Annotated in this window: 58 protein-coding genes, 1 tRNA gene and 2 pseudogenes (2 of these 61 running past the window's edge); 41 read left to right on the top strand and 20 right to left on the bottom strand. The window is 61.5% G+C overall.

Features of this window, described 5'->3' with window-relative positions; genetic code table 11:
- The 4 genes from MHI61_RS14375 to exoR all read left to right on the top strand — a co-directional run.
- A protein-coding gene (locus MHI61_RS14375) for a valine--tRNA ligase (RefSeq protein ID WP_239792491.1) crosses the window boundary here: on the top strand, nt 1-1,511 show its 3' portion. It extends 1,333 nt beyond the left edge of the window; 1,511 of the gene's 2,844 nt are visible here — the last part of the coding sequence; its start codon lies off the left edge, out of view; its stop codon occupies nt 1,509-1,511.
- A 401-nt stretch (nt 1,512-1,912) separates the two neighbouring features.
- On the top strand, nt 1,913-3,178 hold the full coding sequence (locus MHI61_RS14370; protein WP_239792490.1) for an OmpP1/FadL family transporter: 1,266 nt from the start codon (nt 1,913-1,915) through the stop codon (nt 3,176-3,178).
- 238 nt (nt 3,179-3,416) lie between these two features.
- On the top strand, nt 3,417-3,881 hold the full coding sequence (locus MHI61_RS14365; RefSeq protein ID WP_239792489.1) for a hypothetical protein: 465 nt from the start codon (nt 3,417-3,419) through the stop codon (nt 3,879-3,881).
- 19 nt (nt 3,882-3,900) lie between these two features.
- Nucleotides 3,901-4,695, top strand: a complete 795-nt coding sequence (gene exoR / locus MHI61_RS14360; protein ID WP_239792488.1) for an exopolysaccharide production regulator ExoR — start codon at nt 3,901-3,903, stop codon at nt 4,693-4,695.
- A gap of 61 nt (nt 4,696-4,756) precedes the next feature.
- On the opposite strand, the gene xth is transcribed toward exoR, so the two are convergent.
- Together xth and erpA are read right to left on the bottom strand one after the other, a co-directional pair.
- Entirely contained in the window at nt 4,757-5,548 is a 792-nt protein-coding gene (gene xth, locus MHI61_RS14355) for an exodeoxyribonuclease III (protein WP_239792487.1), read from the bottom strand.
- 125 nt (nt 5,549-5,673) lie between these two features.
- The gene (gene erpA / locus MHI61_RS14350; protein WP_064683502.1) at nt 5,674-6,006 is read right to left on the bottom strand and encodes an iron-sulfur cluster insertion protein ErpA; all 333 of its coding nucleotides are present in this window, start codon (nt 6,004-6,006) and stop codon (nt 5,674-5,676) included.
- 220 nt (nt 6,007-6,226) lie between these two features.
- Here erpA and MHI61_RS14345 point away from each other — a divergent pair, with 220 nt between their 5' ends.
- The 13 genes from MHI61_RS14345 to MHI61_RS14285 all read left to right on the top strand — a co-directional run bounded on the left by MHI61_RS14345 (nt 6,227) and on the right by MHI61_RS14285 (nt 21,652).
- The gene (locus MHI61_RS14345) at nt 6,227-7,444 is read left to right on the top strand and encodes a deoxyguanosinetriphosphate triphosphohydrolase (RefSeq protein ID WP_239792486.1); all 1,218 of its coding nucleotides are present in this window, start codon (nt 6,227-6,229) and stop codon (nt 7,442-7,444) included.
- 63 nt (nt 7,445-7,507) lie between these two features.
- Nucleotides 7,508-9,265: an arginine--tRNA ligase gene (gene argS / locus MHI61_RS14340; RefSeq protein WP_239792485.1), complete on the top strand. Its 1,758-nt coding sequence runs from the start codon at nt 7,508-7,510 to the stop codon at nt 9,263-9,265.
- Between the two features lie 61 nt (nt 9,266-9,326).
- On the top strand, nt 9,327-12,557 hold the full coding sequence (locus MHI61_RS14335) for an SPOR domain-containing protein (RefSeq protein ID WP_239792484.1): 3,231 nt from the start codon (nt 9,327-9,329) through the stop codon (nt 12,555-12,557).
- Nucleotides 12,558-12,667: 110 nt separating this feature from the next.
- Entirely contained in the window at nt 12,668-13,681 is a 1,014-nt protein-coding gene (gene nagZ / locus MHI61_RS14330; protein WP_239792483.1) for a beta-N-acetylhexosaminidase, read from the top strand.
- A gap of 18 nt (nt 13,682-13,699) precedes the next feature.
- Nucleotides 13,700-14,557: a ScpA family protein gene (locus MHI61_RS14325; RefSeq protein WP_239792482.1), complete on the top strand. Its 858-nt coding sequence runs from the start codon at nt 13,700-13,702 to the stop codon at nt 14,555-14,557.
- Nucleotides 14,554-15,258 carry an SMC-Scp complex subunit ScpB gene (gene scpB, locus MHI61_RS14320; RefSeq protein ID WP_239792481.1) on the top strand — a complete coding sequence of 235 codons (705 nt, stop codon included), beginning with the start codon at nt 14,554-14,556 and terminating at the stop codon, nt 15,256-15,258. Before MHI61_RS14325 ends, scpB begins: the two co-directional genes overlap by 4 nt.
- 182 nt (nt 15,259-15,440) lie before the next feature.
- Nucleotides 15,441-15,632 (top strand): twin-arginine translocase TatA/TatE family subunit, encoded by a 192-nt coding sequence (locus tag MHI61_RS14315; protein WP_009990121.1) that lies wholly within the window; start codon nt 15,441-15,443, stop codon nt 15,630-15,632.
- A 51-nt stretch (nt 15,633-15,683) separates the two neighbouring features.
- Complete coding sequence (tatB, locus tag MHI61_RS14310; protein ID WP_239792480.1) at nt 15,684-16,289, top strand: Sec-independent protein translocase protein TatB; 606 nt, start codon at nt 15,684-15,686, stop codon at nt 16,287-16,289.
- A complete protein-coding gene (gene tatC, locus MHI61_RS14305; RefSeq protein ID WP_038688492.1) occupies nt 16,286-17,113 on the top strand; it encodes a twin-arginine translocase subunit TatC in 828 nt (275 codons plus the stop codon). Before tatB ends, tatC begins: the two co-directional genes overlap by 4 nt.
- Before the next feature lie 98 nt (nt 17,114-17,211).
- Nucleotides 17,212-18,495, top strand: coding sequence for a serine--tRNA ligase (serS, locus tag MHI61_RS14300; RefSeq protein ID WP_239792479.1), 1,284 nt, complete (start codon nt 17,212-17,214; stop codon nt 18,493-18,495).
- Between the two features lie 4 nt (nt 18,496-18,499).
- Nucleotides 18,500-19,273, top strand: coding sequence for a 5'/3'-nucleotidase SurE (gene surE / locus MHI61_RS14295; RefSeq protein WP_017964058.1), 774 nt, complete (start codon nt 18,500-18,502; stop codon nt 19,271-19,273).
- Complete coding sequence (locus MHI61_RS14290; protein WP_239792478.1) at nt 19,270-19,923, top strand: protein-L-isoaspartate(D-aspartate) O-methyltransferase; 654 nt, start codon at nt 19,270-19,272, stop codon at nt 19,921-19,923. The genes surE and MHI61_RS14290 overlap by 4 nt, the downstream gene beginning before the upstream one ends.
- 139 nt (nt 19,924-20,062) lie before the next feature.
- Nucleotides 20,063-21,652: a peptidoglycan DD-metalloendopeptidase family protein gene (locus MHI61_RS14285; protein WP_239792477.1), complete on the top strand. Its 1,590-nt coding sequence runs from the start codon at nt 20,063-20,065 to the stop codon at nt 21,650-21,652.
- Between the two features lie 53 nt (nt 21,653-21,705).
- Here MHI61_RS14285 and MHI61_RS14280 read toward each other — a convergent pair whose 3' ends face one another.
- Entirely contained in the window at nt 21,706-22,584 is an 879-nt protein-coding gene (locus MHI61_RS14280) for an ATP-binding protein (protein ID WP_239792476.1), read from the bottom strand.
- Between the two features lie 202 nt (nt 22,585-22,786).
- On the opposite strand from MHI61_RS14280, the gene yajC reads away from it, so the two are divergent.
- From yajC to MHI61_RS14255, 5 genes are all read left to right on the top strand, one after another.
- Complete coding sequence (gene yajC / locus MHI61_RS14275) at nt 22,787-23,134, top strand: preprotein translocase subunit YajC (RefSeq protein WP_004678848.1); 348 nt, start codon at nt 22,787-22,789, stop codon at nt 23,132-23,134.
- Between the two features lie 44 nt (nt 23,135-23,178).
- Nucleotides 23,179-25,719: a protein translocase subunit SecDF gene (gene secDF, locus MHI61_RS14270; protein ID WP_239792475.1), complete on the top strand. Its 2,541-nt coding sequence runs from the start codon at nt 23,179-23,181 to the stop codon at nt 25,717-25,719.
- A 4-nt stretch (nt 25,720-25,723) separates the two neighbouring features.
- Nucleotides 25,724-26,110 (top strand): Mth938-like domain-containing protein, encoded by a 387-nt coding sequence (locus MHI61_RS14265; protein WP_097579095.1) that lies wholly within the window; start codon nt 25,724-25,726, stop codon nt 26,108-26,110.
- Between the two features lie 2 nt (nt 26,111-26,112).
- On the top strand, nt 26,113-26,970 hold the full coding sequence (locus MHI61_RS14260; protein WP_239792474.1) for a phytoene/squalene synthase family protein: 858 nt from the start codon (nt 26,113-26,115) through the stop codon (nt 26,968-26,970).
- 71 nt (nt 26,971-27,041) lie between these two features.
- A complete protein-coding gene (locus MHI61_RS14255) occupies nt 27,042-27,509 on the top strand; it encodes a hypothetical protein (protein ID WP_239792473.1) in 468 nt (155 codons plus the stop codon).
- 9 nt (nt 27,510-27,518) lie between these two features.
- Here the strand turns inward: MHI61_RS14255 and trmFO are convergent, their stop codons facing one another.
- The 3 genes from trmFO to MHI61_RS14240 form a co-directional block, all read right to left on the bottom strand.
- Complete coding sequence (gene trmFO, locus MHI61_RS14250) at nt 27,519-28,949, bottom strand: methylenetetrahydrofolate--tRNA-(uracil(54)-C(5))-methyltransferase (FADH(2)-oxidizing) TrmFO (RefSeq protein WP_239792472.1); 1,431 nt, start codon at nt 28,947-28,949, stop codon at nt 27,519-27,521.
- Between the two features lie 100 nt (nt 28,950-29,049).
- Nucleotides 29,050-29,193: a DUF1127 domain-containing protein gene (locus MHI61_RS14245; protein WP_010030024.1), complete on the bottom strand. Its 144-nt coding sequence runs from the start codon at nt 29,191-29,193 to the stop codon at nt 29,050-29,052.
- 299 nt (nt 29,194-29,492) lie between these two features.
- A complete protein-coding gene (locus MHI61_RS14240) occupies nt 29,493-29,639 on the bottom strand; it encodes a DUF1127 domain-containing protein (RefSeq protein ID WP_004678838.1) in 147 nt (48 codons plus the stop codon).
- Between the two features lie 901 nt (nt 29,640-30,540).
- On the opposite strand from MHI61_RS14240, the gene MHI61_RS14235 reads away from it, so the two are divergent.
- From MHI61_RS14235 to MHI61_RS14215, 5 genes are all read left to right on the top strand, one after another.
- Nucleotides 30,541-31,635, top strand: a complete 1,095-nt coding sequence (locus MHI61_RS14235) for a DUF2157 domain-containing protein (protein WP_239792471.1) — start codon at nt 30,541-30,543, stop codon at nt 31,633-31,635.
- Nucleotides 31,632-32,222, top strand: a complete 591-nt coding sequence (locus MHI61_RS14230; RefSeq protein WP_239792470.1) for a GDYXXLXY domain-containing protein — start codon at nt 31,632-31,634, stop codon at nt 32,220-32,222. Before MHI61_RS14235 ends, MHI61_RS14230 begins: the two co-directional genes overlap by 4 nt.
- 153 nt (nt 32,223-32,375) lie before the next feature.
- Nucleotides 32,376-32,459 (top strand) — tRNA-Leu (locus MHI61_RS14225).
- 203 nt (nt 32,460-32,662) lie between these two features.
- Nucleotides 32,663-34,147, top strand: a complete 1,485-nt coding sequence (gene tig, locus MHI61_RS14220) for a trigger factor (RefSeq protein WP_239792469.1) — start codon at nt 32,663-32,665, stop codon at nt 34,145-34,147.
- A gap of 152 nt (nt 34,148-34,299) precedes the next feature.
- Nucleotides 34,300-34,722 carry a nuclear transport factor 2 family protein gene (locus MHI61_RS14215; RefSeq protein WP_239792468.1) on the top strand — a complete coding sequence of 141 codons (423 nt, stop codon included), beginning with the start codon at nt 34,300-34,302 and terminating at the stop codon, nt 34,720-34,722.
- Between the two features lie 80 nt (nt 34,723-34,802).
- On the opposite strand, the gene MHI61_RS14210 is transcribed toward MHI61_RS14215, so the two are convergent.
- From MHI61_RS14210 to map, 7 genes and pseudogenes are all read right to left on the bottom strand, one after another.
- Complete coding sequence (locus tag MHI61_RS14210) at nt 34,803-36,572, bottom strand: radical SAM protein (RefSeq protein ID WP_239792467.1); 1,770 nt, start codon at nt 36,570-36,572, stop codon at nt 34,803-34,805.
- A 161-nt stretch (nt 36,573-36,733) separates the two neighbouring features.
- Entirely contained in the window at nt 36,734-37,537 is an 804-nt protein-coding gene (locus MHI61_RS14205; RefSeq protein ID WP_239792466.1) for an endonuclease/exonuclease/phosphatase family protein, read from the bottom strand.
- A 55-nt stretch (nt 37,538-37,592) separates the two neighbouring features.
- Complete coding sequence (gene sthA / locus MHI61_RS14200; protein WP_239792465.1) at nt 37,593-38,999, bottom strand: Si-specific NAD(P)(+) transhydrogenase; 1,407 nt, start codon at nt 38,997-38,999, stop codon at nt 37,593-37,595.
- A 77-nt stretch (nt 39,000-39,076) separates the two neighbouring features.
- Nucleotides 39,077-39,250: pseudogene (locus MHI61_RS14195) on the bottom strand (JAB domain-containing protein); the annotation flags it as partial.
- Nucleotides 39,240-40,427 (bottom strand): alpha-hydroxy acid oxidase, encoded by a 1,188-nt coding sequence (locus MHI61_RS14190; protein ID WP_239792464.1) that lies wholly within the window; start codon nt 40,425-40,427, stop codon nt 39,240-39,242. The pseudogene MHI61_RS14195 and the gene MHI61_RS14190, both read right to left, overlap by 11 nt.
- A 105-nt stretch (nt 40,428-40,532) precedes the next feature.
- Nucleotides 40,533-41,357, bottom strand: coding sequence for a DNA repair protein RadC (gene radC, locus MHI61_RS14185; RefSeq protein ID WP_239792463.1), 825 nt, complete (start codon nt 41,355-41,357; stop codon nt 40,533-40,535).
- 7 nt (nt 41,358-41,364) lie between these two features.
- Nucleotides 41,365-42,201, bottom strand: coding sequence for a type I methionyl aminopeptidase (map, locus tag MHI61_RS14180; RefSeq protein ID WP_004673840.1), 837 nt, complete (start codon nt 42,199-42,201; stop codon nt 41,365-41,367).
- Between the two features lie 236 nt (nt 42,202-42,437).
- Between map and MHI61_RS14175 the strand changes: the two genes are divergently transcribed.
- From MHI61_RS14175 to MHI61_RS14165, 3 genes are all read left to right on the top strand, one after another.
- Nucleotides 42,438-43,097: a TetR/AcrR family transcriptional regulator gene (locus MHI61_RS14175; RefSeq protein WP_239792462.1), complete on the top strand. Its 660-nt coding sequence runs from the start codon at nt 42,438-42,440 to the stop codon at nt 43,095-43,097.
- A 129-nt stretch (nt 43,098-43,226) separates the two neighbouring features.
- Nucleotides 43,227-43,400, top strand: a complete 174-nt coding sequence (locus MHI61_RS14170; protein ID WP_239792461.1) for a hypothetical protein — start codon at nt 43,227-43,229, stop codon at nt 43,398-43,400.
- Nucleotides 43,397-43,729: a DUF6105 family protein gene (locus MHI61_RS14165; protein ID WP_097579111.1), complete on the top strand. Its 333-nt coding sequence runs from the start codon at nt 43,397-43,399 to the stop codon at nt 43,727-43,729. The genes MHI61_RS14170 and MHI61_RS14165 overlap by 4 nt, the downstream gene beginning before the upstream one ends.
- Here the strand turns inward: MHI61_RS14165 and ruvX are convergent.
- A pseudogene (gene ruvX / locus MHI61_RS14160) lies at nt 43,666-44,159 on the bottom strand (Holliday junction resolvase RuvX). The gene MHI61_RS14165 and the pseudogene ruvX overlap by 64 nt on opposite strands.
- Before the next feature lie 112 nt (nt 44,160-44,271).
- Here ruvX and MHI61_RS14155 point away from each other — a divergent pair.
- The 5 genes from MHI61_RS14155 to MHI61_RS14135 all read left to right on the top strand — a co-directional run bounded on the left by MHI61_RS14155 (nt 44,272) and on the right by MHI61_RS14135 (nt 47,661).
- The gene (locus MHI61_RS14155) at nt 44,272-44,976 is read left to right on the top strand and encodes a metal-dependent hydrolase (RefSeq protein WP_097665489.1); all 705 of its coding nucleotides are present in this window, start codon (nt 44,272-44,274) and stop codon (nt 44,974-44,976) included.
- 69 nt (nt 44,977-45,045) lie between these two features.
- On the top strand, nt 45,046-45,333 hold the full coding sequence (gene gatC / locus MHI61_RS14150; RefSeq protein ID WP_049734290.1) for an Asp-tRNA(Asn)/Glu-tRNA(Gln) amidotransferase subunit GatC: 288 nt from the start codon (nt 45,046-45,048) through the stop codon (nt 45,331-45,333).
- Nucleotides 45,334-45,391: 58 nt separating this feature from the next.
- Nucleotides 45,392-46,873, top strand: coding sequence for an Asp-tRNA(Asn)/Glu-tRNA(Gln) amidotransferase subunit GatA (gene gatA / locus MHI61_RS14145; protein ID WP_239792460.1), 1,482 nt, complete (start codon nt 45,392-45,394; stop codon nt 46,871-46,873).
- A 20-nt stretch (nt 46,874-46,893) separates the two neighbouring features.
- Nucleotides 46,894-47,364 (top strand): GNAT family N-acetyltransferase, encoded by a 471-nt coding sequence (locus MHI61_RS14140; protein WP_239792840.1) that lies wholly within the window; start codon nt 46,894-46,896, stop codon nt 47,362-47,364.
- A 21-nt stretch (nt 47,365-47,385) separates the two neighbouring features.
- Complete coding sequence (locus tag MHI61_RS14135; RefSeq protein ID WP_239792459.1) at nt 47,386-47,661, top strand: hypothetical protein; 276 nt, start codon at nt 47,386-47,388, stop codon at nt 47,659-47,661.
- 51 nt (nt 47,662-47,712) lie between these two features.
- Here MHI61_RS14135 and MHI61_RS14130 read toward each other — a convergent pair whose 3' ends face one another.
- Nucleotides 47,713-47,970 carry a YjhX family toxin gene (locus tag MHI61_RS14130; RefSeq protein ID WP_239792458.1) on the bottom strand — a complete coding sequence of 86 codons (258 nt, stop codon included), beginning with the start codon at nt 47,968-47,970 and terminating at the stop codon, nt 47,713-47,715.
- Nucleotides 47,971-48,280: 310 nt separating this feature from the next.
- Here MHI61_RS14130 and MHI61_RS14125 point away from each other — a divergent pair, with 310 nt between their 5' ends.
- The gene (locus MHI61_RS14125; protein ID WP_239792457.1) at nt 48,281-48,787 is read left to right on the top strand and encodes a GNAT family N-acetyltransferase; all 507 of its coding nucleotides are present in this window, start codon (nt 48,281-48,283) and stop codon (nt 48,785-48,787) included.
- Nucleotides 48,788-48,865: 78 nt separating this feature from the next.
- Here the strand turns inward: MHI61_RS14125 and MHI61_RS14120 are convergent, their stop codons facing one another.
- Together MHI61_RS14120 and MHI61_RS14115 are read right to left on the bottom strand one after the other, a co-directional pair.
- Nucleotides 48,866-49,240 (bottom strand): VOC family protein, encoded by a 375-nt coding sequence (locus MHI61_RS14120; RefSeq protein ID WP_222144363.1) that lies wholly within the window; start codon nt 49,238-49,240, stop codon nt 48,866-48,868.
- A 7-nt stretch (nt 49,241-49,247) separates the two neighbouring features.
- A complete protein-coding gene (locus tag MHI61_RS14115) occupies nt 49,248-49,424 on the bottom strand; it encodes a hypothetical protein (protein WP_183838601.1) in 177 nt (58 codons plus the stop codon).
- 259 nt (nt 49,425-49,683) lie between these two features.
- Here MHI61_RS14115 and gatB point away from each other — a divergent pair, with 259 nt between their 5' ends.
- From gatB to MHI61_RS14090, 5 genes are all read left to right on the top strand, one after another.
- Nucleotides 49,684-51,186 (top strand): Asp-tRNA(Asn)/Glu-tRNA(Gln) amidotransferase subunit GatB, encoded by a 1,503-nt coding sequence (gene gatB / locus MHI61_RS14110; protein WP_097579120.1) that lies wholly within the window; start codon nt 49,684-49,686, stop codon nt 51,184-51,186.
- Nucleotides 51,187-51,189: 3 nt separating this feature from the next.
- A complete protein-coding gene (locus MHI61_RS14105) occupies nt 51,190-51,693 on the top strand; it encodes a GNAT family N-acetyltransferase (protein WP_239792456.1) in 504 nt (167 codons plus the stop codon).
- 4 nt (nt 51,694-51,697) lie between these two features.
- Nucleotides 51,698-52,171, top strand: a complete 474-nt coding sequence (locus MHI61_RS14100) for a GNAT family N-acetyltransferase (RefSeq protein ID WP_239792455.1) — start codon at nt 51,698-51,700, stop codon at nt 52,169-52,171.
- A 102-nt stretch (nt 52,172-52,273) separates the two neighbouring features.
- Nucleotides 52,274-52,672 (top strand): NADH:ubiquinone oxidoreductase subunit NDUFA12, encoded by a 399-nt coding sequence (locus MHI61_RS14095; RefSeq protein ID WP_004671258.1) that lies wholly within the window; start codon nt 52,274-52,276, stop codon nt 52,670-52,672.
- Between the two features lie 114 nt (nt 52,673-52,786).
- Nucleotides 52,787-53,227, top strand: coding sequence for a DUF2155 domain-containing protein (locus MHI61_RS14090; RefSeq protein WP_097579123.1), 441 nt, complete (start codon nt 52,787-52,789; stop codon nt 53,225-53,227).
- An 86-nt stretch (nt 53,228-53,313) separates the two neighbouring features.
- Here MHI61_RS14090 and MHI61_RS14085 read toward each other — a convergent pair whose 3' ends face one another.
- The 3 genes from MHI61_RS14085 to accC form a co-directional block, all read right to left on the bottom strand.
- Entirely contained in the window at nt 53,314-54,258 is a 945-nt protein-coding gene (locus MHI61_RS14085) for a DUF2167 domain-containing protein (protein WP_239792454.1), read from the bottom strand.
- 62 nt (nt 54,259-54,320) lie between these two features.
- Entirely contained in the window at nt 54,321-54,935 is a 615-nt protein-coding gene (gene aat / locus MHI61_RS14080) for a leucyl/phenylalanyl-tRNA--protein transferase (RefSeq protein WP_222139792.1), read from the bottom strand.
- Between the two features lie 7 nt (nt 54,936-54,942).
- On the bottom strand, nt 54,943-55,459 hold the final stretch of the coding sequence (accC, locus tag MHI61_RS14075) for an acetyl-CoA carboxylase biotin carboxylase subunit (protein WP_016732915.1). The gene runs 839 nt beyond the window's last position; the window shows 517 of its 1,356 coding nt (coding positions 840-1,356); its start codon lies beyond the right edge, outside the window; the stop codon is at nt 54,943-54,945.

Raw genomic sequence — 55,459 nt, 5'->3', positions numbered from 1 at the left:
AGCTCTGGTGGGGGCATCAGATTCCCGCATGGTATGGTCCCGACGGTCAGGTCTTCGTCGAAAAGACCGAGGAAGAGGCGCTGCAGGCGGCGATCCAGCATTACCTCTCGCACGAAGGGCCGATGAAGGCCTATGTCGAGGACCTGCTCGAAAACTTCAAGCCCGGCGAAATCCTGACGCGTGACGAGGACGTGCTCGACACCTGGTTCTCTTCGGCGCTCTGGCCTTTCTCGACGCTCGGCTGGCCCGAGCAGAGGCCGGAACTTGCACGCTATTATCCGACGAATGTTCTGGTCACCGGATTCGATATTATCCCGTTCTGGGTGGTTCGCATGATGCAGATGGGTCTGCATTTCATGAGGGACGACAATGGCGATCCCGTCGAACCCTTCCATACCGTCTACATTCACGCGCTGGTGCGCGACAAGAACGGGCAGAAGATGTCGAAGTCGAAAGGCAACGTCATCGACCCCCTGGAACTGATCGACGAATACGGCGCCGACGCGCTGCGCTTCACCCTGGCGATCATGGCCGCACAGGGCCGCGACGTGAAGCTCGATCCGGCCCGCATCGCCGGCTACCGCAATTTCGGCACCAAGCTCTGGAACGCCACGCGCTTTGCCGAGATGAACGGCGCCAGGAGCGACCCGCATTTCGTGCCGGAGGCGGCCGAACTCACCATCAACCGCTGGATCCTGACGGAGCTTGCCCGTACGGAACGTGACGTAACGGAAGCGCTTGAAGCCTTCCGCTTCAACGATGCCGCCGGCGCTCTCTACCGCTTCGTCTGGAACGAAGTCTGCGACTGGTATCTCGAGCTGCTGAAGCCGGTCTTCAACGGCGAGGATGCGGGCGCCAAGGCCGAAGCCCAGGCCTGCAGCGCCTATATCCTCGAAGAGATCTACAAGCTGCTGCATCCCTTCATGCCCTTCATGACGGAAGAGCTCTGGGCGCACACGGCAGGTGAAGGCAAAGAGCGCGATACGCTGGTCTGCCATGCCGAATGGCCGGCGCCCTCCTATGCCGACGACGCCGCGGCCGACGAGATCAACTGGCTGATCGACCTCGTCTCCGGCATCCGCTCGGTGCGCGCCGAAATGAACGTGCCGCCGTCGGCGACAGCGCCGCTCGTCGTCGTCAAGGCCAACAACCTGACGCGCGAACGGCTGTTCCGCCACGACGCCGCCATCAAGCGCCTCGCGCGTGTCGAGGCGATATCGCTGGCCGACGATGCGCCGAAGGGAGCAGCTCAGATCGTCGTCGCCGAGGCGACCGTCTGCCTGCCGCTCGGCAATCTGATCGACCTCTCCGCCGAAAAGGCTCGTCTCGAAAAGGCGATTGCCAAGATGGAAGGCGAAATGTCACGCATCGACGGCAAGCTCTCCAACGAGAAGTTCGTCGCCAATGCCAATCCCGAAGTGGTCGAGGCTGAGCGCGAGCGTTTAGAGGAACTGAAGGGGCAGATGGCGAGCCTGAAGATCGCCCTTTCCAGGGTGAGCGAAGCCGGATAAGTTTCACCGCCCATTTCGGTAAGTTATTTCAAAGACGCGCCCGACCTCGGTCGCGTCTTTTGTCGTTCCGGGCGCCTACTTGATTCGGTCCTGAAAGGAGCTGATTTCAGGCGCTCAGCCTGTGGATTGTGGCTCCACGGGCATCCTGCGGGCGAAAACTGCTACTGTTGTCGGATTGATACAGCTTCCGCAATGTTTGGAATGAAAACCCAAAAGATCCGCGAAAAAGCAACAACTCTGGAATAAAATTTTATTAACCAGATTTTTTGACGTGTCCGTCAATTTCTTTACGTAAGTTGGCCACTACAATGCCCGGGAGCGCTGCCGTGGGGCGCGTTGCCATGTCAGGCGAACACTTACTAGAGTGGCGTCACATCAATTGCTGGAGTGGGGGAGACACAATGGCATCGCGTAGGTTTTCCAAGGGCGTAACGTCGCTCGTTCTTCTTTCGTCGCTCGCATCGCCGGCCTTCGCAGGCGGCCTGGAGCGCGGCGGCTACAATATCGATCAGCTGTTCGATACGTCGCCTTTCTCGTTCCAGTCAGGTGTGACCTACGTCACACCGCAGCGCAAGCTGAAGGACGTCCGTGACACGAATACCTCCGTCTTAACTGGGGGTGGCAATCTCAACACCCGCTCGGACACCGCCGACGAGACGGCGAATTACACCATTCCCTATATCGGCTTCAAAGCCGGCTTCGCCGATACGATCGACTGCCTCGTCGACTATTCCGAGCCCTTCGGCGGGCATTCCGATCCCGGTTTGAACTGGGCTGGCGCCAACAACAATATCGAGACGGAGATCAAAACCCGCAACTATGGCGGCACTTGCTCCTATCGCTTTGACGTCGGCCCGGGACAGCTTCGCTTCATTGGCGGCGCCTTCTATCAGGAAGTCGAGGGCTTCAAGGAACGTCTGGTTTCAACGCTTCCGCTTCTGCTCGGCACCGGCACCGGCATTGGCCGCCTCGATCTCGACGATAGCGGCTGGGGCTGGCGCGCCGGTCTGGCTTACGAGATTCCGGAATATGCGATGCGCGCGAGCCTCGTCTACAACAGCCGCGTCAAGTACGATAATCTGACCGGCACTGTTGATCTCCGTCAGGTCCCCGTTGTGCCGACATATGGAGGTCTGGTCACGCCGGTTTTCGGTTCCGCCGAAGCGCCTGATTCGCTTGAACTGAAACTGCAGAGCGGCATCGCTCCGGATTGGCTCGCCTTCGGATCGGTCAAATGGACGAACTGGAGCGTCCTCCAGTCCGTGGCTTTCTGCCCGAAATCGACAAAGGGCCTGGCCGCCTGCACAGCGGGTGGCGCTACGGAGCTCACTTCGCTCGACCTTCTCTATCGTGACGGCTGGACCATCTCCGGCGGCGTGGGCCACAAGTTCAACGATCAGTGGGCCGGCGCGGTCAGCCTGACATGGGACCGCGGCACCAGCCACGGTTATGGCGCGCAGACGGACAGCTGGACGCTGGGTGTCGGTGCAGCCTATACGCCGACCGAACATATCGAATGGCGGATCGCCGGCGCCGTGGGTCTGTTGACGAGCGGTTCGTCGGGCGTTGTGACCCAGGGCGGGGTCACATATGGAGATGATGTCTCCTATTCCTTCGGCAACGATCTGGTCACTGCACTGTCGACGAGCCTAAAGGTCAAGTTCTAATACTCCGATTTGAAGAATTGAAAGCCCGGCCCTGCCGGGCTCTTCTATTTTTGCTCCCGTTAATCATACTTATTCATACTATTCCCGCGCCGAATTTGTGACGATTCAGCAACACTTTTTTACGACGGTTGGCGTATGGTGGTGGCGGGGCGATTTTGTCTATTTCCCGCCACAAAGAGGGCGCAGCGCTATTGGCAGGCGACGAGACGGCAGACTGAAGGTGCGTGTAAAGAGTAGCATGGGTCGATTTTTTTCCGGCAACACCAGATCATGCGACGCGATTGGCGACAGTCGTTCGATTGCGGCCGTTTCGCTTTTTGAACAAGGCTGTTCCGGCCGCAGATCAGACCTTGCAATGAAGTTGTCGATTCATCCAATGCCGGTTTTTTCGACCCGCGCGCCTGAGCGGCGCTGCTTTGGCGGAGAAGCCGACACTGGTTTCGTCACATTTGCTGTTTACGAAAGCAATAAGGGCAGGAAGGCGGATGCCGCGCCTGCCACGGGAATGCCAGGCAAATTGCAGTCGAGCCATGCCGGGAGCCGGGTGGTTCTAGATGATATGCTGAGAATTCGGCCTTTCGGAAAAGGCCAATGGGCTGGATGCGACGCGGGCAAAGGAGCCATGGAGCTCGCCGCGGGATCGCTCGCCTCGAATGAATACATCCACGGTCTGCCCGGCGCCGGCGCCGGCTGCCTGCGATGAACGAAAGAAATCGGTTGAAATGGTAACGTCCGAGTTCAAATTGTTTAAATTCATGCTGATGGGCTTAGGGATCGCGTTGGTAATGTCCGGCCCGGTTCGCGCTTTCGACATCAAAAGCGACGTCAGCAAGGAATCCGGTCCTTTCGACCTCTTCAAGTTCGGCTTCAAGGCCTATAAAAACGGACAGAAGGAGGAGGCGGTCGAAGCTTACAAATACGCCGCCGAAAAAGGCCATACCGGTTCGCGCTGGGCGCTCGCCAATATGTATGCCGACGGCGACGGCGTGACCCAGGATGATTTCGAAGCCTTCAAGATCTACAGTGAGATTGCCCAGCAGGGTGTCGAACCCGGCTCGGAAGACACCGGCTTCTTCGTCAACGCGCTTCTCTCGCTCGCCAACTACTACAAGCACGGCATTTCGGGCAGCCCGGTCAAGATCGATCTCACCCAGGCACGCCAGCTTTATTTCCAGGTGGCCTCCACCTTTGGCGTTCCCGAGGCGCAGTTCCAGCTGGCGCAGATGATGCTGGCCGGCGAGGGCGGCAATGCCAGCCCGCAGCAGGCGAAGAAGTGGTTGAACCAGGCGCGCAAGAGTGGCCATCCCGGCGCCATGGCGGTTTTCGGAAATATTCTCTTCGACGAAGGCCAGACGGCCCGCGGTCTCGCGCTGATGACCGCCGCTCTCGACCGCTGCAAACCCAAAGACTGCGGCTGGATGGAAGCGCTGCAGGAGCAGGCTTTCTCGGTTGCGAACGAGGCCGACCGCCGCACGGCGGTATCGCTCTCGCACGCCATCGCGAGCGGCTCCGACTGAAGCCTGCTATGCAGCGCCCTGTCGCGCGTTTGCAATGGCGCGGTGCTATGGGCTGCGAATGTCAGGCCGCAAAATCGAAATAGGCGACGACAGGCACGTGGTCGGACGGCTTTTCCCAGGCCCGCACATGTTTTTCGATCGCCGCCGACATCATCCGGTCGGCAGCCTCCGGCGATAGCAGCAGGTGGTCGATGCGGATGCCGTTATTCTTCGGCCACGCACCCGCCTGATAGTCCCAGAATGAATAGAGCCGCGTCGCATCCGTCGTCGCGCGCACCGCATCGGTCAGCCCGAGATTTTCGAGCCTGCGGAATGCCTCCCGCGTCTGCGGCAGAAACAGCGCATCGCTTTCCCAGACCTTGGGGTCGAAGCAGTCGTGCGGCTCGGGGATGACGTTGTAATCGCCGGCGAGCACCAGAATCTCCTCATAGGCGAGGCGCTCGGCCGCAAACATCCGCAGACGCTCCATCCAGGCGAGCTTGTAGGGATATTTCTCCGTTTCGACCGGATTGCCGTTCGGCAGATAGATGCAGCAGACGCGCAGAATGCGCGTGTCCGGCAGCGTGAACACCGCCTCGAGGAAACGGGACTGTTCGTCCAGCGCATCACCGGGCAGGCCGCGGTTGACTTCGGAAGGCGAAGTCTTGGAGAGGATCGCCACACCGTTGAAGCCCTTCTGGCCGTGTGTCTCGACGTGATAGCCGAGCGCCTCGATCTCCAGCCTGGGAAAGCCTTCGTCGATCGTCTTGATCTCCTGCAAGCAGACGATATCGGGATCGGAATCCTTGAGCCATTGCGTCAGATTGTCGATGCGCGCCTTGACGCCGTTGATGTTCCAAGTCGCGATCTTCATCTCTTCGTCCTGTTTCGCTGCGTGCGCTTCTTTTATCGTGGTCTTTCACAACAGGACAAGACGATAAACCGGCCGGAAGCGCTTCTTCGGCCGGTTCGTTCGCACAGCGAAATGTTTCTGGATGGTCAGATCGAGAAGCTGGTGCCGCAGCCGCAGCTTGCCACCGCATTCGGGTTCTTGATCTGGAAGGATTGACCAAGCAGATTATCGACGAAGTCGATCTCCGAGCCCGCCATGTAGACGAGCGACAGGCTGTCGATCAGCACTTTCGCGTCGTTCTTTTCGACGACGACGTCGTCGTCGGCCACGCTGTCGGCAAGGTCGAACTTATAGGAAAAGCCCGAACAGCCGCCGCCTTCGACCGAAACGCGCAGCGCGCTCTTGCCGGCCTCTGCGCCGATGATCGCAGCGATACGCTTTGCCGCGGCATCTGAAAGGGTTACACTCGTATCCGTCATATTTCCTCCTGCCGGGGTCAAGATCCGGAGAGAATGGGTTTTGGCACTGAAATGTTCAAATGCCTGATATCAAAAGAACTTACCATGATCTTCGCAAAAAGGCCATGATGTGCGAAACGGCCGGCGGGCGCCTCTTTGCCGTTTCGTCGGGCTATAGGTATGAACAGGGCAAAGCGGCGTCAATGGGCAGATGCGGCAACAGGCAGAATGACGGTGAAGAATGACGGTTGACAGGCGGGCGTTGGGTTTCGGCAACAGCGAAAGGGCGGTCTATGCGGCGGACCCCTGGACGACGCGCGGGCGCCTCTACCAGGAGGATGAAAGTCCGACGCGATCCGATTTTCAGCGCGACCGCGACCGCATCGTCCACACGACGGCCTTCCGCCGGCTGAAGCACAAGACCCAGGTCTTCATCGCCCAGGATGGCGATCACTACCGCACCCGGCTGACGCATACGATCGAGGTGGCGCAGATCGCCCGCGCGCTCGCCCGCGCCCTGAAACTCGACGAGGATCTGGCCGAGGGCGTGGCGCTCGTGCATGACTTCGGCCACACGCCGTTCGGCCATACCGGCGAGGACGCATTGCACGAGGTGCTGCTGCCCTATGGCGGCTTCGACCACAATGCCCAATCGCTGCGCATCGTGACCAAGCTGGAGCGGCGTTATGCCGAATTCGACGGCATCAACCTGACGTGGGAAAGTCTTGAAGGCCTCGTCAAGCACAATGGTCCGCTGCTGACGCTGGATGGTGTCGGCACACGCGGCCCGGTTCCGCAGCCGATCCTCGACTATTGCGAACTGCACGATCTCGAGCTTGCAACCTACGCCAGCCTCGAGGCCCAGGTCGCGGCGATTGCCGACGATATCGCCTATAATACCCACGATATCGATGACGGCCTGCGCTCCGGCTACCTGACTTTCGACATGCTCGAGGAAATCCCGTTTCTGGCCGGGCTGATGGCCGAGGTGAGGGCGCGGTATCCGCATCTGGAGCCGAGCCGCTTCACTCACGAGATCATGCGCCGGCAGATCACCCGTATGGTCGAAGACGTGATCGGCGTCGCGCAGCAGCGTCTTTCACTTCTTCGCCCTGAGAGCGCAGCCGACATTCGCGCTGCCGACCGGGTTATCGCGACCTTCTCCGACGCGATGGCCGAAACAGACAGGCAAATCAAGGCGATGCTCTTCAAACGCATCTACCGCAATCCCGATATCATGCGTATCCGCGCCGGCGCTGCCCAGATCGTCACCGATCTTTTCGGCGCCTACATGGCCAGCCCCAAGGAGATGCAAAGCCATTATTGGGTCGATCATATCGCCGGCCTCGCCGATGCGCCGAAGGCTCGCCATGTCGGCGACTATTTGGCCGGCATGACCGACACCTATGCAATCAGTGCCCACAGGCGATTGTTTGACCACACTCCGGATTTGCGATAGGCAGCGGTCGCCCGCCGAAGGCCGATTTGCGCCTTTGGCACAGCCTATGCATGGAAGAGTGCGATGAACCTTTTTACCGACTTCGAAGCCAGGATCAAAACCGCCCTTGAACAGATCGATCTGGTCAGGGAAAAGCGATCCGAGCTCGATTTCGGCCGCATCACCGTCGAGCCGCCGCGCGATGCGAGCCATGGCGATGTTGCGACCAACGCCGCGATGGTCCTGGCAAAGCCGCTCGGGTCCAATCCTCGCGCGCTTGCCGACGTCATCATCGCCAAGCTCAAAGAGGATGCCGACGTCGCCGATGTCTCGGTCGCCGGTCCCGGCTTCATCAACATCCGTCTCGCCGTCGGCTACTGGCAACGGCTGCTCGCCTCGATGATCGCCTCCGGCACCGACTACGGCCGCTCGACTCTCGGTGCAGGCCGCAAGGTCAATGTCGAATATGTCTCGGCCAATCCGACCGGCCCGATGCATGTCGGCCATTGCCGCGGCGCCGTTGTCGGCGACGCGCTCGCCAACCTGCTCGCTTTTGCCGGTTACGGCGTCGAGAAGGAATATTACATCAACGACGCCGGCTCGCAGATCGACGTGCTCGCCCGCTCGGTCTTCCTGCGTTATCGCGAAGCGCTCGGGGAACGAATCGGCGAAATCCCCTCGGGTCTCTATCCCGGCGATTATCTCGTGCCCGTCGGCCAGTCGCTTGCCGGCGATTATGGCGTGCGGCTGCACAACATGCCGGAAGAGCAATGGATGCCGATCGTCAAGGATCGCACCATCAGCGCGATGATGGTGATGATCCGGGAAGATCTGGCGGCGCTGAACGTCCATCACGATATCTTCTTCTCCGAACGCACCTTGCACGCCAATGGTGCGGCCGCGATCCGCACGGCGATCAACGACCTGACCTTCAAGGGTTACGTCTACAAGGGCACTTTGCCGCCGCCGAAGGGCCAGTTGCCTGAGGATTGGGAAGATCGCGAACAGACGCTGTTCCGCTCGACTGAGGTCGGCGATGACATGGACCGGCCGCTGATCAAGTCGGACGGCTCCTACACCTATTTCGCCGCCGACGTCGCCTACTTCAAGAACAAGTTCGACCGCGGTTTCGACGAGATGATCTATGTGCTCGGCGCCGACCATGGCGGCTATGTCAAGCGCCTGGAGGCGGTGGCGCGCGGCGTTTCGGATGGCAAGGCGAAGCTGACGGTGCTGCTCTGCCAGCTCGTCAAGCTCTATCGCAACGGCGAACCGGTGAAGATGTCGAAACGCTCCGGCGATTTTGTCACGCTTCGGGATGTCGTCGAGGAAGTCGGCCGTGATTCGGTCCGCTTCATGATGCTTTACCGCAAGAATTCCGAACCGCTGGACTTCGATTTCGCCAAAGTGACGGAGCAATCGAAGGACAATCCTGTTTTTTACGTGCAGTATGCGCACGCCCGCTGCATGTCGGTCTTCCGGCAGGCGAGGGAGGCTTTCCCCGGCCTCGATGTTTCGTCTGACGATCTTGCGAAAGCCGTTGCTGGCGTTGGCGATCCGGCCGAATTGCAGCTCGTCGCCAAGCTTGCCGAATTCCCGCGTATCGTCGAAGCGGCGGCCCAGTCGCAGGAGCCGCATCGCATCGCTTTTTACCTCTACGACCTCGCCAGTTCCTTCCACGCGCACTGGAACAAAGGTAAAGATCAGACGGAATTACGATTTGTTAATGATAAAAACCGAGAATCAAGTATTGCCAGACTTGGGCTGGTGTACGCCGTCGCGTCGGTTTTGAAGTCGGGACTTGCCATTACAGGCACTGCCGCACCTGACGAAATGCGATAACGTCACCATTTCCCCACAATGCGCTGGCATTTGAGCGTTGGCGTTTGCGAGTGGGATAGGCATGGCTGAGAAACAACTTGCGTATGATACGCGCGGAAAAGACGATCTGTTTGCTGACGACGATCCGTTGGCCGAGCTTGCTCGTATCGTCGGCTTCGAACCGCGTGTTGCAGCGAATACGGTGAGCGAAGCCGCACGGCGCGAGCCCGCCTTCAATCTTGAGGACGAGCTTGGCCGCGAGTTCGACCGTTACGACTCTCCGCGTCCGCTCGCAGAGCTCGACCATCCGGCCGAGCCGATTTCCGATGGCATTGCGTCCGAAGATTATGTCGAGCCCGTTCTCGATGTCGCCCCTGCTGTCGAAAGCCCGCAGGCTCCGGAGCCTCTCTCCGCTGCTCCTGCCGCCGCTGAAGAAGCAGCGCAGCCTGCAGCAAGAAATTGGGACGTTGCCGCTGCCGACTGGCCGGCCGGCCCGCAGCAGCTTTCCATCGATCCCGTTTCCGAGGCGCCCATCCAAACCGCCTTCGGTGGCGCCCGCGATCTGATCGAAGAGCTCGAATTGTCGATCGGTGCGGCTCCCGTCTCTTCCGTGCCGCAGTCCGCCAAAGCCCCGCAATGGTCGGCGGCCAGCATCAGGCTGCCGCTTGCCAATTTCCACGCTCCGAAACGTGAGGAGCCGGTTGCTCCGCCGGCGGATGTGGTCGAGCCGGCGGCCGAAACTGTCGCCGCGCCGGCGGCCGAAACTGTCGCCTCGCCGGCGGCCGAACCTGTCGCCGTGCCGGTGGCAGAGGCAGCCGACGAACCGGTGGCTGAATCATCGCTCGCCGATCCTGTGGCGGTAGAGCCGCAGCCTGCGGTCGAGCAGTCGGCGCCCGTCGCCGCTGTAGAGCCTGCCGAGGAATTCGTCGCCGCTTCACCGTCGTTTGGGTTTCCCGCCGAGCTCGATCGTCACGATGAGGCAATTGCGCCGCAAGTGACTGCCGAAGCCGAAGAGTTCTTTGACGTCGAGGAAGGTCCGGAGGAGTTCAGCTCTGACGTCGGTTTCGATCTCGCTGCCGCTGTGGAAGGCGAGATCCAGGCTGATGCCGCGCTGACCGAAGTCGTACCGGAAGTTCCGCACACCGCCGGCACTTTCGATCTCGACGATCTGCTGGCCGACGTCTCGCGCTATCCGGTGCCGCATCCGGTATTGCAGCGCGCCAATCTGGCGCCCGTCTCGCCGCAGCCCGCCGCCGAGGCCGCCCCAGTAGCCGCCGCACCGGTTCAGCCTGCGCCGGTCGCTGCACCGGTCCTGTCCGCTCCCGTCGAAATCGTTCCTGCCCATGTCGCCGAAGTGGCAAAGCCGGTTGCGCCCCAGCCTGCCGCAACGGCATATGCCCGGGCGCCGCAGCCCGCGCCGGAGGCTGACGATCCTTTCGCCGGCCACGATTTCGAACTGGATCTAGCCGGCATCGAGCTGGAACTTGCCGATCTCGATTTTTCCGAGGCGTCCGAGCCTGCACCGCAGCCGAAGCCGCAGCCGGCACCCGCTGCGCCCCAGCAGGCGACTGCGCCCATGCGGTCCGCACCGGTCTTCGCGGCCGAACCGCCGGCCGTGGCTTCTGCGCCTGTTTTCAACTGGACACCCGCCCAAGAAGTGCTCGCCCCAGAAGTGCCCGTCGCAGAATCGACCGAAGACCTGCCTTTCGATCCGGCGATGATCTCTGATCCGGAGGAACGTCCCGAGACCGTCGACGACATGCACGTGCCGGCGCTGCCGCCGGTCGAGCAGCCCGCGCCGGTGGCGAAAACGGCGGATTTCGATTTCGATCTCGACGCGGAGATCGCGAGCTTCTTTGAACCGGCCAAGCCGCGGGAAATGCCGGCGCCGCCCCGTGATACCGCTGCCGCGACCAAGCCGGTCAAGCCGACCATTGCCGACGGCCTCGATGATTTCGAACGGGCGCTGGAGGAGGATTTCCGCCGCAGCGTGCGCGAGCCGGTCGAGCGCCGCCAGACCTCCGAGGTCCACATCGAATCGGCAAGCCAGGCCGCCGATTTCAGCCGCGCCCGCTCGATGCGCCGGCTGCTTGCCGGGGCTGTCGCCCTGGTGGTCTTCGCCGGCGTCGGTTATGGCGTCTATTCCTCCGTCTGGAACGGCGAGGGGCTTGGCATTGTCGCATCCGGCGAGCCGCGTGTGATCACCGCCGACAAGGAGCCGGTCAAGGTCGTTCCGGAAAATCCCGGCGGCAAGACCGTACCCAACCAGGACAAGGCCGTCTATGACCGCGTAGCGGGTTCCGCCGAGGAACCGAAGCAGAAGGCGCTCGTGTCGTCCGACGAGGCGCCCGTCGATGTCGTCCAGCGCACACTGACACCGGAAGCGCTGCCCGAGGACGACGAGAACGCCGGCGCCGACGATCAGGTCACGCCGACCGCGGTCGGTGAGACGGAGGATCCGCGTCTGCTGCCGAACCAGGCAAACGCCGACGACACGCCCGCAAGCGGCGCCGACAAGACGCCGTCCGTTTCGCCGCGCAAGGTCCGCACGATGATCGTCAAGCCGGACGGCACCCTGGTCGCCCGCGAGGAGGCTGCGCCCGTCGATCAGCCGGAGCCGCCGGTACAGTCTGCCCAGACAACGCCGTCCGCCCAGCCGGTGCCGTCCGCCCAGCCGCCGGTCACGGCGCAGTCCGCGCCGTCGACCCCCACCGTGCCGCCGGTTAGCGGAACGGCTGCAAGCTTCCCGGCAAGCGCCGAGGTTGCTTCCGCCGATGCGCGTTCCGCAGCACCGGTCGAACCCGCCCCGGCACAAGGATCGCCTGCCGTAACTGCCGATGCGCAGACGGCAAATCCCGCCTCGGCCGATGCGCCGGTACGGCCGGTTAAGACGACGACGATCGCCGATACGGCCCCGGTTCCGATTGCCCGCCCGGCCGATCAGCCCGTCAATGTCGTCGGCACCGTCACCGACAAGGGTAATGTCCGCACACCGGCGCAGCAGCCGAAGCCGACGCAGGTTGCTTCTGCCGCCCCGGCCGCTGCCCAGCCGCAGCAGGCAGCATCCCCCGGCGGCTACGGCCTCCAAATCGCGTCACTGCCCTCGGAGGACGAGGCCAACAAGTCCTATGCCAACCTCTCGAAGAAATTCGCTGGGGTGCTGGGTGGCCGCGCTCACGAGATCCGCAGGGCCGATATCGCCGGCAAGGGTACTTTCTACCGTGTTCGCATCCCGGTCGGCTCTAAGGATGAGGCCGCAGCACTTTGCGAACAGTATCGCGCAGCCGGCGGAAGCTGCCTGATCTCCAAGTAAAATCAGGTCACGGAATTATAAGAGCGGCGGGCCGATCGGCCCGCCGCTCTTTTTTGTGCATCGCGCCCGCGCTTGCTCGCATTTGGCCCGGGGCGGTCTATGATTCCTATATGACCGAATCAAAAGCGATGATCCTTGGCTGCAGCGGCCTTGCCCTCACATCCGAAGAGAAGGCCTTTTTTCGGGGCGAACGGCCCTGGGGCTTCATCCTCTTCGGGCGCAACATTTCCGAAGCCTCCCAGATCACCGATCTCGTCGCCGAATTGCGCGACAGCGTCGGTTGGCATGCGCCGGTGCTGATCGACCAGGAGGGTGGTCGCGTCCAGCGCATCCGTCCTCCCATCCTCCCACGCTATCCCTCCGGCCAAGCGCTCGGTGATCTCTATCGCCGCGAGCCGGCGCTCGGTCTGCGCGCCGCCTGGGCGATGTCGCGGCTGCACGCCTTCGACCTTTCGAGGCTTGGCATCGATGTCGATTGCCTGCCAGTGCTCGACGTGCCGGTCGAAGGCAGCAGCAATGTCATCGGCGACCGCGCCTATGGCGGCGATCCCGAGACCGTCATTTCCATGGGGAGGGCGGCTGCCGAAGGATTGAAGGCCGGCGGCCTGCTGCCTGTCATGAAACATATGCCCGGCCACGGCCGCGGTTTTGCCGATTCCCATCTGGAGCTGCCTGTCGTCACCGTCTCCCGCGATGAGCTGGAAGCCCATGATTTCCCGCCCTTCGTCGCGATGAAGGACGAGCTGATGGCGATGACCTGCCACGTCGTCTTCACCGCCATCGACCCGGACAATCCGGCGACGACCTCGCGCAAGGTGATCGACGGCGTCATCCGCGAGCATATCGGCTTTAGCGGTCTGCTGCTTTCCGACGATAGCTCGATGAACGCTCTTTCGGGCACGATCGGCGAACGTGCGGCGAATATCATTGCAGGCGGATGCGATATCGTGCTGCATTGCAATGGCAAGATGGACGAGATGCTGGATGTCGTGGCAAATGTTCCACCGCTCGCCGGCGCGTCGCTTGCGCGCGCAAAAGCAGTGGAAGCAGGCTTCGCCGCGCCGGATACGGTTGACGAAGCCGAACTGCGGGCGGAGTTCGAGGCAATGTTTGCGATTGTGTGATCGCAGAGGAGCAGGGTGGTGAACACGGGCAAGGGCACGGAGCGTCCGCAGGCGGCAACGCCGATGGACAAGCTGTGGCAGGATAACGGCGCCGAGCGCGCCAGCCACGAGCCGGCGCTGGTGATCGACGTCGCCGGCTTCGAAGGTCCTCTCGACCTGTTGCTTTATCTCGCCCGCAATCAGAAGGTCGACCTGTCGCGCATTTCGGTGCTGGCGCTCGCCGAGCAATATCTGCAGTTCGTCGAAAGCGCCCGCCGGATCCGCATCGAGCTCGCCGCCGATTATCTCGTCATGGCGGCCTGGCTTGCCTATTTGAAGTCACGGCTGCTCATTCCCCAGCAGGTCAAGGATGATGGGCCCTCGGGCGAGGAGATGGCGACAACGCTTGCTTTCCGCCTGAAGCGCCTCGAAGCCATGCGCCAGGCGGCCGAAGGCCTCGTCAACCGCAACCGCCTCGGCCGCGATATCTTCGTGCGTGGCGCGCCCGAGCATATTCCCGATCGGCAGCAGTCCGCTTACGCGGCGAGCCTCTACGATCTCCTGACCGCCTATGCGGCGCTGCGCCAGCGCCATGCCGTCACCCAGGTGACGATCGAGAGGCGCAACGTCTGGTCGCTGACCGACGCGCGCGAGCTGCTGACCCAGATGATCGGCGAGGTGGGCGACTGGACGGCGATGGAGCATTATCTGCTGCGTTATCTCGCAGCGCCCGAGGAGCGCGTCACGGCCATCGCCAGCGCCTTTGCCGCCTCGCTGGAGTTGGTGCGCGAGGGCAAGCTCGAAATCCGCCAGGACGGCGCCTTCCAGCCGATCTATATGCGCCGCGGCCCGAAACATGCGACGCTGCAAGTGGTGGAACAGGAGCGGCCGGCTTGATCGATCTGAAGAGCGAAGAGGATTACGAGGACGAAGGTCGCGACCTGCAGGCCGAGATCGAGGCCGAGCGCATCGCCGAGGCCCTGGTTTTTGCCTCCTCGCAGCCGGTGCCCGAAGGTTTCCTCGCCGAGCGCCTCCCCAGCGATGCCGACGTTCGCGTGATCATGCTGCGCCTCAAGGAGCAATATGCGCCGCGCGGCGTCAATCTCGTGCAGGTGGAGGGCGCCTGGGCCTTCCGCACTGCCGCCGATCTCTCCTTCGTCATCCGCCGCGATGACAATGAGGTGAAGAAGCTGTCGCGCGCCGCGCTGGAAGTGCTGTCGATCATCGCCTATCACCAGCCGGTGACGCGCGCCGAAATCGAGGATATCCGCGGCGTGCAGACCTCGCGCGGCACGCTCGACGTGCTGATGGAAGCCGGCTGGGTGCGGTTTCGCGGCCGCCGGCGCACGCCGGGCCGGCCGGTGACATTGGGCACGACGCGGGATTTTCTCGACCATTTCGGCCTCGAGGAATTGCGCGATCTGCCCGGTCTCGAAGAATTGAAGGGAGCAGGCCTGCTGTCGGGCCGCATCCCGGCGAATTTCAATATTCCCTCGCCATTGATAAACGACGAGCTGAGCGAGGACGAAGACCCCATTACCCAGATGGATCTCGAAGAACTTGGGTTGCTCGCCCCGCGTTCTACCTCCGAAGATTGAAGGACTTCGTCTTGCTTTTGCCATGCATGACGAAAACAATGGTGCTCACCATTTTTCGGCGGGTCTGTGGCTTGTCACAAAGGTCGATACCGTGACATTAAGCTCAGTTCGAAGGGCTTGATGTTGGAAACGGTGTGGGAAATCCTTACATCGAGGGAACATCACAACAGGGAGTAAGCGTAATGGGTTCTTTTGGCATCTGGCACTGGCTGATCGTCCTGGTCGTCGTGCTGTTGTTGTTCGGTCGCGGCAAGATCCCGGAACTGATGGGCGATGTCGCCAAGGGCATCAAGAGTTTCAAGAAGGGCATGACGGACGAAGATGCGCCGGAAACGGCAAAGACCGTCGATCACAAGGCCGACGAAACGAAGTAACCAAGTCCGGGAAAAAGCGCCGCCCCCGCGCTTCCCGTCCAGGAGCCTTGCATGTTCGATATTGGTTGGACCGAGCTTTTGGTCATCGCGGTCGTGCTGATCGTCGTTGTCGGTCCCAAGGATTTGCCGCCGATGCTACGCGCTTTCGGCAAGATGACGCAGCGCGCCCGCAAGGTGGCGGGTGACTTCCGTGCGCAGTTCGATGAAGCGTTGCGTGAAGCCGAACTTGACGATGTCCGCCAGACCATCGGCGACGCCCAGAAGCTCAACCCGGTCAACAGTCTGCGCGAGGCAATGAACCCCCTTCGTCAGATGGGCAACGAGATCAAGGCCGATCTGCAGAAGGCAAGCACACCTCCTCAGAACAAGACCGAAGTGCCGCCGACTGGGGTTTCGGCCCCGGCGCCTTCGATGAGCCTGCCGGAAACGCCGCCACTGGTGCCGACACCGGAACCCGTCGCCGCAGCGGCCGTCCAGGCCGACACGATTGCCGCCAAGCCGAAGGCTCCGCGCAAGCCGCGCGTCAAGGCCGCTGATAAGGCCGATGCCGTCGCCGCGTTTGCCGCGCCGGTGGAAAAGCCGAAGCGCGCGACGGCAGCCAGGAAGCCCGCAACGCCGAAGAAGCCGGCGCAGAGTGAGAAGAAGGACGAGGCATGAGCGGTGATATCGAAGACAAGCCGCAGCCGTTGATCGAGCATCTGATGGAGCTCCGCACGCGGCTGATGTGGTCGATCGGCGCGTTCTTCATCGCCTTCGTCGTGTGCTTCTTTTTCGCCAAGCACATCTTCAACTATCTGGTCTATCCCTATAAGCTCGCCGTCAGCTGGGCCAACCTCGATGTCGAGAAGGCGCAGCTCATCTACACCGCGCCGCAGGAATTCTTCTTCACGCAGGTCAAGGTCGCCATGTTCGGTGGCCTTGTTATCGCTTTTCCGATCATCGCCGCCCAGATCTACAAGTTTGTCGCTCCAGGCCTCTATAAGAATGAACGGGCGGCCTTCCTTCCGTTCCTGATCGCTTCCCCACTTCTGTTCCTCTTGGGCGCCGCGCTGGTCTATTTTTTCTTCACGCCGATGGTCATGTGGTTCTTCCTGTCGATGCAGCAGGCGCCGGGCCACGACGAGGTAGCAATCTCGCTTCTGCCGAAGGTTTCGGAATATCTGAGTCTGATCATGACGCTGGTCTTCTCCTTCGGCCTCGTCTTCCAGCTGCCTGTTGTCACGACGCTGCTTGCCCGTGTCGGCCTGCTGACGTCGGAATGGCTCGCCGAAAAGCGTAAATTCGCCATCGTGCTGGCCTTTGTCGTCGCTGCCGTGCTGACCCCGCCGGACCCCTTATCCCAGATCGGCCTTGCGATACCGGCGATCCTTCTCTACGAGATTGCCATCTATGCGGCGCGACTCGTGGAGCGCCAGCGTGCCCGGCAGGCGGTCGAGAAGGAAACAGGATCCGCAGACGTTGCCAAGACGGACAGCGTCTGAGCGGCAATCCGGCAATCCCTTCATGAGCGCCGTCCCATCCGGTCGAAGCCCGATCAGGCTTTGGCCGGGTCACTTTGTTGCAACGACCTGGAACGACGATGCTCGATATCAAATGGATCCGTGAGAATGCCGAAGCGCTCGATGCCGCCCTTGCCAAGCGCGGTGCGGAGCCTCTTGCCCAAAGCCTCATTGCCCTCGATGAAAAGCGCCGCTCCGCCGTGCAGAAGGCGCAGGACCTGCTGTCCCGTCGCAATCTCGCCTCCAAGGAGATCGGCGCGGCGCTGTCCCAGAAGAACGCTGAACTCGCCGAGAAGCTGAAGGCCGAGGTCGCTGAGCTGAAAACGCTGCTGCCGAAGGTCGAGGAAGAGGACCGGCAGCTGACGGCCGAGCTCAACGACGCGCTCTCGCGCATCCCGAACGTTCCTTTCGACGACGTCCCGGTCGGCAAGGACGAGCATGACAATGTCGTCACCCGCACCGTCGGCGAAAAGCCGCGATGGAACCACACGCCGAAGGAGCACTTCGAAATCGGCGAGGCGCTTGGCTATATGGATTTCGACCGCGCCGCCAAACTTTCCGGCTCGCGCTTCACGGTGCTGACCGGGCCGCTCGCCAGGCTCGAGCGCGCGCTCGGCCAGTTCATGATCGATCTCCACACGCGCGAGCACGGTTATACCGAAGTCAGCTCGCCGCTGATGGTTCGGGCTGAAGCGGTGTTCGGCACCGGCAGTCTGCCGAAGTTCGAAGAGGATCTCTTCAAGACGACGGACGGCCGCTACCTCATCCCGACGGCTGAGGTGACGCTGACCAATCTGGTGCGCGAGGAAATCCTCGACCAGGAAAAGCTGCCGCTGCGCTTTACCGCGCTGACACCCTCCTTCCGCTCGGAGGCAGGTTCGGCCGGCCGCGACACGCGTGGCATGCTGCGCCAGCACCAGTTCTGGAAATGCGAGCTCGTTTCGATTACCGATGCCGAGAGCGCCATCGCCGAGCACGAAAGAATGACCGCCTGTGCGGAAGAAGTGCTAAAGCGTCTCGGCCTGCACTTCCGCACCATGACGCTTTGCACCGGCGACATGGGCTTCGGTTCGCGCAAGACCTACGATCTGGAAGTCTGGCTGCCGGGACAGAACACCTTCCGCGAAATCTCCTCCTGCTCGGTCTGCGGCGATTTCCAGGCCCGTCGCATGAATGCGCGCTATCGCGGCAAGGATGACAAGACCAACAGGTTCGTCCACACGCTGAACGGCTCCGGCACCGCCGTCGGACGCTGCCTGATCGCCGTGCTCGAAAATTATCTGAACGAGGATGGTTCGGTCACGATTCCGGACGTTTTGCTGCCTTATATGGGCGGATTGACCAAGATCGAACGGGCGGCCTGAGGCGATGCGCATCCTGCTTACGAATGATGACGGCATTCACGCAGAGGGCCTGGCCGCACTGGAGCGGATCGCCCGCACGCTGTCCGACGACGTCTGGATCGTGGCGCCCGAGACCGACCAGAGCGGTCTTGCCCATTCGCTGAGCCTCTCCGAACCTCTGCGGCTGCGCAAGATTTCCGACAAGCATTTCGCCTTGCGCGGCACGCCGACCGATTGCGTCATCATGGGTATCCGGCAGGTGATGGACATCAAGCCCGATCTCGTTCTATCCGGCGTCAATTCGGGTTCGAACGTTGCCGACGATGTGACCTATTCCGGTACGATCGCCGGCGCCATCGAGGGCACCATGCAAGGCGTGCGCTCCTTCGCGCTGAGCCAGGCCTATCTCTATGAGGATGGCGCGCGCATCGTGCCCTGGGAGGTCTGCGAGACGCATGCGCCGGCTCTTCTGGAAAAGCTGATGGTTCTGGACCTGCCGGAAGGTACGTTCCTCAATCTCAACTTCCCGAACTGCCGTCCCGACGAGGTCGATGGCGCGGAGGTGACCATGCAGGGCAAGCTCGCCTTCAATCTGCAGGTCGATGCCCGCTCCGATGGTCGGGGCTTTCCCTATTACTGGCTGAAGTTCGGCGAACGCGCCGGCGCCTTCATCGAAGGTACCGATATTCACGCTCTGAAGCATAACAAGATTTCGGTAACGCCTTTGAAACTGGATCTGACCGATTATTCCGTGACGGACCGCGTGGCGCGGGCCCTGGGATACGGAGCACAGGTTTGACGGCAAGACTAGCGGAGAAGGAGGGCTTTGCGGCGCTCGTCCTCAGATTGCGTGCCGAAGGCATCTCCGATCTCGATCTGCTGACGGCGGTCGAGCAGACGCAGCGCTTGCTGTTCGTGCCGGCGCAATTTGCCGACGACGCCTATTCGAGCCGCACGATTCCGATCGAATGCGGTTCCTTTCTCGAAGGCATCGATTTTGTCGTCCGCACCCTCCATCACCTCAAGCTCAAACCGGGACAGCGTGTTCTCGAAATCGGCACCGGCAGTGGCTTCACTGCCGCCGTCATGGGCCGCCTGGCCGAACGCGTTCTGTCGATCGACCGCTACAAGACGCTGACGACGGCTGCACAGCGGCGCATGGAATCGCTGGGCCTGCGCAACGTCGTCATCCGCCAGGCGGACGGCAGCGCCGGCATGCAGGGCGAGGGCACCTTTGATCGTATTCTGGTGACGGCGGCCTTCAATGCGATGCCGCGTTTTTATACCGACCAGCTCGTTTCCGGCGGCTCGATGATCGCGCCGCTGATGATTTCCGAGAACGAGTGTCGCATGGTGCGGCTGACGAAAACCGGCAGTCGTTTCGAACGCGAGGAACTGTTCGAAGCCCCTTATCTGCCGATCGTTCCGCGACTTGCCTCGCTGCTGTAGGCACTGCGATTTTTCACCCGTAAGCTATGGTTATCAACTTCTCAAAAATATCGCACTGATTCCAGCATCTTAACCGCGTGGTAATACTAACGCGCTTTAATAGACTCACAAATGGTTGCGTTCTCAGTGGGTCGAGTCAATGCGTTTCAGTCTTTCGCCGAAGTTCGGTAAGTCGGCCGGTAATCTTCTGGTTGTGGGCCTGCTGGCGAGTGCCGCAACGGGCTGCAGTTCCGATGTGACACGGTTTGGCGGTTTGTTTTCCTCCTCCGGGCAGGATCAGATCACCACAAGTTCCATTCCGCGCAGGGGCGGTGCTCAGGGCGATCCGGTGCCGCGCGCCGATCTCGGCGGTACGGCCGTCGCCAGCCAGTCCGGTTACGGCGGCAGCAATGCGCTGAACCAGCCCTATCCGGCGAGCCCGGGCTACGAGCCGGTCCGCCCTTCGAGCGCACGCCTGGCTTCCTCGCCTGTCGCAATACAGCGTTCCGAACTTGCGGCGCCGACGGCTGCCGCACCGTCCCGGCAGCGAGAAAAGGAAGTCGCGCTCGCCCAGCCGTTCCCAGCTTCGTCGCAGGCTGAAAAGCCGCGGCTCGTGGCGCCGGCAGCACCCAAATCGACGCCCAATTCGCTGACGACCGGCACGACGCCGAAGATTTCCGGCTGGTCGGCGACCAATGCGCCTTCCGTGACGCTGCGTCCGGGCGAAAACATCGCTACGCTGTCCAGACGTTTCGGTGTTCCGGAAAAGGAAATCCTGCGCGTCAATAATCTGAAAACGGCCTCTGGCGCCCAACCTGGTCAGGCAATCCTGATCCCGACTTTCAATGGCGGCAATGCCGCCAAGGCAGCTTCGCAGGCAGCCGACCTTTCCAAGCCCGGCAATATGCCGGGGCCGGCCAAGGCGCCGGAACAGAAGGTCGCCGTCGTCCCGGGCGCCAATTCCGCCCGCGACAAGACGATGGCGAGCGCCGATCCGGCCGGCAAGCTTCCGGCCGGCGCCGGCAAGGACCCGAAGGCGCCTGCCGGCACCTATGTCGTCAAGCAGGGCGATTCGCTGGCAAAGATCGCCAAGGCAACCGGCGCCAATATCGACGATCTCAAGGCGGCCAACAATCTTTCGGCGAGCTCGCTGCGTGTGGGACAGGCCCTGAAGGTCCCGAACGGCAGAGCCGACACGATCAAGACCGCCTTGATCCCGGCTGAAAAGGTCGAGTCGAAGCCGGCTGATCCGGCGCCTGCCCAGCAGACGGCTTCCGTCCAGCCCGCGCCCTATAAGGCGCCGGTCGCCACGCAGACCGTCGACGAGGTCGAGAAGAAGGCCGACGTCAGCTCCGACGCGCCGGAATCGACCGGCATCGGCAAATACCGCTGGCCGGTGCGCGGCCAGGTCATTGCTGCCTATGGCGCCAACGTCAACGGCAACCGCAACGACGGCATCGATATCTCGGTCCCGCAGGGCACGCCGATCAAGGCCGCCGAAAACGGCGTCGTCATCTATGCCGGCAACGGCCTGAAGGAACTCGGCAACACCGTTCTCGTCCGTCACGACGACGGCACCGTCACTGTCTATGGCAATGCCGACACGCTGAGCGTTGCCCGCGGCCAGAAGATTCAGCGCGGTCAGACCGTCGCCGTCTCCGGCATGAGCGGCGACGTCAAGCAGCCGCAGGTCCATTTCGAGGTGCGCAAGGACGCGTCCCCGGTCAACCCGATGACTTTCCTGGAATAGGTAGAGCGTACCAGGAAGCGCAAAAGCCCGGCCAACCGCTGGGCTTTTGTTATTTAAACTAGAACTCTATCGATGTGGACGCGCATGCGTCCCGCCAGATCCTGGATATACTGCCAGGCGACGCGGCCGGATCGCGCGCCGCGCGTCGTTGCCCATTCCAGCGCCTCGGCATGCATCTTTTCGCGTTCGAGCCCGAGCTGGAAGTGATCGGCATAGCCGTCGATCATGCCGAGATAGTCTTCCTGGCTGCATTTATGAAATCCGAGCCAGAGGCCGAAACGATCGGACAGCGAAACCTTCTCCTCGACGGCTTCGGACGGATTGATGGCTGTCGACTGTTCGTTTTCCATCATGTGACGCGGCAAAAGATGGCGCCGATTCGACGTGGCATAGAAGAGCACGTTGTCCGGCCGTCCTTCGACGCCGCCGTCAAGTGCCGCCTTCAGCGACTTGTAGGCGGTGTCGTCGCGATCAAAGGAGAGGTCGTCGCAAAAGACGATCACGCGGTACGGCGTATCCTTCAGGAGGTCGAGCAGGTTGGGCAGGCTGGCAATATCTTCGCGGTGAACTTCGACCAGCTTCAGCGCGACGCCGCTTTCGCGCCTGACATCCTCGTGCACGGCTTTGACCAGCGACGATTTGCCCATGCCGCGCGCACCCCAGAGCAGCACATTGTTGGCCGCATAACCTGCGGCGAAACGCACCGTATTTTCGTGCAGGATGTCGCGCACGTGGTCGACGCCGCGGATTAGCTTCAGCGCCACCCGATTGGGTTTCTTAACGGGCTGCAGATGCTGGCGCAACGGCGCCCAGACGAAACAGTCTGCCGCGTTCCAGTCGTTGACCGCGGGTGCCGGTCCAGCAAGACGCTGGACGGCATCAGCGAGCCGCTTCAGCTCGGCAAGCAAGGCGGTGTTGATTTCCTCGGTCATCGCAAGCTCCTGATTTCTTGCTGCGGCAATCCGCTTTATCTTTCGATGCGGGTAGCATGGCGTTTTGCCGCCGGAAAGGTTATGAGGCAGCGGAATCGGTACTGTTTCCGGCTGTTTCTGTTGCATTCATCGAAGCGGCAACTATAGTCCGGCAACCTGAAAAATGAGGCGGAGTTCCGCCGCCAAGCCTGAGGAGTTTAGCATGTTCATCACCCCGGCATTCGCCCAGAGTGCGACCGACACCGCAACCGGTTTCGGCGGCTCCGGTTTCGAAATGATCATTCTGTTCGTGCCGCTGATGGTCGTTTGGTACTTCCTGCTGATCCGTCCGCAGCGCGCCCAGGCCAAGAAGCGTGAGGAAACCCTGAAGGCGATCCGTCGCGGCGACCAGGTCGTGACCGGCGGCGGTCTCGTTGGCAAGGTGACGAAGGTCGTCGACGACAAGGAAGTCGAAGTCGAGATTGCCGAAGGTGTTCGCGTCCGCATCGTCCGCAGCGGCATTTCGGAAGTTCGCGTCAAGGGTGAACCTGTCAAGGCCGACGCGGCGTAACAGGCGATAACGGCAAACCGCCGGATCGGAAGATCGACGAGAGAATGTTGCATTTTTCCCGCTGGAAAACACTTCTGATTTGGCTGGTTGCGTTTGCGGCCGTCGTCATCGCTGCGCCCAATCTAGTGAGCGAGGCACAGCGTGCCTCTCTGCCGGATTGGCTGCGAAACGATCGCCTGATGCTCGGCCTCGATCTGCAGGGCGGTTCCCATATCGTTCTGAAGGTCGAGCGTTCCGATATCGTCAAGGGCCGCCTGGAAGAGGCAGTCGCGAATGTACGCACAGCGCTGCGCGGCGCCGGCATCCGCTATACCGGGCTGACCGGCAACGACCAGACAGTCACTGTCCGGATCACCGATCCCGCCGAGACGCAGAAAGCGGTCGATCGTCTGAAATCCCTGACGACGACCGGCGGAGATTCCGCCCCTGGGCTCGCGCTGCAGCAGGGCGGCGAAGGGCAGCTTTCACTGCAGATTTCCGACGCCGGCATTACCGCTGACGTCGCCTCCGCCCGGACCCGGTCGCTTGATATCGTCGGCCGCCGCATCGCCGGATTCGGCTACGAAAATTTCCTCGTTCGTCCCGATGGCACCGACCGGATCACCGTGCAGGTGCTGGGGTCGGTCGATGCCGAGCGGCTGAAGAACCTCCTTAACCAGCCGGCCAAGCTTTCCTTTCATCTGATCGATGAAAGCATGTCGGGGCAGGAGGCGCTGAACGGTCGCTGGCCGGCGACCTCGCAGGTGCTCTATTCGCTGGACGACCCGCCGGTTCCCTATCTCGTCGACCGTACGGCATTCGTCACTGGCAGCAACATGGTCGACATCCAGCCTGACGTCGATCCGCAGACCGAGGATGTCTCGATCGCCTATCGCCTGGATGCGGAAGGCACGCGGCGGCTGTCCGAGGCGACGGGGCAGAATATCGGCAAGCATCTTGCCATCGTCTTCGACGACCAGGTCATGTCGGCGCCGGTCATCGATGCGGTGATCACCGGCGGTGAGGGCCGGATATCGGCGAACTTCTCCGAGGATGGCGTCCGCGACCTTGCAGTAATGCTCCGGGCAGGGGCCTTGCCGGCAACGCTGACGAGCGTCGAGGAACGCAGCGTCAGCCCGAGCTTCGGCGCTAACTCCATCTTCTCCGGCCTCATTGCCGGCCTCGTCGCCGTCCTGCTGGTCGCAGCATTGATGATCGCGCTTTATCGGATTCTCGGCCTTGTCGCCGTCGTCTCGCTCTTCTTCAATCTGATCCTGATCATTGCCGTGCTGAGCCTTGCCGGCGCGACGCTGACCTTGCCCGGTATTGCCGGCATCGTGCTCATCGTCGGGATGGCGGTCGATTCCAACGTGCTGATCTACGAGCGCATCCGCGAGGAGGAGAAAACAAGCCCCTCCTTTGCGCAGGCAGTCGGCCGCGGCTTCTCGCGCGCCTTTGCAACGATCGTCGATGCGAATGTCACGATCTTCATCGCCGCCGTCATTCTCTTTTTCCTCGGCAGCGAATCCATTCGTGGTTTCGCCGTGACGCTGGCGGTCGGCATTCTGACGACCGTCTTCACGGCATTCACGCTGACCCGCTCGATCGTCGCCGCCTGGCTGGCGCGACGTCATCCCCGGCACTTGCCGAAAAGCGTCCTGACCCATCTCTTCGAGCACGCCAATATCCGTTTCATGGGCATCCGCCGCTACGTTTTCACGGCGTCGGCTGCGATCTCGCTGATCGCCATGGCGGCCTTTGCCACCGTCGGCCTGCAGCTCGGCATCGACTTCACCGGCGGCTCGCTCATCGAGGTGACGGCGAAACAGGGCAATGCCGACATCACCGATCTCCGATCGCGTCTCAACGATCTCAATCTCGGCGAGGTCGGGGTCGAACGCACCGGCGGCCCGGCGAACGCGCGGATCCGCATCGCGTCCCAGGGCGGCGGAGAGAATGCCGAGCAATCGGCAGCGACGCTGGTGCGCGGCGAGCTCGAGGCGGATTATGATTTCCGCCGCGTCGAAGTCGTCGGCCCCGCCATCTCCGGCGAATTGACGATGATGGCGACGCTCGGTGTCGCTGCCGCGCTCGTGGCAATCCTGCTCTACATCTGGATCCGCTTCGAGTGGCAGTTCGCCGTCGGCGCCATCGTCGCAACGCTGCACGACGTCATCATCATGCTGGGGCTTTTCGTGCTGACCGGCATCGAATTCAATCTGACGAGTATCGCCGCCGTGCTGACCATTGTCGGCTATTCCCTGAACGACACCGTCGTCGTCTATGACCGGATGCGCGAGAACCTGAAGCGATACACGAGGATGCCGCTGCCGATCCTGATCGATGCCTCGATCAATCAGACATTGTCGCGCACTGTCCTGACGGCGGCGACGACGCTGCTGGCCTTGCTGGCGCTCTACCTGTTCGGCGGCGACGTCATGCGCTCATTCGCCTTTGCGATGCTCTTCGGCGTCGCTCTCGGCACTTTCTCTTCGATCTATATCGCCGCTCCCGTGCTGATCGTCTTCCGGCTGCGGCCGGAGAGCCCCAACAGGGAAGAGAGCAACAAGACGGATGCCGGTGTAAACTCCGGCACGGTGGTTTGAAAACATGGCAAAAGGCATAGAAATCCGCGCCGCGCATTTTCCCGGGCGCGCTCCGATTGACACTTACGGCAACGGCGGCTTCCGTTTTGCCGACATGTCGCATCGCGGCTCGATCCTTTGCCTGCCCTCCGGCATTCATGGCTGGGACATGGACATGTCGAAGCCGCTGTCGCCTGAAAATTTTCGCCGTGTGCTGGAGGAGGCCGCCGACATAGAGGTTCTGCTCGTCGGCACGGGAACCGAGCTTCGCCGCCTGCCCGACGATTTGAAGCAGGCGCTAAAGGCGCGCGGCATCTCCTCCGATCCGATGAGCACGGGTGCCGCAGTGCGCACCTTCAATATCATGCTGTCTGAGCAGCGCGCCGTCGCGGCGGCCTTGATTGCGGTCTGACGATGGCTGACGCGAATATTGCGACGAACCAGGATATCTGCCTGGTGATGCTGCGCGACAATGATCGCGACCGCTATCTTGCCTGCCTTCTAACGCCGCAGGACAAGCGCGGCGCGCTTGCGGCGCTTTACGCATTCAATGCCGAGCTTGCCCGCATTCGCGACCTGGTGCACGAGCCGCTGCCCGGCGAGGTGCGCATGCAATATTGGCACGATCTGCTGGAGGGCAGTGCGCATGGTTCGCCGGCGGCCAATCCCGTCGCCGCCGCGCTTCTGGCGGCAATCGAAACTTATCGCCTGCCGCGTAAGACGCTGGTCGACATGATCGAGGCCCGCACCTTCGACCTCTATGACGACCCGATGGAAACGCGTCTGACGCTCGAAGGTTATGCCGGCGAAACCGCCTCCGCACTGATCCAGCTTGCAAGCCTTGTGCTTTCGCCGGAGGAAGCCCCACGATCGGCCGATGCCGCCGGCCATGCCGGCGTCGCCCAGGCGATTGCCGGCCTGCTGCTTTTGATGCCGCTGCATCGCCGCCGCGGCCAGCTCTATATTCCGCTGCAGATCCTTTCGGCCACCGGCCTCGACCGCGATGCCTTCCTTGCCGGGGAAGACCGACCGCGCATCTCCGCCGCCATCGAGGCCTTCGCCGGCCTTGGCCGCGAGCATCTGGCAAAGGCGAGGGGGGCAGGGCCGATTGCGCCCGCCGTCTTTCCGGCCTTCCTGCCGGTCACGCTGGCCGAGCCGGTGCTCCGCAAGGCGCAGAGGCGGGGCGCCCTGCTGTTCGACCGGCCGCTACAGCCGCCGCAATGGCGCCGCCAGCTCGCAATGGCGCTGGCTGCATCGCGCAGGAAAATCTGATATCGGTCAAATTCGCGCAAGTCTCGCGCGCTACAAGGTCCTGACCGCTACCCTTTGAACGGAGACTCGGCGTGGGCATTATCGTCTGGTGCGTCCTTTTCGCCATCGTCATTTTCTTTGCCTTCGTGGCAACACGCATGGCTGCGCAAAACAAGGAAGACGGCCTGCACGACACCGGTCTCGCCATCATCGAGTTCGGCCGCGCCTTTCCCAACGAGGCGATCCGCCAGCTGCAGGCGACTGAAAACGGTCAGGCGATCTTCGTGCGCCTCCACGACAACAAGGCCGGGCTGATGCGCAACATGGCGCGCCATTTCTCCTGCCATCTGATCGAGCCCGGCCGTGTGCGCGTGGTAAGCTCGGAGACGGGCAGAGGGCTGGCGATCGAATTTCTCGATGCGCCCAGGCACAACGGAAAATTCGAGTTCGCGTCACCGAAGGAGGCTTCCGAAGTTGCGTTGTGGCTGCTCGGCAACTACATCGCTGAGCCGGACAAGGACCTGCCAGCCGGCCATATATCCGCGGCCAACAAGCAGTAGGGCAGCTGCTCAGGCGCTTTCGGCAAAGCTCGGTGTCTGGCCGAGCCAGGCGGCGCAGTCCGCAAGCGCGCGACGCGCGATCAACTGCCGTTTCATGATCGTCTTGTCCTTGCCGCGGAAGCGCTTGACGCCTTCGGGCTTGACGATCGAGCCGGGCTCAAGCTCCGGAAACAGCCCGAAATTAATGTTCATCGGCTGGAACGAGCGTTTGCCGGGCTCTTCGTCGGTGACGATGTGGCCGCCGGTGATATGACCGAGCAGCGAGCCGAGCGCCGTTGTTGCCGGCGGCAGCAAGATCGCTTCGCCCTTGCGTTCGGCGGCGGCAAAACGGCCGGCCATCAGCCCAACGCTGGCGCTTTCCACATAACCCTCGCAGCCGGTGATCTGGCCGGCAAAGCGCAGGCCGGGCCGCGACTTCAGCGTCAGCGACGGATCGAGCAGGGTCGGGGAGTTGATGTAGGTGTTGCGATGCAGGCCGCCGAGACGGGCAAATTCGGCATTTTCCAGGCCTGGGATCATCCGGAAGATTTCCGCCTGCGCGCCGTATTTCAGCTTCGTCTGGAAACCGACCATGTTGTAGAGCGTGCCGAGCGCATTGTCCTGGCGCAGTTGCACGACGGCATAGGCCTTGACTGTCGGATTATGCGCGTTCGTCAGCCCCATCGGCTTCATCGGCCCGTGGCGCAGCGTCTCACGGCCGCGCTCGGCCATCACCTCGATCGGCAGGCAGCCGTCGAAATAAGGGGTGCCCTCCCACTCTTTGAAGCCGACAGTGTCGCCAGCGATCAAAGCGTCGACGAAGGCACTGTACTGCGCCTCGTCCATCGGGCAGTTGATGTAATCCTTGCCCGTGCCGCCGGGGCCGACCTTGTCGTAGCGCGACTGGTACCAGCAGATATCCATGTCGATGCTGTCGCGGTAGACGATCGGCGCGATGGCGTCGAAGAAGGCGAGCGAATCTTCGCCCGTTTGCGCCTGGATGGCGCTGGCGAGCGACGGTGCTGTCAGCGGCCCGGTGGCGACGATGGCAAGATCCCAGTCGCGCGGTGGCAGGCCGGTGATTTCCTCGCGCACGACGGTGATCAGCGGGTGGTCGTGGATCGCCTTGGTCACGGCTTCGGAAAAGCCGTCGCGATCGACGGCCAGCGCGCCGCCGGCCGGCACCTGGTGGCGGTCGGCGGCGGCCATGATCAGCGAGCCCGCCATGCGCATCTCGGCATGGATGACACCGACGGCATTGCTGGTCGCATCGTCGGACCGGAAGGAATTGGAGCAGACGAGTTCGGCAAGACCGTCGGTCTTATGCGCATCCGTGCCGCGCACGCCGCGCATTTCATGCAAAATGACGGGAACGCCGGAACTGGCGATCTGCCAGGCGGCTTCCGAACCGGCAAGCCCGCCGCCGACGACGTGAATAGGAGGATAGGAGATCGTGTTCATTCCGGGCTGATATCATGTCGGCAGATGCGATCCAACACCCGGAATCAAAAACGGCGCCCTGATGGCGCCGTCTTGAAGCATCGCGCCGGTTTTCCCGCGATTAGCGGAACGAGCGGGATGCGATGTTACGGATGTCGTAGCGGCTGACGCCGATGTCGGACAGGGTCTGGTTCGACAGGTTGCCGAGTTCGTTGAGTGTACGGCGGTAGCTGAGCCAGCTTTTTGCAATGCGGATCGGGTTCATTGTCATCTTCCTCGAACAAATGTCCGCTGGACGGCGGGATCGCCTGTCTCTCTGCGGTTGATGTTTATATAGGCGAAAACCCTCTCATTGTGCAGTGCAAATAAAAGGCGTCTGCCATGCAAATGTGCAATATGATGCTTGAGAATTAAGCGGTGAACATTTTTTGAGCGGGCTAAGGAACCGGGAAGATCCTGCAACCGCGGCGACCGTCGATCGCCGCAAACGAAAACGCCCGCTGCGGTGCAGCGGGCGTTTTAATCTTGGGCGGATCTGCTTGGGAGGAAGCAGAAACCTTTGAATTAACGCGAAGAAGCTTCGCGGGCGACGCGATGGATGTCCGAACGGTCGATGCCGAGGTCATGCAATTCGCGGTTGGTCATGCGGCCGAGTTCGGTGACCGTCTGACGATACTTGCGCCAATTGTTGAAAGAGCGGGTGATGTTCATGTTAAGCCCCTTTCCGAGGGTTTGATCTGCCAGCAGCCACCCATCGGCGCTGACCTCTATTTGATGACTGGAATATATGTTGCGGCGCGAAGGACGAAAACAGCCAAGTTTTCAGGTCACCTATGCGAGATATGCAATGCTTTACACATTCTTACCGCAGTCTGGTCAACGAATAGGCAAAGTCACTTGAGCGAATACCAGAGCCTTGAAGTGGCGAGGGGGCTGCGATGAGGAAAACCCGCCTCTGGCGAGTTGTGCGCTCGGCAGGCGGTCCGGTGCCGGTTCGACAAAGCAGTCAGCCGTTGCGATGGCCCCACGCAAAGTGGCGCGATCACGAATGCGGCGCCACGGCTTGATACGAAGAAAAATCCGGTGGACCTTGCTTTCCCGGTGGCACAGCGTAGCCAGTATCGGATGTGCTAACGCGTTGAACTTACGCATTATGCTGTCATCAAATAAAACGCCCGCCGGGGGAGGATCCGGCGGGCGCATTATAGTGACTGACAACTGGGAGGAGGAGTGTCGCCAGTCTATCGCAGCGCGCTTGGGAGGAGGAGTGCGCGGCTGCGAATCGCGTCACGGACAAAGCAATCCGCGGGCATCCGGCAGTGCCGGGCCGGGGCGCCATCCCCGTGCTTCGATATCTCGGTAAATAGTATGACTAATTGATATTTTGCAGTGCAATAATTACATGAGAGACATGCAAGGTGTGCATACCTCTTCCTTCATATGCTGATATTAGCAGTTCCGACGTTAGCGCCCGGTTAACATCTGACCCAAATTAGACCAATGAGGAATTTGCATATTTGGCGCTGAGGCGTTTGCGAAGCAGCCTGCTGCGTCTATAAATGACGGAAGCCGCAGCGCCGGAGCGAGCGTCGCGGAACTGAGGGGTAGAAGCATGTATCGCGGCAGATTGGAGCGGGATCTCTCGCTCTGGGTGGGCAAGGGTCTGCTGGCAAAGGAAACGGCCGGCGCGCTTCTCGCCGAATATGACGGCCGTCCGGCCAGCTTCAGCCTCGGCCGGGTGCTGATGGCGCTGGCGGCGGTGCTGCTTGGCGCTGCCGTCCTGCTGGTCGTCTCTTCCAATTGGGAAGCCATTCCGCGCCTGATCCGCGTCGGCGCCATCCTCGCCCTGATCTGGGCCGTGCACATTGCCGCCGCCCTGATGCTCGCCCGCGGTGCCACAGCCGCCGCAAGCGGCCTGCTGATCATCGGCGCGATGAGCTTCGGGGGTGCCATTTCGCTGGTCGGGCAGATGTATCATCTCTCCGGCGACCAGCAGACGGTGATGTATCTCTGGTTCGCCATCGCGACGATCTCGGCGATCCTGTTCCGTTCGGGCGCGGTGGTGGTCGTTGCGGGCTTTCTCTCTTGGGCGTCCTTCGCCGTTTATCTCGAGAACCATGACACGCATTGGATCGGGCTTGATCCCTGGATGGCGCCGGTCATGGCGGTGATCGTCATTGCGTTGGTGCGTTATACCGGCGCTGCGCGAGCGCGCCATATTGCCTATTTGCTGCTGATCGGCTGGCTTGCATGGCTCTACACGCTCTATGAGCAGATGGCGGTGGCGCTCGCCTTCGCCGTCGGCGGCATGGCGGCCTTCGTGCTGACAGCGGTGCCGCATCCCCGTATCGCGCCCCTGGTCAGGAGTGCCGGCGCGGCCCCGGCTTTCTACAGCTTCCTCGTCGCCGCAATCGGCTTCCTGCTCCTGCATATCGAGATTGAGCAGGGATGGCGGCTGGTGGTGCTCGGTCTGGCGACACTTGCCGCCGCCGTGCTGGCGGTTGCGCTGCATGGCAGGAACAATGGCGCCGTGCGTTATCTCGCCTATACTACTTTTGCCGCAGAGATGCTCTATCTCGCTTCCGTTACCGTCGGTTCGATCCTCGGCACGTCGAGCCTTTTCCTGTTTTCCGGTATTGTGGTCGCATTTGTCGCCTGGATCGTCATTCGGCTCGAGCGGCGCTTTTCACGGGAGGCGCGCCCATGAGCTCGTGGATGGCAAGGCTGCAGTCCGGCAAGGGCTACCTGCTTTCGGCGGTCATCGTCGCCGGCCTGCAGACCATAATCCTCGGCACGATCATCCAGAGCCGGGCGTCGATTCTCAGCAATGGCGCCGAAGTGCTGCTGAAGACGGCCCCGGTCGATCCGCGCGATTTCCTGCGCGGCGATTATGTCGTCCTGAACTATGATATTTCAACCGTGCCGGTGCAGACGGTTTCAGGCGGCGTTCCGGCCGAGCCGGGCGAACGCACGCTATGGGTCCGGTTGAAGAAGCAGGCGGACGGTTTCTGGGCGGTGACCGAATCGTCCTTCCAGACGCTGCCGCCGCAGCCGGAGACGGTGATCCTGCGTAGCCAGCCATTCTACAGTGGCGGATTGGCTGCAGGCGACAGCGTCCGCGTCGAATACGGCATCGAGCGCTATTACGTCCCCGAAGGTCAGGGTAAGCCACTGGAGGAGGCGCGCAATGATGGCAACGTCGCCATAGCGGTGCGCGTTTCAGCAGACGGAAGCGGGCAGATCCGCAGCCTGCTCGTCGATGGCAAGCCGGTTTACGACGAACCGCTTTACTGATCCCGCAAGCCTTCCGGGCTGGGGCGCTTTTAAGGCGCAAATCGCCTGTCATTTGCCGTTCATTTTTCCTTTGCCTCGACCAAATCGGGTGATATAGAGACGCCGCGCTCCGGAAGGCCTCATGCGCAGGCATAGGCATGCGGTTCTGTGGACGCGGGTATGGTGAAATTGGTAGACACGCCAGATTTAGGTTCTGGTGCCGCAAGGCGTGGGAGTTCAAGTTCTCTACCCGCACCAGGCTGTTTGCAGGGGGAGGCCGAGAACTTGGTTGTCCCCGAATGACCGAAGGTTGTTCCGAATACTCGGAAGTGAGTGCCGTTCCCCTTTTGGCGGAATGATACAGGAATTGGGAAAAGCCACGCGCGGCACGCAGCCGGCGTCGTGCTCATCGAAACGAACGGCGTCTGGGCACGGCCGCCACGACATGAAGGTAGGAAGACATGCAGGTTATCGAAACGCTCGCTGAAGGGCTGAAGCGCGAAATCAAGGTCGTTATCCCGGCCAAGGACATGGAAGACAAGATGAATGAGCGTCTTGCCGATGTGAAGGACAAGATCCGCATCAACGGCTTCCGTCCGGGCAAGGTTCCCGCAGCTCACCTGAAGAAGGTCTATGGCAAGTCGATCATGGCCGAGCTCGTCAACGAGATCGTCCGCGAACAGCCGACCGCCATCCTGTCCAGCCGCGGCGAAAAGTCGGCCACGCAGCCGGAAATCGCCATGACGGAGGACAAGGACGAAGCCGACAAGATCCTCTCCGCGCAGCAGGATTTCGAATTCACGCTTTCCTACGAAGTGCTGCCGCCGATCGAGCTGAAGTCGGTCAAGGGCATCAAGGTCACGCGCGAAGTGATCGACATCTCGGATGACGAAGTCAACGAGCAGGTCCTGAAGGTTGCCGAAAGCGCCCGTTCCTACGAGAGCAAGACCGGCAAGGCCGCCAGCGGCGACCGCATCACCATGGATTACATCGGCAAGGTCGACGGCGAAGCCTTCGAAGGCGGTACCGACCAGGGCGCCGAACTGGTAATCGGTTCCGGCCGCTTCATCCCGGGCTTCGAAGACCAGCTCGTTGGCGTCAAGGCCGGCGAAGAGAAGACCATCACCGTGACTTTCCCGGCCGACTATCCGGCCAAGAACCTCGCTGGCAAGGAAGCGACCTTCGACGTCACAGTCAAGGAGGTTGCAGCGCCTGGCAAGGTCGAGATCAACGACGAACTGGCCTCCAAGCTCGGCATCGAATCCGCCGATCGCCTGAAGGAGATCGTCCGCGGTCAGATCGAATCGCAGTACGGTTCGCTGACCCGTCAGAAGCTGAAGCGTCAGATCCTCGACCAGCTCGACGAAATGTACAAGTTCGACACTCCGTCTTCGCTGGTCGACGCCGAATACAACGGCATCTGGAGCCAGGTGAACAACGACCTCGCTCAGTCCGGCAAGACCTTCGAGGACGAAGACACGACCGAAGAGAAGGCGCGTGAGGAATACAAGACGCTTGCAGAGCGTCGCGTCCGCCTCGGCCTCGTTCTCTCCGAAATCGGCGAAAAGGCCGGCGTCGAAGTCACCGAAGACGAAATGCAGCGCGCCATCTACGATCAGCTGCGCCAGTATCCCGGCCAGGAGAAGCAGATCCTCGAATTCTTCCGCAGCCAGCCAGGTGCGGCCGCTTCGATCCGCGCGCCGATCTTCGAAGAGAAGGTCATCGATCACCTGCTGACCGAAATCGACGTCACCGACAAGAAGGTAACGAAGGAAGAGCTGCTCGCCGAGGAAGAAGGCGAAGCCAAGGCCGAGACCAAGAAGGCCGCGCCGAAGAAGAAGGCTGCCGCCAAGACCGAAGCCGCCGAGGCTGGCGAAGGCGAGGAAGCCGCTCCGAAAAAGAAGGCTGCTCCGAAGAAGAAGGCTTCCGAGGACAGCGCCGAATAATCGCTTCCCGGTTCTGAAATTTGGAAGGCCCTGCCATCGTGCGGGGCCTTTTCTTTTTCAGCTATCCGGCCTTTCATGGTTTATCCGTAGCAACAAATAGTTGAAATGAAGTATAATTCGATGCAGATTTGTTGATGGGGAGGGACCTGAAAATGACTGCAAAACACGACATGAAGAAATTGGTGGAGGAAATCTATGCTGTGCGCGACCGCGGCGATATCGAGGGCACGCTGGCGCTGATCGGAGAGGATTGCACTTTCCGGATGGCTGGCAATACACGGCTGGCGCCTTTTTCGACTGAATTGGGCGGCCATGCCTTTCGCCAGGTGATAGCGCAGCTCATCACGGTGTGGGATCTATCCAAGATCAGTACGACCGGCATCCATGTGGACGAGGATGAGCAGATCGTCTTCGCTCACCGCGAAGGGGAGGTCACACATATCCCGTCCGGCGTGAGCTTCCATACGGAATTCGTCGACAAGATTCATTTCAGGGACGGGAAACCGTTCAAGATCGTCGAATTTGTCGACACGCTACAGGTGGCCGAGACAACCCGGCTGATCCAGGTCGCTTAAGCTGCCGCCAGAGCCCGAATTGGGAGAGCGCCTCGCATCAACCTTTCTTCAAGCGAGGCGCTTGAGCGGGAGCTGTGGGCTCAATGCCGTGTCAGCTCCGCGACTTTCCGGACATGGCTGACGGCCGCGGCTCCACCGGCGGTTTTGGTGAAGAGGCTGAGCGTCTCTTCCTCGTCGTCCGCGACGGGTGTCAGGGCCTGATCCGTGTAGCTCTTCGACTTGGCATCCCGTGAAATCAGAAAAGCCGAAATCGTCAGGCCGATGATCGTGCCGGCGAGCGAAACATGTTTGCTCAAGGTTTCCCAGGCAAAGCGCGGCCAGAAGATCAGCGGATTCTCACGCGGCAGTTCGGGGCGCCGCTCCGACGGCGTCTTCAGGCGCATGAGGCCGCTTTGCAGCGGATGCACGTTTTCCAGCGGCACGGTGGTCGCGAAGGAGACGAGAACCTTGACGAGCCTTGCCAGCGGCACGCCGGTCGCCACGGCCCGGCGCAGCAGCGTCTTCATATGGTCAGGCGAATAATAGAGCGACCAGGCCTCGTGGTAGATCTCTTCCCATTGCTGCTTGCTCATCTTGGGGTGCGCAGTGCAGACATGTTCGACATCGTAAATGTTGAGATCGCCGTCCATCTCGACGCCCTTCTTCCACAGGACCTGATGGTCCTCGGAGCCCGGCAGCGGTGTCAGGATGAAGAATTCGATGACGTCGAGCGGCAGCTCTTCCTGGATGATCGCGATATCGCGGCGGATCGATTCCGGCGTATCGGCCGGGAAGCCGAGAATATAGCCGGCCAGCGTCATGATGCCCTGCGCCTTCCAGGCGAGCAGCATCTTGCGGTATTCGGTGATCTTGTTCTGGTTCTTCTTGGCGGCGGTCAGATTATCCGGATTGACGTTTTCGAGGCCGATGAAAACTCGGGTGACGCCGGCACGCCGGGATTTCTCGATGAAGTTCGGGATCTTGTGGCAGAGCGTGTCGACCTGGATCATCAGGCCGAGCGGAATGCCGTCCCGCTCCTTGAGCTCGATCAGCCGATCGAAGATCGCCTCCCAATCCTTGTTGCGGGCGAAATTATCGTCGGTGATGAAGAATTTATGGATGCCCTGCGCCCAGTTCATCCGCACCAGCTTTTCGACATCGTCGGCCGAGCGGAAGCGCGACTTGCGCCCCTGCACGTTGATGATGGTGCAGAACGAGCACTGGTAGGGACAGCCGCGCCCGGCATCGAAGCTGGTGCTGAGGCCGAGCGTGCGCTGGATATTGTCCTTCGGCAGGAAGGGAACCGGCGTACCGCCGATGCCGGGAAGGTCGTTCATGAAGTTATAGAGCGGCTTCAGTTCGCCGCTAGCGGCGTCACGCAGCACCATGTCCAGCCGCCCCTCGGCCTCGCCGGCGAACATCGAGATGCCCATGTCGCGGCAGGCGTCGAGCCCGACCGCCTTGCCGTCGAGCATCGACAAGCAACCGGAGACATGAAAGCCGCCCATCGAAACCGGCAGGCCGGCATCACGGAAGGGGCGGGCGATATCGAGCGCGCGCGGATATTGGTTCGACTGGACGCCGACCAGTGCGACCATGCCGAAATTGCCGTGGCGCTTGAACTGGGCGAGCAGCCGGGGGAAGTCGATGCGGGTATTGGTCTCGTCGATCACGGTGATGTCGATCGCCGTATCGGGCCCGAGCACCTGGCGCTCGGCGCATTCGGCGGCGATGCCGTAGAGAGCCGCAAGCGAATTCGAGGGGATCATCGCCCGCCACCAGCGGATGACGTAACCGTCATCGTCATAATGCGACGGCTTGATCAGGATCAGCTGAAAACGTCTGCGAGCGGCTTCCAAAGCATGGGACAAGAGTATCTATCTTTCTCTAGAAACGTCTGCCCGGAGGCAAAATGGAGTTGAGAGCACAAATCAGGCACGGCGTATCGATGCGATTGATCAGGGTTTAAACTAAGGCGTAAAAATCGGGGGTGCGCGCAAAAGTTTCGCGCAGCCCATCCTTCCTCAATATACTACCCGACATCGAGCAGCAATGCGCGGTGGTCGGAGACCTCGGGCGCCTCGACCACCTCGAACCTGCCAACCTTGACCCCCGGCGTGACCAGCATGTAGTCGGCAAAGCGGCCCTCCTTCAGATAGTAGGAGGTTCGCGTGTCGACAAGGCCGTTTCCTGTGACCAGATCGGAAAGGCCCAATCGGGCGAGGATCTTGAAGGTCGTGCTGTCGGGCAGGACGTTGAAATCGCCGCAGACCACGAGCCCTTCGTCGCCGGGCCAGACCCGTTCGATGAGCCCGGCCAGCGCCAGAGCCTGCTCTTCGCGCGCTACCGTATCGCCCTTGCCGGCTGGGTCGCGCAGGCCATGCATATGGGCGATGGTAATCGCGGAAGCGTTCCCATGGCTGAAGAGACGGATGCAATGCGCGTTTCGCGGGCGGGGATGTTCGCCCCAGCCGCCGGCGGAAAAACCGCCGTGCACGAAGTCTATCGCCTGGGCGATGACGGAATGCGATTTGCGCACGAAGGTCGCCAGACCGAATTCGGCGACAATGGCGGCATCGCCGTCGAAGAGCACGCCTCTCGATGTCGGGAAGAAGAAGCCGTCATGGCCGGACAGGGCGGCGCTGATTTCCGCAAACAGGTTGGCGCGCTGCGGCAATTCCAGCCCCGCATCGCGATAGATCGACCATCCGGAACCAGGATCCGGCGCCCGCAGCACCTCCTGCAGGCATAGCACGTCAGGTTCGGCCTGCCTGACATAGTCGATCAGCGCCTCATGCAGCCTGCCGCCCCATGCGTTCAGCGAAATGATGCGCAATGTCTTCGGCTCCCTTAGGTGGCCGGATGGAGATGGCTGCCCTGTCGCTGTGCGCCTACAATTCCGACTTGATGTCGCCCATCCGGTTCCAGGCGTCGAGGCCGGCGATCTTGTAGGCTTCGGCGAGCGTCGGATAATTGAAGGTGTTTTCGACGAAATATTCGACCGTGCCTTTGAGGTTGAGCACCGCTTGGCCGATATGCACCAGCTCGGTGGCGCCTTCGCCGACGATATGCACGCCGAGCAGGCGGCGCGTCTTCAGCGAGAAGATCAGCTTCAAAAGCCCGGTGTCGAGGCCCATGATATGGCCGCGCGAGGTCTCGCGGAAGCGGGCGATGCCGCATTCATAGGGAATGCCGCGCTCCTTCATCTCTTCTTCGGTCAGGCCGCAGGTCGAAATCTCCGGCACGGCATAGATGCCGTAGGGGAAATATTTCGGCGGCTCCTTGGCGACCGCGCCGATCGCCACGCGGGCGGCGATCCGGCCCTGCTCCATCGAGGTCGAGGCGAGGCTCGGAAAGCCGACGACGTCGCCGGCGGCGTAAACGTTCGGAACCGAGGTCTGAAACGTCTCGGGATTGACCTTGAGACGGCCGCGGTTGTCGGCCTCGAGGCCGATGGCCTCAAGGTTCAGCGTGTCCGTCGCCCCCATGCGGCCGGCCGCAAAGAGCACCATGTCGGTCGTGAGACGCCGGCCGCTGTCGAGCGTCAGTTCGACCTTGCCGTTATCGAGCGTCTCGACCTTGTCGGCCTTCTGGCCGAGCAGCAGTTTCATGTTGCGGTCGCGCAGCTGATAGGTGAAGTCCTCGATGATTTCCTTGTCGATGAAGTCGAGCATCGTCGCCTTCGGGTCGATCACGGTGACGGCGGTGTCGAGTGCGCTGAAGATCGTTGCATATTCGATACCGATGACGCCTGCACCGATGACGATCATCGAGCGCGGCAGCTCCTGGATGTCGAGCAGCTCATCGCTGTCGAGAACGGTCTTGCCGTCGAAGGGAATGTAGTCCGGGCGGAACGGCTTGGTGCCGACGGCGAGCAGCACGCTGGCGGCGCTGATCTGCGTGACCTCGCCGTCATCCTTGATCACCTGCAGCGTTGAAGCATCGACGAAGCTCGCCTTGCCGCGAATATGGTGCACGCGGTTGCGGGCAAACTGGTGCTCGAGCACCTCGACCTCGTGGTCGAGGGTAATCAGCAGGCGGCGGCGCAGGTCTTCGGCGCTGATCTCCTGCTTCACGCGGTAGGATCGGCCGTAAAACCCGCGTTCCCGCCAGCCGGAGAGATTGAGCGCGGTCTCGCGCAGCGTCTTCGAGGGGATGGTGCCGGTATGAACGGACACGCCGCCGACGCGCTTGCCCTGCTCGATGACGAGCACTTTCTTGCCGAGTTTCGCAGCCTGGATCGCGCCGCGGCGCCCCGCGGGACCGCTACCCACCACAACGAGATCGTACTGAAACATCCTCTAGCCCCGGATTGGAATCATTTGCTACAAAAATGTCGCCCCTCATCGGTAGCCGGTCAATGTTACAGATTGTTTTACGACCCCAGATTCAGCCAGACCTGTGTTTTATCAGCTTCAGCATCCCAGGCGACATGGCAGTTCTTGCCAATGATGATCTGGTCGTGGACAATGATATCAGGTGCTTTCACCGCGTCGATGATTACCTTCGTCATATCGATGTCAGCACGCGACGGCTTTTCATGCGCGGGTGATGTACTCCGCGGAAATATCGCCCACCTTGGTAACGCCGAGCAACGCCATGTTGCTATGCAGCTCCGTCCTGAGGATATCCGCCGCCTTCAGCACGCCCGGTAGTCCCGCGACGGCTGCGGCATAAAGGAACGGCCTGCCTACGAACACGAAACGGGCCCCGAGCGCCAGTGCCTTCATGATATCAGTTCCACGCCTGATGCCGCCGTCGACCATGACGGCGATGCTGTCTCCGACACGTGCCGCAATTTCCGGGAGGACCTGAAGGGGAGATGCGGTGCCGTCGAGCTGGCGGCCGCCATGATTGGAGACGATCACTCCATCCGCCCCCGTATCGGCCGCCCGTGCCGCGTCTTCAGGATGCATGATCCCCTTGACCACGAGCTTGCCGGACCACCTCTTGCGGATCTGCTCCAAATGGGCCCAGTTGAGATGGTCGCGCCTGCCGAAATCGCGCATGACGTTGGAGGAGATGATCGGCGCGCCTCTCGTGGCATAGGAATTTTCAAAATGCGGAATGCCGTGCCGGGCGATCGTGCGCAAGAATGTACCGGTGGTCCAGCGAGGGTGCGAGATGCCCTGCCATGCCAAGCGGAGACCGGGACGCAAAGGCGTCGAAAATCCAGCCCTGACATTGTTTTCGCGGTTGGGCAGCGTCGCCGTGTCCACGGTCAGCAGGAGCGTGTCGATGCCGGCCGCAGCGACGCGATCGATGAGAGCGTCGATACGATCGGGTTCGCCGGGCAAATAGGCTTGAAACCATGCTTGTGGCGAAGTCGCAGCGATCTCTTCCAGGGGGATGAGTGACGAACCGCTTATGATCATCGGAATTCCCGACTGATCCGCGCCTTGCGCGAGCACGATGTCCCCGCGATAGGCCATCAGCGCGCTGATCCCCATCGGCGCGATGCCGAACGGTGCGGCGTGAGTCATGCCAAAGAGGCTCGTCTCGGTGCTGCGCGTCGAGACGTCCCGAAGGACACGAGGCCGGAAAGCATAGGCCTGGAAGGCTTCCGCATTATGCCGCAGCGACGCATTTGTCTCGGTCGCGCCGGCGATATAACCGAACAGCGGCTTCGGCAGATGTCGCCGTGCCTTCATTTCAAAGTCATCGAGGCAGAGCACGCCGTGGCAGAGCCGGGTCGATCGATCAATGTTGCCGCTGCGGATGGTCATGGAGCTTCATCTTCTCGGTATCCCCAGCGGGCATTGTTCAGCGAATGGAGCGCAGATTGCATACAATCGCGCACCACCGACTGCTGTCAACTCCAGCCTTGCTTATCAGATCAGCTTCAGCCCCTTCAGGCTGACATGGCCGTCCTTGCCGATGATGATGTGGTCGTGGACGGTGATGTCGAGCGCCTTGGCCGCGTCGATGATCACCTTCGTCATGTCGATGTCGGCGCGTGAGGGCGTCGGGTCGCCGGACGGGTGGTTGTGGACGAGGATGATCGCTGTTGCCGAGAGCTCGAGCGCGCGCTTGACCACTTCGCGCGGATAGACCGGCGTATGGTCGACCGTGCCGCGGCCCTGCACCTCGTCGGCGATCAGCACATTGCGCTTGTCGAGGAAGAGGATGCGGAACTGTTCGCGGGTCTCGTGCGCCATGGCGGCGTGGCAGTACTGGATGACCGAGGACCAGGAGGAGAGCACCTGCTTGCTTCTGATCTCGCTTTTCAGCGTCCGGTGGGCCACGGTCGCGATCAGTTTCAGGTCGAGCGCTACATTCTCGCCGACGCCCTTGACCTCGGTCAGCAGCGCCGCCGGCGCGCCAAAAACGCCGGAAAGCGAGCCGAAGCGTTCGATCAGCGCCTTGGCGATCGGCTTGGTGTCGCGCCGCGGGATCAGGCGGAAAAGCAGGAGCTCGAGTATTTCATAATCGGCGAGCGCCGTGTCGCCTTGCTCGCGGAAGCGGTCACGCAGCCGCTCGCGATGACCGTGGTAATGTTCCGGTGCGGAGAGTGAAGCGGGCAGGGCGGTCCGGGCATTCGGCGCGGTTGGTTTTTGCGGCCGGTCGCCGAAGAACGAACGTTCGTCGGCAACAGGCTCTTCAGTCGCGAAAGGCAGCTCGTCGTCGGAAGATGTCGCTGCAGGCCCCTTCGCCATAGGAACGTCACCTGGCAAGCGACGGCAGTCCGGGCCGGTCGAGCCCAGCAGGTGACAGCGTGAAGATTTCGCAGCCGTCGGCGGTGACGCCGACGGTATGCTCGTATTGCGCCGAAAGCGAGCGGTCGCGGGTCACCGCCGTCCAGCCGTCGGCCAGCACCTTCACATGCGGCCGGCCGAGATTGATCATCGGCTCGATGGTGAAGATCATGCCTTCGCGCAGCTCCGGCCCTTCGTTGGCGCGGCCGTAATGCAGGATATTCGGCGAATCGTGGAACAGCCGGCCGACGCCGTGGCCGCAGAAATCGCGCACCACCGAACAGCGCTCGGCCTCCGCATAGGTCTGGATCGCTTCGCCGATTGCACCGGTGCGGGCGCCGGGCCTGACCGCGGCAATGCCGCGCATCAGCGATTCATAGGTCACTTCGAGCAGTCGCTCGGCGGCCCGCTTGACCGTGCCGACGGGATACATCCTGCTGGAATCGCCATGCCAGCCGTCGAGCACGAAGGTGACGTCGATATTGACGATATCGCCTTCGCGCAGCGGCTTGTCGTTCGGGATGCCGTGGCAGACCACATGATTGATCGAGGTGCAGGTCGACTTGGTATAGCCGCGATAGTTCAGCGTCGCCGGATAGGCGCCGTGGTCCATGCCGAAATCGAAGACGAACCGGTCGATCTCGTCGGTCAGCAGGCCGGGCTTGACGATATCGGCCAGCGCATCGAGGCAGCGGGCGGTCAGCTGGCATGCCTTGCGCATGCCGTCGAATGCTTGCGTGTCGTAAAGCCGGATGGCGCCGGTGTTCTTCGGCGGCGCGGAAGAGGCTTCGATATAGTTCACCATTGCAGGGCCTTAGCGGAGAATATTAGCTTTGTTCATAATGCAGCTATGACGGGTTCGTCCATCGCGATCAACTGTCGGGGCGAGATTTCTCAAGGGATTTGGCCGCCTCCAGCATCCATTCGACGCCGAATTATTCCTGCCGAACGAAATATCCACAATCTTCCCAAAGGGATAGGATTGATTGGAGGAAACCTCCCCGCTACTCACCGATTGGTGACAGCGGGGAAGGGTCGGTCATGCTGAATGAAGCGGTAAATCTTGAGAGTTCGCCCGGCGCCGAGGCGGCGTCAGAACGGCGGGTGCGCGATCGCGGCGCCACCGAGCGCGCCATCCTTGCCGCCGCCAAGAGCCTGCTGGCGGAAGAAGGCTTCCAGAATTTCGGCATCAATGCCGTCGCCCGCCGCGCCGGTTGCGACAAGCAGCTGATCTATCGCTATTATGGCGGCCTTGACGGTCTGGTCGAGGCGATCGGCGCCGATCTCGGCACATGGGTGAGGGATCGTATTCCGGAAGATGCCGGCGGCATGTTCCTGCTCACCTACGGCGATCTGATGGAGCGGCTGGCGCTGCTTCTGCTCGACGCCTTGAAAAATGATCCCCTGATGCGCCGCATCCTCGCCTGGGAGGTGTCGGAAAATACCGAGCAGGTGAGGCGGCTCTCGGAAGCGCGTTCGAAGGCTCTCGCCCTGTGGCTGGATCGCATGCGCGGCTCGCTGGCGCCGCCGAAAGGTGTGGATGCGGCCGCCGTCAACGCCGTCGTCATCGCTGCCATCCAGCATCTCGTGCTTGCCGGGGCCGCCGGCGGCCAATGCGCCGGCCTGTCGCTCAAGACATCAAAGGATTGGGAGAAGGCGGCGACGGCGCTGAAGCGTCTCGTGCGCGGCGTCTACGGCTGACATTCGCGTTATCCACAGGAGGCGGGCCGGCGTTAACCTTAACGAATGGTTTACGTTGCGTGGGGCGGGTTAAGCCGACACTGTGCCATCAGCAGAGATGGTACGAGTGAGAGTCCCGAGTTGACATCCATGGGAAGCAAGATCGCCAAAGCCGCCTTTCTGGTGACGGCAGTGATGTTCTTCGCAATCCTGGCGCTGGATATTGCAATTCCGACGCTGGTGCTTTGCACCATGGCATTGTCGACGTGGTTGGTCTCCCTCGATCTGCCCGTCGCGCGCAAGTATGGAGGAGAGGCCGCATGAAGTGGTTTCTGATCTTCTGGGCCGGCCCCATCGTCTTTCTGGGCGGATGGTACTGGCTCTCCTATTACGACATCAATTTTGGCGTGCTGATGCTGACGCGTCAGGTCCACGACCTGACGTTCCAGCTCTACGGCGAGGCGCTCGGCATGCCGCCGGAGGCTATCCCGCCGCTCGTTGCCCGGGCAATCGCCGTCGACAGTCTCATCGTCTTCGCCCTCCTCGGCTTCAGAAAGCGCAAGTCGATCATAGCCTGGTGGCAGGCGCGTCAGGCGCTGAATTCCTCTCCTGCAGATCTTGCCAGCAAGGAAAGTCTGTCGAGCGCACCCTGAAGAATGAAGCTGGCCGCGGCCGAATCGATCCGTTCGGCCCGCTTGCTCCGCGAGACGTCCATTTCGATTAGGGTTCGTTCCGCCGCAACCGTCGAAAGCCGCTCATCCCAATAGACGAAGGGCAGCGCCGTCTTCTGCTCCATGTTGCGCACGAAGGCGCGCGTCGCCTGCACGCGCGGACCCGCCGATCCGTCCATGTTCATCGGCAGGCCGATCACGAAGCCCGCGACCTTTTCCGTTGCCGCGAAATCCAGCAGCGCCTGCGCATCGATGGTGAATTTGACGCGGCGGATCACCGGTCGTGGCGTGGCGAACCGCCGTCCGAGATCGGACATCGAAAGCCCGATGGTCTTGGTGCCGAGATCGAGGCCGGCGATGGCCTGCCCGGGGCAAGAATCCCGGCCATATCCTCGATCGTCAGCACCGTCATTGCCGTTTCATCCCGTCAAAAGAAATTGAAGCCGCCGCCGCTTTCCCTCGCCGGCGCATGAGATATGTCCTTACCATCGAAATCAGATTTTGCATCACGTAAGGAGAATTTTATGAAGATCACCTGGCTTGGCCATTCCGCCTTTCGCATCGAGACCGGAAAGGCGAAGATCCTGCTCGACCCGTTCCTCAATCATAACGCTTCCTTTGCCGGCCAGGATATCAAGGATGTTTCTTCAGGCATCACCCATATCCTGCTGACGCACGGCCATGGCGACCATGTCGGCGATACGGTCGCGCTGGCCAAGGAAACCGGCGCCGTCGTTCTCGCCAATGCCGATCTCGCCGCCTGGCTGGGTTCCAAGGGCGTCGACAGGATCGAAATGGGCAATACCGGCGGCACGATCACCTTCGGCGGCTTCTCGGCGACCTTCACCAATGCGCTGCATTCCTCCGCCCAGATCACTGAGGACGGCGTCTCGCATGCGCTTGGCAATGCCAACGGCCTGATGCTGCATTTCGACGACGAAGCCTCGATCTTCGCCATGGGCGACACCGACATCTTCTCCGACATGGGGCTCATCAACGAACTGCACCAGCCCGATATCGGTTTCGTGCCGATCGGCGACCGCTTCACCATGGGCGGCGCGGTGGCGGCACTCGCCTGCCAGCGTTATTTCAGCTTCAAGACCGCGATCCCCTGCCACTTCGGCACCTTCCCGATCATCGATCAGACCGCCGATAAGTTCATTGACGGCATGGAGGGATCGAAGACGCAGGTGAAGGCGCTGAAGCCTGCCGAGAGCCTGTCGATCTGACGAAACCCCGTTGCACCGGGCGGACATGGCCTTTATAGCGGGTAGGAAAAATCCTATCCGGAGAATGCCATGTCCGTCGATCTTGCCACCGTGAAGCGCGTCGCCCACCTTGCCCGTATTGCCGTCTCCGAGGACGAGGCAAATCGCATGGTCGGCGAGCTGAACGGCATCTTGGGCTTCGTCGAGCAGCTCTCTGAAGTCAATGTCGACGGCGTCGAGGCGATGACGTCGGTCACCCCGATGGCGATGAAGAAGCGGACCGATGCGGTGACCGATGGCAGCAAGGCGGCCGATATCGTCGCCAACGCGCCGGTCACCGACCACAATTTCTTCCTGGTGCCGAAAGTCGTCGAATAGGGCTCGAACGCCTCTTTCCGACCCTGTTGCCATTTTAAAGATCTGAAGCGAAAACACGATGAGCGAACTCACCAGCCTGACCATTGCCGAAGCCCGCGGGAAGCTGCGCGCCAAGGAAATCACCGCACTCGAACTGACCGACGCTTATATCTCGGCGATCGATGCGGCCAATGAACGGCTGAACGCCTATGTGAAGGTCACGCCGGATCTGGCCCGCGTCATGGCGAGAAAATCGGACGAGCGCATCGCCGCCGGCACGGCCGGCGAGCTGGAAGGCATTCCGCTCGGCATCAAGGATCTCTTCGCCACCGTCGGTGTCCACACCCAGGCTTGCAGCCATATCCTCGACGGCTTCGAGCCGCGTTATGAATCAACCGTCACGCAGAACCTTTGGGATGACGGCGCCGTCATGCTCGGCAAGCTGAACATGGACGAATTCGCCATGGGCTCGTCCAACGAGACTTCCTATTACGGCCCGGTGATCAATCCCTGGCGGGCTGAGGGCTCCAACCAGCAGCTCGTTCCGGGCGGCTCCTCCGGCGGCTCGGCTGCGGCCGTCGCCGCGCATCTTTGCGCCGGCGCCACCGCGACCGACACCGGCGGCTCGATCCGCCAGCCCGCCGCCTTCACCGGTACCGTCGGCATCAAGCCGACCTATGGCCGCTGCTCGCGCTGGGGTACCGTGGCTTTCGCCTCCTCGCTCGATCAGGCCGGTCCGATCGCCCGCGACGTGCGCGATGCCGCGATCCTTTTGAAGTCGATGGCAAGCGTCGACGCCAAGGACACGACCTCGGTCGATCTGCCGGTGCCGGATTACGAGGCCGTCCTCGGCCAGTCGTTGAAGGGCATGAAGATCGGCATCCCGAACGAATATCGCGTCGACGGCATGCCCGAGGAGATCGAGACCCTGTGGCGCCAGGGCATTGCCTGGCTGAAGGATGCCGGCGCCGAGATCGTCGATATTTCGCTGCCGCACACAAAATATGCGCTTCCGGCCTATTACATCGTCGCCCCCGCCGAGGCATCCTCGAACCTGGCGCGGTACGACGGCGTGCGCTACGGCCTGCGCGTCGACGGCAAGGATATCGTCGACATGTACGAGAAGACGCGCGCCGCCGGCTTCGGCCAGGAAGTCAAGCGCCGCATCATGATCGGCACCTATGTGCTGTCGGCCGGCTATTACGATGCCTATTACATCCGCGCCCAGAAGGTCCGCACGCTGATCAAGCGCGATTTCGAGCTCGCCTTCGACGCCGGTGTCGACGCCATCCTGACGCCGGCCACCCCATCTTCAGCCTTCGGCGTCGCCGACGAGAACCTCGCCGCCGATCCGGTCAAGATGTATCTGAACGACATCTTCACGGTGACGGTCAACATGGCCGGCCTGCCGGGCATCGCCGTGCCGGCGGGTCTCGACCAGAAGGGCCTGCCGCTCGGCCTGCAGCTGATCGGCAAGGCTTTCGACGAGGAAACCCTCTTCAAGACCGCCTACGTCATCGAGCAGGCTGCCGGCAAGTTTACGCCGGCCAAGTGGTGGTAACGGACCTTACGATCCGAATAATAGTGCCTGCCGACCACAAAGCGGTCGGCGCCATCGGCTTTGCCGCATGGGCCGCGGGCGAGGCGTTCGAGGATTGCTATCGCGATCCTCATGTGATCGCCAAGGTACAGCAGGAGTTCGCCGCCTTTCCACATGAGACGAAGGGCGAAATTTTCGTTGCCGAACTAGCAGGCGAGATCGTCGGCTGGGGTGCGCGGGAAGGCGAACGGAATTATGTCTCCGATCTCTGGGTGCATCCGCTTTATCAGGGCAAGGGTGTCGGCCTGGCTCTGCTGTTGCATTTGTGTGAGCTGATGGCGACCGAAGGGCTGGCGACGGTCCGGCTCGACACACATGCGAGGAATGAGCGCGCGATCCGGCTCTACGAACGCTGCGGCTTCAGCACCATCTGGCATGGTGTCGAATTTTCCAAGAGCATGGGCGTCCCGCTCGAAAAGGTGCATATGGAGAAGCCATTGGCTGATCGATAGCCAAACCGGAGATGAGGTCTTATGGCGAATAATGATCTTGTGCGACTGATCGAGGCAATCGATCGTCTTGCGGCCGGCGGTTTCGTCATGGGCGCGGATTGGCAGGCGGTTCACGATATCTGTCAGGGCCACGAAGGCGAACAGCCGTTCGACTGGGGCCATGCCCTCTGTCATCGCATTGAGGGCGACGACTGGAATGCCGATTACTGGTATCGCCGCGCCGGCAAGACGCGCGGAACCGGCACGATGGCCGACGAATGGGCGGCGATGCGAGCGATATTGTCCCGGAAGGCTTGAGGCCGAGCCCTGACCGCGCCGGTTTGAGGCGCGATCAGGTTGATTGCCCGATTATCTGTTGTCCAGCTGCGATCTGACCAACTTCAACCCTCTTTCGGTAATCCGATAGGGCTGGCCGCCTGACGATTTGATCGCCTTCAGCCGCTTCAGCCTGCGGAAGAGATCGAGGTCGACGCCGGGATAGAGCCAGCCGTCGCGGGTAAAGCAACTGACGTTCTCGATCCTCCTGTCGTCGTCGCGGATGATTTCGATGCGGCCGCCTTGGGCCATGAGATGCAGGATGCGCTGCTCCGTGCGGGAAATGTCCATGTGTTGAGATCCGGTATCGCGCCCGGCAGGGCGCACAAAAACGGTCCGACGCTCATTCGAACGTCAGGGCTTCGTTTTTTCGGGCCCATGCGCGCAAGAAAACTTGCGGGCAGGGCCTTTACCGGGTCTCAGACAGGTTCAACATAAAACACCTCGATGGGGTTTTGTATTGGGGTCGCAAAAGGCGGTCAAGAGCGCCTTTGCCGTTCAAAAACGGTCGAAAACCATGGTTTCGATCCGTCATCCCTTTGCGGGCACTGGTAAAATCCGCGACTCAATGGTCTAGTCACGGGGTAACGCGGAGGTGTCGTTGATCCACATTCGCAATGCCCGCGACGGGGAAGCGGAACATTTGAGTGAGATCGGGCTGAGGGCCTGGCAAAAGGCGATGGCGTCGATCGGCGAATCGGACGCGATGATCGATGCAGCGCGCAGCGCCTTTCGCAACTTCGTGGAAAACGACTGGCTGACCATCACCGTCGTCGAACAGAACGGCCAGGTCGCCGGCTGGGCGGCGCGCGAGGGCCTGGATGAAACCATCTCGGATTTCTGGATCGACCCCGTCTTCACTCGCCAGGGGCTGGGTTCGGCGCTCCTCGAGCGCATCGAAACGGAGATCGCCGATCAGGGCTTCGCAAAGGCGGCGATGCAGACCCATTCCGGCAACAGCGAGGCGATCGGCTTTTTCCGGAAACACGGCTACAGCATCCACTGGCTCTCGGTCGCCTATAATCCGAAGCTCGACCGCGACGTGCCTTCCGTCGGGCTGACGAAGCAGCTCGTCTCCGACGGCGGCGGATACGGACAGGAATTCTGAGGTTTCAAAGGCCCCGCAGAAGGCGGATGATTGCTTGCGGCGCGCATCTGCAAATGCCGCCGGGCGCCGTTCGCGAGGCTATTCCGAGGTGACGCAGAAGTTATTGCCCTCGGGATCATTCAAGACCGTGTAGGCATCCGTCTCACGCACGAAAGTCGCGCCGAGGGATAAGAGCCGTTCCACTTCTTGTCTGCGATCCGAAGCGGCGATATCGAGGTGGACACGGTTGCGGGCGGGACGCTCTCCCTGGCGAAGGTGGAAGCAGAGGCGTGTTCCGGGACCGTCGACCATCACGGTCGGGTCCGTTTCAGGTGTCAGCCCCATCGCGGCAAGGCGAGCGAGCTCCGCACCGTCATACGGCATCACTTCGTAGCCATCGAGCGCCGCCGCCCAGAAACGGGCAACACGCCAGGGAAAGTCGCAGTCGATGACGATTTCCTTCAGCCTTCCCATGGCGCTTCTACGACTTGTCGGATCGGCGCTGGGAAACGCGCTCGACGATCGCGCCACCGATGGCCGGTAGCAGTGCGAAAAGCATGAGCTGGGGTGTTCCCTGCAGCGTCAACAAGGCGGAAATGATGAGCGCGACCAGCACCCCCGTGAGGGTTCCGACCAGATAGGGCAGATAATCCTTCAATTGAGCCTCCTATTGTGAGGGCCTCAAGTCCGAGCAGTATTTTTTGGACAAAGATAGAGAGGACTGCGGTATCGACAATCGCGGACGATCGAAGCTCGTTTCGATCGCTTCGCATATGGGAACATACTCCGCTTCGGTGCAAAGCAGCTTCTCGGCCATTAGCGACCATCGGCAGCTGCTAACGCCGCGAAAGCCTTGCACCCGCACGCCATTTCCTTTACCTCACCAGTGGAAAAGAACAGCCTGCAAAGAGTATCAGATGACCCTTGTCGACGTCCGCACGCCCGATCCGAAACGATTCATCCCCGGCGCCACCGGCGACTGGGAAGTCATCGTCGGCATGGAAGTCCATGCCCAGGTGCTGTCCAATTCGAAGCTCTTCTCCGGCGCCTCGACGGAATTCGGCAAGCCGCAGAATTCGAACGTGTCGCTGGTCGATGCCGCCATGCCCGGCATGCTGCCCGTCATCAACGAGGAATGCGTGAAGCAGGCGGTGCGCACCGGTCTCGGCCTCAAGGCTCAGATCAACAAGCGCTCGCTCTTCGACCGCAAGAACTATTTCTACCCCGACCTGCCGCAGGGCTATCAGATCTCGCAGTTCAAGGATCCGATCGTCGGCGAGGGCAAGATCGTCATTTCGCTGGGGCCGGACCGTCAGGGCCAGTTCGAGGATATCGAGATCGGCATCGAGCGCCTGCATCTGGAGCAGGATGCCGGCAAGTCGATGCATGACCAGCATGCGACCATGTCCTATGTCGATCTGAACCGCTCCGGCGTGGCGCTGATGGAAATCGTCTCCAAGCCCGACATGCGTTCATCCGACGAAGCCAAGGCCTATATGACCAAGCTGCGTTCAATCGTCCGTTATCTCGGCACTTGCGACGGCAACATGGACGAGGGCTCGATGCGCGCCGACGTCAACGTCTCCGTCCGCCGCCCGGGCGAGGCTTTCGGCACCCGTTGCGAGATCAAGAACGTCAACTCCATCCGCTTCATCGGCCAGGCGATCGAATATGAAGCCCGCCGCCAGATCGGCATTCTCGAGGATGGCGGCGAGATCGAGCAGGAGACGCGCCTCTTCGATCCGAACAAGGGCGAGACGCGCTCCATGCGTTCCAAGGAGGATGCGCACGACTATCGTTACTTCCCAGATCCGGACCTGCTGCCGCTCGAGTTCGACGATGCCTTCGTCACGGCGCTGGCAGCCGATCTTCCGGAACTGCCTGACGACAAGAAGGAGCGCTTCGTGCGCGAGCTCGGCCTGTCGGTCTACGACGCCTCCGTGCTCGTCTCCGAAAAGGCAATCGCCGATTACTTCGAGGCCGTGGCCGCCGGCCGCGACGGCAAGACGGCGGCAAACTGGGTGATCAACGACCTGCTCGGCGCGCTGAACCGCACCGGCAAGGACATCGAACAGACGCCTGTTTCTCCGGCCCAGCTCGGCGCCATCATCGACCTTATCAAGGCTGGAACCATATCAGGCAAGATCGCCAAGGACCTCTTCGAGATCGTGCTGACCGAAGGCGGCAACCCCGCCGAAATCGTCGAAGCGCGCGGCATGAAGCAGGTGACGGATACCGGCGCGATCGAAAAGGCCGTCGACGAGATCATCGCTGCCAATCCCGATCAGGTGGAAAAGGTCAAGGCGAAGCCGACCATGGCCGCATGGTTTGTCGGCCAGGTGATGAAGGCGACCGGCGGTAAAGCCAATCCGCAGGCCGTCCAGGCGCTGGTCAAGGCAAAGCTCGGCATCGAGGAATAAGCGGTGTATTTCGTCCGCACCGCCGGCGAGGGCGACCTGGAGAAGGTCCGCGCCTTGCTGGTGGAGAGCTTTCACGCCACCTATGACGACCTGCATGGCAAGACCAAGGTGGTCGACCTGATCGCCCATCTCTTCACGCCGGCGGCGTTGAAGGCGCGCCTGGCGCGCAAAGATGCCGAATTTCTCGTCGCCGACGACGGCCGCAAGATCGGCGGCGTGGGTTATGCGGCGATGTCGCAGGCGTTGACGAAAACGGTCATGCTGCACCTCCTCTATGTCAGCCCGGCGCTGCAGCGCCGGGGCATCGGCCGCGATATCTTCGCCGAGCTCGAAACCTGCTTTCCCGATGCCGAAATCATGCGTCTCGAAGTCGAGCCGCAAAATGCGGCGGCGATCGCCTTCTACCGGGCGCACGGCTTCACCGAGGTCGGCCGCAACGCGTATAGCGCGCCCGGGCAATCCGGCATTCCGGCGCTGATCTTCGAAAAACCGCTCGAAGGCCATTGAGTCCATGGCGACCGCCTCATCCGTGATCGTCATTCGCCGGGCGCGGCAGGAGGATCTGCCGGCCCTCGTGGCAATCTTTGCCGCCGATGCGCTCGGTGGTCACGGCGATACGACGGATCCTGAGGCCTTTGCCGATTATGTCAGGGCTTTCACAGCCATCGAGGCTTCGCCCGAGCAGACGCTTTATGTCGCCGAGCGCGGCGGCGAGGTCGTCGGTACGTTCCAGACGATGCTGACGACGACGCTGACCGGCCGCGGCTCCTCGGCGATGATCATCGAGGCGGTGCAGACGCGCTCGGATATGCGCGGGCAGGGGATCGGCGCTCGGATGATCGAATTCGCCATCGCCGAGGCAAAAGGCCACGGTGTGCGCCTTGTGCAATTGACCTCGAATGCGATACGCCAAGACGCCCATCGTTTCTATGAAAGGCTTGGCTTCAAACCTTCGCATTTGGGCTTCAAGATGGCCTTGAAATGACCCTTGGCTCTCGTGGAATCGCTGGACAATTCGGCTTGGCGACGGCATAAGCGAGAAAACGAATTCTGGTTTGGTCCGCACTGGCGGGCACAAGGAAAAGACATGTGGAATCTTCTGGTTCAGACCTTCACCTGGTGGAACAGTCAGACGATGGGCACGCGTTTTGCGACCTGGCGTTTCGGCAAGCGCGTCGGAGAGGATGAATTCGGCAACGTCTATTATGAAGGCGGCATGTCCTCCTACGGTCTGCCGAAGCGCTGGGTAATCTACAAGGGTTATGCCGAAGCCTCGGCCATTCCGCCGGGCTGGCACGGCTGGATGCATCATCGCACCGATGTTCCTCCGTCCAAGGAAAACTACGTCGCCAAGGAATGGCAGAAGACGCACCGCCCCAACCTCACCGGATCGCCACAGGCTTACCGCCCGCCGGGCTCTCTCGCGGTTCCCGGCGAGCGTCCGCGCGTCACCGGCGATTACGACGCCTGGACACCCGGCAACTGAGACGGCTGACCAGGGCGAACCCCAAGCCCCGGCTTTTGGCCACAATTGACCTTTACCCGCAGGTTGGCCGCGCTTGACCGCGGATGAAACTGAAAATTATCTGGAGACGGGTACATGAAGCTCTTCACGCGGAACATGGTCCTGCGTGCCGCCGGATCGCTGCTGGCGCTCTCGGCTCTGCTTCCGACCGGTGCGGCACATGCCGCCCGCATTGAAAACCCGGTTGCCGTCTTCTCCGGCCTCGACAAGATCACCGGCCGTATCACCACCTTCGATGTTTATGTCAACGAGACGGTGCAGTTCGGCGCATTGCAGGTGACGCCAAAGGCTTGCTATTCGCGCGATCAGGCCGAAGCGCAGAAGATCGACGGTTTTGTCGAGGTCGACGAGATCACCCTCGACCGCAAGATCCGCCGCATCTTCACTGGCTGGATGTTTGCCGCCAGCCCCGGCCTCAACGCCGTCGAGCACCCGATCTACGACGTCTGGCTGAAGGACTGCAAGACGAGCTCGGACGTCCCGGCTCCTGACGGCACCAAGGCGACTGCCCGTTAACACGTGTCGCGCGGCGGCACCGCGCCGCGTCAGCGCCTCTCTTTGAGACGCGCAAGGAGCAACGCTTTGACGCGCGTATCGCGCCCCTAAGCGGTCGGTGTTTTGTTCCTGTTGAAAAGGCTTTTGGCAAAGCGAAGCGCAACGCCGGCCAAGACGACGACAAGGATGCCGGCCTTTTTGAAGAAGGCAAGGGCAAGGGCCAGCAGTCCTACCTTTGCGGCAATCTTGGCGCCAGCGCCTGCGGCGATCATTCCTGCCATGCCGTAGGCCGCGACCTTGTCGCCGTCGACGTAGTCGCCATAGGTCATCCCCTTGTCGAACTGCACGAGCTTCGTGACCGTCGGAATGACCGCCTCGATCTCCTTCAACTGTCCGAGTCCGGCAACGAAGTCGAATTCAAAGACACCCTCGCGCCCGAACACGCGCACGGAATAATTCAGCGTGTGCTCGGATTGCGTGTCGTTGCCGAAAATCAGATCGCGCGCCCAGTGCATTGCATGGGCCGGCTTGTCATAGCGCGGCGCCGAAGCCCAGCCGACAAGGGTGATCTTCGGGAAGCCTTGCTTTTCGCGCTCAGGATTCCTTTCGCTGATCGCATCCTTGATGTTCTGCAGCAGTTCGTCGTAATTCGTCGTGGCGGCATCGCTGTCTGAGACATAACCGTCCGCGCTGTATTCCACGATCGATCCCCAGGATTGCGGGTCGGTCGGCGCGTATTTCGCCGGGAAGATCATTCCCAGCGTTCCATCGGCCGCCGCCGGCGGATTTCCCCAGATATCGACAAGCACCGTCTTCGTGTCGGCCGGGCTGAGATAGTAGAAGTCGGCGGGTATATTGAGCGTCGCCTTCGCTTCGGGCAGCTTGATCACACCCTGCTGAAAATCAAGTTTTTCCAGTAACGGTTTTTCCGTCTCGGAAAAATCGGTCCTGCCAGAAAACATCTCTTGATAGGGACGTGCCTCGGCCTGAGCTGCAAGTAAGGCGAAAAGCATCGCCGCCGCAAAATATCGTCTCAAAATTCTATCCCCCATTGTATTTTCCGGAAGCTACTGAAATCGGCCGGAAAATCAACGCAGGGATGAAACGATAGCGCTTAAAACTTCAGGTGTGGCGATTCCATCGCGGCGGCAAGCAGCGCGGCATAATCGGCCTTCGGAACGTCGATCGCTCCGAACGTCTTCAGATGCTCGGTGGTGAACTGGGTGTCGAGCAGGGTAAAGCCCCTTTCTCTCAGCCGGTCGACCAGATGCACGAGGCAGATCTTCGAAGCGTTCGTGCGGCGTGAAAACATGCTTTCGCCGAAGAAGGCCGAACCGAGCGAGACGCCGTAGAGACCGCCGACCAGTTCATCGCCGTGCCACGCTTCAACGGTATGGGCGTGGCCCATGTCGAACAGCGTCGAATAGAGCGATCGGATGGTCTGGTTGATCCAGGTGCTGGGGCGACCCGATGTCTCCTCGGCGCAAGCGGCGATCACCGATTCGAAGGCGTGGTCGAAACGGATCTCGAAGGGATGTCGGCGCACCGTCTTGGCGAGGCTCTTCGATACATGGAAACGATCGAGCGGCAACACGCCGCGCATTTCCGGCTCGACCCAGAAAATCTCCGGGTCGTCTGCGGATTCGGCCATCGGGAAGAGGCCGATGGAATAGGCGCGCAGGAGAATGTCAGGGGTGATGCCTGGTGACTTCCTGCGCGATCCTGCCATTCCTGTCCTATGCCGCCGGTGTGTTGGCGAGGTGGTGTTCCAGCCAGTGGATGTCGTAGTCGCCGTTGGCGATATCCTGATTGGAGACGAGTTCCTGGAACAACGGCAGCGTCGTCTTGATGCCGTCCACGACGAATTCATCGAGCGCGCGGCGCAACCGCATCATGCACTCGACGCGGGTGCGACCGTGCACGATCAGCTTGCCGATCAGGCTGTCGTAATAGGGCGGGATCTTGTAGCCCTGATAGGCGCCGGAATCGATGCGCACGCCAAGGCCGCCCGGCGCATGGAAATGCGTGATCGTGCCGGGCGAGGGCACGAAGGTGCGCGCATCCTCGGCATTGATGCGGCATTCGATGGCGTGGCCGGAAAAATGCACTTCGTCCTGCGTCACCGACAGGCCGCCGCCGGAAGCGACACGGATCTGCTCGTGCACGAGGTCGATACCGGTGATCGCTTCGGTGATCGGATGTTCCACCTGCAGGCGGGTGTTCATTTCGATGAAATAGAACTCGCCGTTCTCG

The organism is Rhizobium sp. K102 (genome assembly GCF_022385315.1).
GTDB classification, from domain to species: Bacteria; Pseudomonadota; Alphaproteobacteria; order Rhizobiales; family Rhizobiaceae; genus Rhizobium; species Rhizobium croatiense.
Note: the sequence above shows the minus strand (reverse complement) of the source record. Positions and strands in the feature narration are given on the sequence as shown.

Coding starts and splice junctions, on each gene's coding strand:
- MHI61_RS14165 (WP_097579111.1), top strand. CDS start 43,397: ATGAAGTGGTTTCTGATCTTCTGGGCCGGCCCCATCGTCTTTCTGGGC.
- MHI61_RS14175 (WP_239792462.1), top strand. CDS start 42,438: ATGCTGAATGAAGCGGTAAATCTTGAGAGTTCGCCCGGCGCCGAGGCG.
- MHI61_RS14090 (WP_097579123.1), top strand. CDS start 52,787: ATGAAGCTCTTCACGCGGAACATGGTCCTGCGTGCCGCCGGATCGCTG.
- MHI61_RS14240 (WP_004678838.1), bottom strand. CDS start 29,639: ATGAACATCACCCGCTCTTTCAACAATTGGCGCAAGTATCGTCAGACG.
- argS (WP_239792485.1), top strand. CDS start 7,508: ATGAACCTTTTTACCGACTTCGAAGCCAGGATCAAAACCGCCCTTGAA.
- aat (WP_222139792.1), bottom strand. CDS start 54,935: ATGGCAGGATCGCGCAGGAAGTCACCAGGCATCACCCCTGACATTCTC.
- nagZ (WP_239792483.1), top strand. CDS start 12,668: ATGACCGAATCAAAAGCGATGATCCTTGGCTGCAGCGGCCTTGCCCTC.
- serS (WP_239792479.1), top strand. CDS start 17,212: ATGCTCGATATCAAATGGATCCGTGAGAATGCCGAAGCGCTCGATGCC.
- tig (WP_239792469.1), top strand. CDS start 32,663: ATGCAGGTTATCGAAACGCTCGCTGAAGGGCTGAAGCGCGAAATCAAG.
- MHI61_RS14365 (WP_239792489.1), top strand. CDS start 3,417: ATGGGTCGATTTTTTTCCGGCAACACCAGATCATGCGACGCGATTGGC.
- tatB (WP_239792480.1), top strand. CDS start 15,684: ATGTTCGATATTGGTTGGACCGAGCTTTTGGTCATCGCGGTCGTGCTG.
- secDF (WP_239792475.1), top strand. CDS start 23,179: ATGTTGCATTTTTCCCGCTGGAAAACACTTCTGATTTGGCTGGTTGCG.
- MHI61_RS14280 (WP_239792476.1), bottom strand. CDS start 22,584: ATGACCGAGGAAATCAACACCGCCTTGCTTGCCGAGCTGAAGCGGCTC.
- exoR (WP_239792488.1), top strand. CDS start 3,901: ATGGTAACGTCCGAGTTCAAATTGTTTAAATTCATGCTGATGGGCTTA.
- tatC (WP_038688492.1), top strand. CDS start 16,286: ATGAGCGGTGATATCGAAGACAAGCCGCAGCCGTTGATCGAGCATCTG.
- surE (WP_017964058.1), top strand. CDS start 18,500: ATGCGCATCCTGCTTACGAATGATGACGGCATTCACGCAGAGGGCCTG.
- erpA (WP_064683502.1), bottom strand. CDS start 6,006: ATGACGGATACGAGTGTAACCCTTTCAGATGCCGCGGCAAAGCGTATC.
- radC (WP_239792463.1), bottom strand. CDS start 41,357: ATGGCGAAGGGGCCTGCAGCGACATCTTCCGACGACGAGCTGCCTTTC.
- map (WP_004673840.1), bottom strand. CDS start 42,201: ATGGTGAACTATATCGAAGCCTCTTCCGCGCCGCCGAAGAACACCGGC.
- MHI61_RS14130 (WP_239792458.1), bottom strand. CDS start 47,970: ATGGACATTTCCCGCACGGAGCAGCGCATCCTGCATCTCATGGCCCAA.
- MHI61_RS14245 (WP_010030024.1), bottom strand. CDS start 29,193: ATGAACCCGATCCGCATTGCAAAAAGCTGGCTCAGCTACCGCCGTACA.
- gatA (WP_239792460.1), top strand. CDS start 45,392: ATGAGCGAACTCACCAGCCTGACCATTGCCGAAGCCCGCGGGAAGCTG.
- MHI61_RS14235 (WP_239792471.1), top strand. CDS start 30,541: ATGTATCGCGGCAGATTGGAGCGGGATCTCTCGCTCTGGGTGGGCAAG.
- MHI61_RS14265 (WP_097579095.1), top strand. CDS start 25,724: ATGGCAAAAGGCATAGAAATCCGCGCCGCGCATTTTCCCGGGCGCGCT.
- MHI61_RS14155 (WP_097665489.1), top strand. CDS start 44,272: ATGAAGATCACCTGGCTTGGCCATTCCGCCTTTCGCATCGAGACCGGA.
- MHI61_RS14135 (WP_239792459.1), top strand. CDS start 47,386: ATGGCGAATAATGATCTTGTGCGACTGATCGAGGCAATCGATCGTCTT.
- MHI61_RS14335 (WP_239792484.1), top strand. CDS start 9,327: ATGGCTGAGAAACAACTTGCGTATGATACGCGCGGAAAAGACGATCTG.
- MHI61_RS14120 (WP_222144363.1), bottom strand. CDS start 49,240: ATGGGAAGGCTGAAGGAAATCGTCATCGACTGCGACTTTCCCTGGCGT.
- yajC (WP_004678848.1), top strand. CDS start 22,787: ATGTTCATCACCCCGGCATTCGCCCAGAGTGCGACCGACACCGCAACC.
- MHI61_RS14095 (WP_004671258.1), top strand. CDS start 52,274: ATGTGGAATCTTCTGGTTCAGACCTTCACCTGGTGGAACAGTCAGACG.
- gatB (WP_097579120.1), top strand. CDS start 49,684: ATGACCCTTGTCGACGTCCGCACGCCCGATCCGAAACGATTCATCCCC.
- MHI61_RS14315 (WP_009990121.1), top strand. CDS start 15,441: ATGGGTTCTTTTGGCATCTGGCACTGGCTGATCGTCCTGGTCGTCGTG.
- MHI61_RS14085 (WP_239792454.1), bottom strand. CDS start 54,258: ATGGGGGATAGAATTTTGAGACGATATTTTGCGGCGGCGATGCTTTTC.
- MHI61_RS14285 (WP_239792477.1), top strand. CDS start 20,063: ATGCGTTTCAGTCTTTCGCCGAAGTTCGGTAAGTCGGCCGGTAATCTT.
- MHI61_RS14215 (WP_239792468.1), top strand. CDS start 34,300: ATGACTGCAAAACACGACATGAAGAAATTGGTGGAGGAAATCTATGCT.
- MHI61_RS14230 (WP_239792470.1), top strand. CDS start 31,632: ATGAGCTCGTGGATGGCAAGGCTGCAGTCCGGCAAGGGCTACCTGCTT.
- trmFO (WP_239792472.1), bottom strand. CDS start 28,949: ATGAACACGATCTCCTATCCTCCTATTCACGTCGTCGGCGGCGGGCTT.
- MHI61_RS14170 (WP_239792461.1), top strand. CDS start 43,227: ATGGGAAGCAAGATCGCCAAAGCCGCCTTTCTGGTGACGGCAGTGATG.
- MHI61_RS14260 (WP_239792474.1), top strand. CDS start 26,113: ATGGCTGACGCGAATATTGCGACGAACCAGGATATCTGCCTGGTGATG.
- MHI61_RS14370 (WP_239792490.1), top strand. CDS start 1,913: ATGGCATCGCGTAGGTTTTCCAAGGGCGTAACGTCGCTCGTTCTTCTT.
- MHI61_RS14100 (WP_239792455.1), top strand. CDS start 51,698: ATGGCGACCGCCTCATCCGTGATCGTCATTCGCCGGGCGCGGCAGGAG.
- MHI61_RS14190 (WP_239792464.1), bottom strand. CDS start 40,427: ATGACCATCCGCAGCGGCAACATTGATCGATCGACCCGGCTCTGCCAC.
- xth (WP_239792487.1), bottom strand. CDS start 5,548: ATGAAGATCGCGACTTGGAACATCAACGGCGTCAAGGCGCGCATCGAC.
- sthA (WP_239792465.1), bottom strand. CDS start 38,999: ATGTTTCAGTACGATCTCGTTGTGGTGGGTAGCGGTCCCGCGGGGCGC.
- MHI61_RS14345 (WP_239792486.1), top strand. CDS start 6,227: ATGACGGTTGACAGGCGGGCGTTGGGTTTCGGCAACAGCGAAAGGGCG.
- gatC (WP_049734290.1), top strand. CDS start 45,046: ATGTCCGTCGATCTTGCCACCGTGAAGCGCGTCGCCCACCTTGCCCGT.